The sequence below is a fragment of the Microbacterium sp. genome (assembly GCF_031178445.1).
In the GTDB taxonomy this organism is placed as follows: Bacteria; Actinomycetota; Actinomycetes; order Actinomycetales; family Microbacteriaceae; genus Microbacterium.
Window position 1 is genome coordinate 112,283 of record NZ_JAPSIY010000003.1, and the last position, 54,742, is coordinate 167,024.

A 54,742-nucleotide genomic window follows, 5' to 3' on the forward strand; every position below is an offset into this window, starting at 1 on the left:
GGCGGCGTGAACACCTCCCAGCCGTCGTTCTTCAGCACAGTCACCGCTTCACGCAGATGACTGATGCCGGCAACGCGTCCGACCTCGTCGAGGGTGAGTGTCACGGTGTGGCGTACCGAGTCGTGAGTGGGCCCGGGGATCCACTGCACGTTGCGCCGCGGCAGCCCACGGTCGACGACGGTCGCCCAGAGCTCGTCCATGTCCTCCATCTGCATCCGTGCGAACGGCCCCGGTGCGCGGCGCGGCTGGCTTGACTCGGCAGGCCGCGGCCGCGCGGGCGGAAGGATCACGATGTCGAGGTCGGGGTGCCGGCGTCGCACCACCGACCAGAACGGGTCGAGGAACTCGTCGGCGTTGACACCAGCTGACACGTGGCCTCCTCTGCTCGGACATGCCAAGGCTAGGGGCGTGCGGAAGCAGGGTGAATCGGCACAACTCCCCATCCGGCTGAGGCGAGGAAGCGGCCGGAGTAGCGGCCGCCGGTAGACTCGACCCCCGTGGCCCTAACCATCGGAATCGTGGGACTGCCGAATGTCGGCAAGTCGACCCTCTTCAACGCGCTGACCAAGAATGACGTGCTCGCCGCGAACTACCCGTTCGCGACGATCGAGCCGAACGTGGGCGTGGTGAACCTGCCGGACGCACGCCTCGACGTGCTCGCCGGCATCTTCAGCAGCGAGCGCATCCTTCCGGCGACGGTCTCGTTCGTCGACATCGCGGGCATCGTGCGTGGCGCGAGCGAGGGCGAGGGCCTCGGCAACCAGTTCCTCGCCAACATCCGCGAGGCGGACGCGATCGCGCAGGTCGTGCGCGGCTTCGCCGACGATGACGTCGTGCATGTCGAAGGCGAGATCAACCCACAGGGCGACCTCGAGACGATCAACGCCGAGCTGATGCTCGCCGACCTGCAGACCCTCGAGAAGGCCATCGTGCGCATCGAGAAGGAGGTGCGCGGCAAGAAGACCGACCCGTCGGTGCTCGAAGCGGCGAAGGCCGCGCAGGATGCTCTCGAACGAGGGCAGCTGCTCTCGACGAGCGGAATCGACCTCGCCCCGATCAAGGAGCTCGGCCTGCTCACCTCCAAACCGGTCATCTTCGTCTTCAACGTCGACGAGAACGTGCTGACGGATGCGGCCCGCAAGGCCGAGCTCGAGGCGCTCGTCGCTCCGGCCAAGGCGATCTTCCTCGATGCGAAGATCGAGTCGGAGCTGATCGACCTCGACCCTGAGGACGCTGCCGAGTTGCTGGCGTCGACAGGGCAGGAGGAGTCGGGACTCGACCAGCTCGCCCGCATCGGCTTCGACACCCTGGGCCTGCAGACCTACCTCACTGCCGGGCCGAAGGAGGCGCGCGCCTGGACGATCGGCAAGGGCTGGAAGGCACCGCAGGCCGCAGGCGTGATCCACACCGACTTCGAGAAGGGCTTCATCAAAGCCGAGGTCATCTCGTTCGATGACCTCGTCGCGACCGGCTCTGTGGCGGAGGCGCGTGCGAAGGGCAAGGCTCGCCTCGAAGGCAAGGATTACGTCATGCAGGACGGGGACGTGGTGGAGTTCCGCTTCAACGTGTGACCTGTCCCGGTCGTTGAGCGAGCGAAGCGAGACGAGACGCGTCAACTCGCAGAGACGATCTCGGCGGGGGCGACCCCCGGCTGATGCGCTGCGAGATACGTGGGTGGGTGACCGGTTCTAGCGCTCCCGACTGATCATGATCAGAGGGAATTCGGGCAGCGGAAAGTCGCAGTTGGCGCACGCGGTCCGTACAGCGCGGCCGCGGGGCGTGGCGATCATCGGTCCTGACGTGTCGAGGAGAGAGATCCTTACGGCGAGATGCTCACGCAATTGCGAAACGACCACGCTGGTCTCACTCGCTGCTACTACTCGAGCTCGCCCTTGATGAGACGCTCAGGCGGCACCGGACTAAGGCTCTGGCGGCGGATGGCGCCGAGTCTGAAGTTGCGTCCTGGTATCGCCGCGATGACCGCGTGGCCTCTCTTGACGAGTCGGTGTTCGACGTCGATGTCAGCGCCGCGGATGCTCTGGACCGCGTCCTCATGGATGCCGGGTGGGGCGCGCAGATGGATGCGGGTCAGTAATCGCTTCGGAACCATTGCGGACCAGGGCTTCGCGGGTGCGGCTGCTTCGTAGAACGAGCCCGGTGCACACCGCTAATGCTGACGTAACGCGGTGGAATTTCGTTCTGCGCTTTTACCTCTGGCTCGGTGAAACTGAGGAGTTTGAGTTGGACGCGGGTCTTTGGCTGGGATCGCTATCCCTGTGACGGTCTTGGCGACCCGACATTGCCGAGCTGCGGGAAGCGCTTGCGAGACGGACTAGTCGTTCTCGGTCATCGCTTTCATCGCCTTCCACCCGTGGGTGACGCCGCCGCCTGCGCGCAGGGCGGCGGCGACCATGACGGATTCGGCGACGTCGGCCTTGGACGCGCCGGCTTTGATAGCTCGCCTGGCGTGGTCCTCGATGCAAAACGGGCACTGCGTGGTCACGGCGACCCCGACCGCGATCAGCTCTCGGGTGGCGAGGTCGAGGTTCCCGTTGCTCTTGCTGAACACTGCCTTATCGAATCCGAAGAAGGCCGAGACCATCTCGGGCGCGGCCTCCTTGATGTCGGCCATGAACGCGGCTTCCTCGTTGTGGTTGTGCATTCAATGGTCCCTTCCTGGTGGTGTTTCGGTCTGATGGCGGGCGAGCGCGGTCCGGAGTGGTTACGCGGCCGGGGCTTGCTGGTCAACGGGATCGGAGCCGACCTCTCCGCTGAGGGTCAGGGTGGCGAGCACAGCCGCGGCGAGCAGGATGCCCGCGCCGACGACCAGTGCCGTGCTGTAGCCGTCCACGAGTGCCTGCGGGCCGGCGCTTCCGGTCCTGGCGGTGACTGCGGCGGCGACGCCTGCGAGGACCGCGAGGCCGAGCGCGACGCCGATCTGCTGGGCGGAGTTGAGCAGCGCCGAGGTGATGCCCGCCTTGTCGGCGTCGACTCCGTAGACGGCGGCCTGGGTGAGGGCCACGACGCCGAGTCCGAAGCCGAGCGCGATGACGAGCATCGCTGCGGCCATCCCTGTCCAGTAGCCCGTCTCCACGGTGATTCGCGAGAACCACAGGGCCCCGCCTGCCGCGAGGAGTCCGCCCAGTGCAGCGACCCAGCGCGGCGCGATCTTCAGCAGGAGCTTCGGTGCTACGCCCGCACCGATGACGATGCCGACTGCGAATGGGAGCCAGGACAGGCCGGTGGCCAGCGGGCTGAATTGCCGGACCTCTTGGAGGTAGAGGGTGATGACGTAGAAGGTGCCCATCGGCCCGATCGCGAGCCCCAGCATCGTCAGGTAGGCCCCTGCCCGACGGCGGTCTTTGAACAGGGACAGCGGTACCAGCGGAGTCAAGCTCGAGCCCTGGACTTGGACGAAGACGGCGAGCAGCAGGGCCGCCAGCGCGACGAGGCCCCAGGCGATCGGATCCGCGAAGCCGGCCTCGCCGAACCGGGTAATCGAGTAGACCAGCGCGACCATTCCAACGGTGCCGAGCACCGAGCCGAGCATGCCGAGGCGTCCCGCGTGGCGGTCGGCCGCGACCAGGGTGCGGGTACCCCAGAGCACGAGAAGGCCGATCGGCACGTTGATGAAGAAGACCCAGCGCCAGTCGAGCAGGTCGGTGAGCACGCCGCCGAGCAGCAGTCCGACGACGATGCCGAGCCCGGACATCGCGCCGTAGAGCGAGAGCGCCCTGTCACGCATCGATCGTTCGGAGAACGTCGTGGCGATCAGTGCCAGGGCATTCGGCGCTGCCATCGCCGCGCCGATGCCCTGCACGGCGCGGGCGACGATCAACATCTCCACGTTCACGCCTAGTCCGCCGACGAGGGAGGCTACGACGAAGACTGCAATGCCGAGCCGGAGCGTGTGTCTCCGGCCCCACAGGTCGCCGATCCGCCCGCCGAGCAGGAGCAGTGCCCCGAACGCCAGGATGTAGGCGTTGACGACCCAAGGCAGGTGGATTGGGGCGACGTCGAGCTCGCTCTGGATGCTGGGCAACGCGATGTTCACGATCGAGTCGTCGAGCACGAGCATCAGCTGCGCCGTCGCGATCACCAGCAGTGGCACCAATCCGGCTCGGGCCGTCGTCGACGCTGTCATCCTCTTCTCCTTCCCCGCACTGCCTGGAGCAGGTGCGGGACGCGTGCACGGTCGTGCCCGGCTGCGTGAATTACGCCGAGCGGGCACCAAAAGCAACTCTATACCCCCCTAGGGTATCCGGGCCGAGTTGGGTCTTGTACGTGACGGTGCAGCGAGGAGTCCTGCCGCCTCATGAGCGACGCGGTTCCTTCGGGCTGGGGCCTGAGTTTGAGGCGCGCAGTCCTCGACCCGCGCCGCCGCGTGCTCGGCTTCGTCGGCGAGGCGAAGGCGCTCAGGACGTGGCGCATCAACCGCTTCCCAGGTAGCCGATCGCTAGGCTAAGCCCGTGTGGCTCGCGGTGGGGTGGGCTTCGTCGCGAGAGGTTGGTATGTAGCGGAACTCGGTGGAGTTCCGCTTCAACGTGTGACCACCGGCCGTGCCACCGCCGACCGTTCAGGGGTGGCGCGGCGGCAGGTCCATGCGGTTGAGGCGGGCCGCATCGACGATCGAGTCGATCCGCACGATCCTCTCTTCGGCGACGGTGCACGAAATGAGGGCGATGGGCCGCCCGGAGGCGGCCGCCCATGCCAGGATGCCGGGCCGACCGTTGACGTTCACCCGGCGCGCCTCCGCCCGTGCAGGGTCGCCTCGGCGCACCTCCGCGAGCAGCTCATTCGCTCCCATCCGCACGGTGTGACCGTGCGCGGTGTGGCGGTACCAGGCGACATCGGGGTGGAGCACCTTCAGTAGAGCATCGAAGTCGCCGCCGCGTGCGGCTGCGAGGAACGCGTCGACCACTTCGCGTCGTTGGCGTCGTTCCTCGGTCGGCAGCGGCTGGTCCTGAACCTTGCGTCTCGCGCGACTGGCGAGCATCTTCGCCGCATCGGCCGAGCGTCCCACGATCTGTCCGATCTCGGCGAACGGGACGGCGAACACATCGTGCAGCACGAACGCGAGGCGCTCCTCGGGGCCCAGCGACTCGAGTACGACGACCAGGGCGAGTCCGACCGACTCTGCGGCCAGAGCGGCATCCTCCGGACCGTCGACGTCTTCGGTCACCACCGGATCGGTTTCCCGATCGCCGAAAGGCGACTCGGCGCGAGCGGTCCGACTGCGCAGGCTGTCGATGCAGATCCGCCCGATGACGCGGGTGAGCCATCCACCGAGGTTGTCAATGCCTTCGCCCTGGTGACGTTGCAGACGCAGCCAGGTCTCCTGCACGGCGTCCTCCGCATCCGCCCGCGAACCGAGCGCGCGCGTCGCCACCGCCAGCAGCCTGGGTCGATGCTCCTCGAAAGTCATCGAGAGTTCGTGCGGGTCCATGGTCGTTACCTTCCTCCGGCGTCGTCCGTCATCACAGTGACGAGCCATGACGGCTGAACGTAACCATGAGAGGACAAGACCATGGATGTGATGCTGTGGATCACCGCAGGGGCCCTCGCGGTGGCATTCGGTATCGGAGGCGCCAGCCAGATACTGCTCACCAAGGAACGCTATCGCGCGGCTGGGCCGAGTCAGCACTGGGTCGACGACTTCAGCGCCGGGCATGTCAAGGTGATCGGTGCGATCAAGCTCATCGGCGTCGTCGGCCTGGTCCTGCCGCCCCTGACCGGCATCGCGCCGCTTCTGTCGCCGATCGCCGCCTGCGGGCTCATACTCCTCATGGCCGGTGCCGCGACGACGAGGTTTCGCCGTAGCGAGTGGGCTCTGATGGCAGGCGATGTCGCATTCCTCCTGGCGTTCGCCTTCCTCGCCTGGGGCAGGTTCGCACTGGCGCTGTTCGCGTCCTGAGCGGTCGGCGCACCGGGGCGTGCCAACATCGATCCATGTCATCGATTCAGGCTCTCAGCGACGATCACAGACGCATCCTCGCGCGATGGGCGGCGAGCTGCGCGGAGCACGTGCTCTCGCTTTTCGAAGCGGATGCCGCGGCATCTGAAGCGATAGCGGACGCCATCGCGCGCACCCGCGCATACAGCGCGGGGGAGAGCACCGCCGGCGAGGAGATCAGCAGACGCCTGATCCCGGTGAAGGCCGCGAATGCCGCGACCACAGCTGCAGGCGCCGCTGCAGCCAGGTCGGTCGCCCAAGCGGCCGCCGTCGCACACATGGGCGCTCATGCGCTGGGTGCGGCCGCATACGCGGCGAAGGCCGTGTCGCTGGCGCACCCCGACCGGCCGGACGCCGTCGAGGCGGAGATCCGCTGGCAGTTGGATCAGCTGAGCGAACCCGAGCGATCCGCGCTGCGGCTTCTTCCGCCGCTCGGCGCCGACTCGTCCGGACCGCTCGGCGAGGGCCTCCTGTCGCGCGGTGTGCTCGCCTCGACCATCCGAGCGATCCAGGCCGAGATCATCGCGCGCGGATGAATCCGGCAACCGGCGTAGGGCTTTCAGCCGCGGTGACGAGCGATCCGATCGGATCGGATCCTCGCGATCGGGTGCGGACGCGGGCGGTCGGGCGAGAGTGGATCCGAAGGGAGCAGCCATGATCGACGTACTCAACCGGCTCGTCGACGAGATCGAGGAGCATCTCGGCGACGCGCTTGACATCGATGCCCTCGCCGCGAGCATGGGCACCACCGGGTATCACGCCAGGCGGATGTTCTCGTCGCTCGCCGGCATGCCCGTGTCGGAGTACGTTCGGCGACGGCGCATGACGATCGCCGCATCCGACGTGATCGGTGACGAGGATCTGCTGTCGATCGCCGTCCGCTTCGGGTACGGGTCGACGGAGGCGTTCGGTCGTGCGTTCCGAGCGGTGCACGGCGCCAGCCATGGCGACGTGCGACGTCACGGCGGCCCCCTTCGCAGTCAACCACAGCTCAGGTTCCGCCTGACCGTCGAAGGGAGTTCACCCATGCATGCCCGAATCGTCGAACGCGACGCGTTCCGCCTGATCGGCCACGCCACCCGCGTTCCGCTGATCCATGAAAGCGTCAACCCGCATATCCAGCAGCACATCGCGTCGCTGCCGGCCGCCGAGCACGAGCGGCTCAAGCAGCTGAGTGCTGCAGAACCCGCCGGCCTGCTGCAGGTCACCGCCGATGTCGACCCCGACTACTCCGAGGGGAGCGAGCTGACGTACCTGCACGGGGTGGCCGTCGATGTGAGCGCCGCGACGCCGGACGACCTCGACGGGATCGAGGTCGACGCCGGTGAATGGGCGGTGTTCCGCACCTCGGGACCGTATCCGGCTTCGCTGCAGTCCGCGTGGTCGGCGACGGCGACCGAGTGGTTCCCGTCGAACCCGTGGCGCCTGCGACCCGGCCCGTCCATCGTCGCCGTGCTGGAGCGCTCGCCGGATTTCAGCACCGCCACGTGCGAGCTGTGGATGCCGGTCGAACGCAGCTGAGGTGCAATGCGAGCGTAGGCGGTCGAACGGGGTCGACCGCCTACGATCTCGGCGGCACCCGCTGGCGATCTTGCTAGGCTTGGTCGTCGCCGTTCGGCGCGCGAAGCGATGAACGGGACCAGCCAGGAGGACACCGCAACCGTGACGCAGCAGAGCATCTTCGAGCATGAAGGCCGTGCCGTTCCGTACATCGTCGAAGGTGAAGGCCCGATCGGGTTGGTGCTGATCGCCGCGGCTGCTCTGGAAGCAGATCCACTCGGCGTCGTGGCGCATTACCTCGCCGAGGAAGCGGGATTCCATGTCGTGCGCATCGGCGCCGACGCCTCGTCCGCCGGTCGTGAACAGCGAGCGGCCGATGCCGTGGCGGTGATGGATCATCTCGGCTTCGCGGATGCCTGGATCGGCGGTTACGGCTCCGGTGGGAAGATCGCACGTGTGCTCACCGCCGCGCATCCCGATCGCGCGAACGGTCTGCTGCTGCTGGGCGTGGAGGAGGACGACACGTCGCTGGCTCCACTGATCCCGGTGCTGATCATCCAGGGCGCCGACGACGCCTCGATGCCGCCGTCGAACGGTGAGGCGCTTCAGGCGATCGCGCCGGAGCGAACGAGCGTCAAGACCATCGCCGGGGCGGACCATCGGTTCCCGGTGACGCATCTCATGGACACCGCGGTCACGATCGAGGAGTACCTCGACTGGGACTGAGCCGTCGGTCGGGTGCGGTTCAGGATTCTGAGGGCCTTCTGTTCAGGCTCTTGCGCAGGAACACCTGCTCGGTGCCGTCGCCCTGGGGTATCCGCTCGGTCTCCCGGTATCCGCACCGCAGGTACAGTCTCAGGTTGGCCTCACTCAGGCTGCCGGTGAAGAGCTCCGACTCCACGGCATCCGTCGATGTCTCGGCGACGTCAAGCAGCATCCGCCCGATGCCTTCTCCCTGCACGTCGGGAGCGATCGCGATGCGCCCGATCAGAAGCAGGTCGCCGTCCCGACGCGCGCGCAGCGCGCCGACGAGGCGACCGTCGATGCGGGCCGTCCATCCGATGCCGTCGCGCAACTCCTCCTGCACCTGCTCCAACGTCTGGGTCAGTGGGGGCATGTCCGCGCTGCCGTAGATCTGGGCCTCGGACACGAATGCGGCTCGCTGCAGCGTCAGGACCTCTCCCGCATCCTCAACGCGAATCGGCCCGATCTCCACTCGCGCACCGGACTCGGCGACGGCGACGGCGGAAGTCAATGCGGCGTCTCCTTCTTGGGTACCCCGAGTGCGGCGTTCGATCCGGCGCCGATCTCGCCGAACACCCGCAGCCGCCGCCAGCGTCGCACGCGCCGCGGGGACGGCTCTCCCGATCCGCTGACGGCCGAAGCCGCCGCGGGTGTCGCCGTGTCACGTTCGGTGCGATCGCCACGGGTGATCGGAACCGGCGGGTTCAGCCGCCGCGCGACATCGGCGACCTCCGCGGCGCTCGGGCGGGCGTGTGGATCGAGGGCCGTCATTCGGTGCAACAGCTTCGCCCAGTCGGCGTCGAGCCAGTCCGGAAGCTCAGGTGGCACGCTCTGACGTGCCGCTATCGCCTCGGCGGGTGTGAGGTTCGTGTAGGGGCGACGTCCGGTGAGTGATTCGACCAGCACGACGCCGAAGGCGAAGATATCGGCCGACGGCGCCGGTGCCGCGCCGCGCGCCTGCTCTGGCGCGACATAAGCGGGGGTTCCGAGGGCCATCGCCGGTGCGTTCGCCGGGGACCCCGTGACCAGCTGCGCGATGCCGAAGTCCGCCAGCTTCGCACGCACCGGACGTGTTCCGACGCCGGTGGAGGCGAGCAGCACATTGGACGGTTTGACATCCCGATGAACGATGCCGGCGCCATGCACCGCGCTCAGGGCATCGGCGAGGTCCGACGCCAGGTCGGTGAACTCGCCTCCGGTCAGGGGCGTGTCCTCGTCGAGTCTTTCGCGCAGACTCCGGCCGTCGACGTAGTCCATCACCAGGTACTCCGGGCCGCCGGGCAGGATCTTCGCATCGAGCAGAGTCACCAGGCACGGGTGATCGATTGCGGCCAGGGCGGCCATCTCCCGGCGGGTGCGTGCTCCCGCTCCGGGGCCGTCGGTGCCTGCACGCATGATCTTCACCGCGACGGTGCGATCGAGCGTCACATCCTCGGCGCGGTACACGATCGCCGTTCCGCCACGTCCGACGCAGTCGCCCAGCCGATAGCGGCCGTCGAGAAGCTCTTCGGTCGGGGTCTCATCCAGTCGCGTCGTCATGGGTCCTCCGTCGGCGGTTCGGGTTCGTACCGACGATGCATCCGAGGTTACGAGGCCCGCTGCACGCTGTCGGGGGGCTTGACGAATCCGCGGAGTGCGCACTCTTCTCGACGCCATGCGATGTCAACCCCCTCCGGGCGGCCTGACGCTGGCCGGTACCGTCGCTGCCGTGTTCAACCGCCGTCGCACGGCGAGGAAGCAGAGGAGACAGCATGGCTGAAGCGAAGAAGACCGCACAGAAGAAGCCGACGAACAAAGGCACATCCGCGGCGAAGACCACGCGCCGTCAGAACACCGAGAAGGGCTTCACCGCCTCAGAGGCGCTGACTGCCAGCCTGCAGTCCGTGATGATCGACCTGCTCGAGCTCTCACTGCAGGGCAAGCAGGCGCATTGGAACGTCGTCGGCCGCAACTTCCGCGATCTGCACCGGCAGCTCGACGAGATCATCGAGGCCGCCCGTGCGTTCAGCGACACGGTCGCCGAGCGCATGCGAGCGCTGCACGCCGTCCCGGACGGACGCAGCGACACCATCGCTGAGACGACCACGCTTCCGGCCTTCCCAGCCGGCGAGGTGTCGACAGAAGACACGGTCGGCCTGATCACCGAACGGCTGGACGCGACGGTCGCGACCATGCGCGGCGTGCACGACCAGGTCGACGAGGAGGACCCGACGTCGGCGGACATCCTGCATCAGATCATCGAGAAGCTGGAGCAGTTCGCCTGGATGGTCAGCGCCGAGAACCGCTCACCCGCGGGCGGCTGATCACCCGGCGATGCGGCGGTTCCGTTCCCGGAACCGCCGCATCCGCGTTCCCGGCCGATACGGCGACACACCGCCGCCGACCAGGCCATCGTCGGGCGATCACCCCCAGACCGAGCGCGCGCCCGCCTCGCCGATCAGCACGATCATCACCGTGCTCCCGGCCGCCACGATCACCGCGGCCACCGCGAGCACCGCGGAGATGACGCGGTCGCCACGCCGGGGCTCGGCATCCGGGCGCGACGTGCGGAAGCGGTGCCAGCCCCACTGGGCGACGGCGACGACGAACAGTGCGACGGCCCACGGCGGCAGCATCCGGCCCAGCGACTCGTGGTGCTCGACCGCGGGCAGCGGACCCACCGTCTCTTTCAGATCCTCGCCGGCGAGGATCGTCACCGGGACGAGCGCGAGGACGAGCAGCGCCGCCAGCGGCGTGACGGCGCCGAGACGGCGGCGCGCGGCGGGGACGATCGCTCCGAGCACCAGTGCGATCGCCGTGAGGGGCAGCAGCACGACGAGAGCGTGCACGATCAGTGGATGCAGGGGAAGCCCCGCGATGTCTGGCAGGTCCATACTCGGAACACGGGATCCGGCTCGCGCAGGTTCATTGAACGCGAGCGACATCGATCTCGTGTCCATCGCGGGAGGTGACGGATGCCGAAGGACGATGCGGCGCGATTGGGTGCGCTCTACGACGCGCACGCGACTCCCGTATGGCGATATGTCGTACACCTCACCGGCGACCGCGCCGCCGCGGACGACGTCGTGCAGGAGACGCTCCTGAGAGCCTGGCGAACTCCGCGCATCCTCGCCGAGGATCCTGCGGCGACCCGCTCATGGATGTACACCGTGGCACGTCATCTCGTCGTCGACGACGCGAGAAGCGCTCGCCGCCGCCACGAGATCCCCGTACCGGATGCACCGGAGACGGTTCTGCGCGACGCGACGGACGCGGTGTTCGACTCGATACTCATCGAGGATGCGCTCGCCACGCTCAGCGCCGCGCACCGCGACGTCGTCGTGCGCGCCTATTACCTGGGGATGTCGGTCGCTGAGATCGCCGGCGAGCTGACGGTTCCGGAAGGCACGGTCAAATCACGGCTGCACTACGGGCTGCGCGCCCTTCGGCTCGCACTTCAGGAGAAGGGAGTGACGCGATGACCGCAGATCACGAACGATTCGCGGAGTGGGATGCCGCGTACATCCTCGGCACTCTCACCCCGGCCGACCGCGACCTCTACCAGGCGCACCTGGCCGACTGCGCCCTGTGCGTCGCGGCCGTCGCCGAGCTCGCGCCCCTACCCGGTCTGCTGTCACGCGTCTCGCGGGAACGTGCCACATCGCTCCTGGCCGGCTCGGACGACGTCGAAGACGCCGGTCGAGCCGAGATCGCGGGCGAGCCGGATGCGGCACGCCGCGCGGAGATCATCGGCATCGGCGAGGCGCGGGCGCGACGTGCGCGTCGCACGCGTTGGGTGGGGGCGGCAGTCGGCGCTGCGGCTCTGATCGCGGGCGTCGTCCTGGTGCCGAGCTGGCTCGCGCCGGACGAGGCTCCCGCGATCGTCCTGGAGGCGGTCGCCGACGTGCCGCTGTCGGCATCCGTGCGGCTCGACGACGTCGCGTGGGGCACGCGTGTGACCATGACCTGCAGCTACGAGCGCGCCGCCGATGCGCCCGACGGCGGCTGGGAGTACGAACTCGTCGTCATCGCCGATGACGGCACCGAGACGCCGCTGTCCACGTGGCGGGCACTTCCCGAGCGCACCGCCGAGATCACCGCGGGAACTGCGCTGCACTCCGCTGACATCGCTGCTGTCGAGGTGCGCTCGGCGAAGACGGGTGCTGTGCTGATGAGCACGGCGCCCCAGGCGCCAGGGGACGACTCGCCGTAACGGATCCCGTTGAACCGCGCTGGTGCGCATCTCGTGTTCCCGCTGACGGGACGTCCGTCCCAGGACAGGAGACACGCCATGAAGACCAGGATCAGTTCTGCGTTCGCCGCCGCGATGTTCGTCGTCGCACTCGGACTCACGGCCTGCTCGTCACCGGCGGGGGATGACGGCGGATCCCAGCCACCGCCCGCCGACTCCGGTTACGGCGCACCGTCCGAGTCCGAGGAGACCGCGCCGGGTGGGGAGGGCTCGGCGGCGCTCACCACGGCGGACTCGTCGCTCGGAGAGATCGTCGTCGACGGCGAGGGAATGACCGTGTACATGTTCGACAGTGACACCCAGAACGCGGGAGCGAGCACGTGCGAAGGGCAGTGCGCCGAGAACTGGCCGGCTGTGACGGTCGAGGGCGACGCTCCTGAGCTCGACGGGGTGACCGGTGAGGTCGGCACGATCACCGGTGTCGACGGCGCCACCCAGGTGACTCTGAACGGGTGGCCGTTGTACTACTTCGCCGGAGACTCCGCCCCTGGCGACGTGAAGGGTCAGGGCGTGAACGACGTCTGGTGGGTGCTGTCGCCCGCTGGCGAGCGGATGGCCGAGTAGTCGGCGTTTCTCATCGCCGCCCCGCCGACGACGAGGCCGTCGTGCTCCATCGGAGCACGACGGCCTGGGACGTTGTCAGAGCAGTGTCAGGCGGCCTGGGGGAGCAGCGTGAACGACACCGCGCCCTGCTCGTCGACTGCCGCGTCGAGGACCTTGTCGGCCAGTGCGTCGGCGGCCGCCTCCTCGAGGAAGACGTGCAGCGCGTCGTCACCGACGACGGCGTCACCCGGTTCGGGCATCGGCGCCACCGTCACCGCGAAGCGCGGCTCGTCGGCGGTGCCCGAGGAATGGATGCGCAGACCCGCGTCGGGCGTCGTGCTCTGCTGGGCGACGATGGTCGCCGCGATCGTGTTTGCGTTCTCGGTCAGGGTGAGCATGTCGCTCTCCTTCCGGTTAGCGGACACCGCACCGGACGGCGCGATGTCCGGGCCACGATTCCTCACCTGCCGTCGTCATTCAACCTGAGGACGGCGACTCGGAGGCCTTTCACACGTTCGCGGCCGTCATCGGTCTCTCCGGTCGCGCGGTCCGGCCTCGGAGCTGCGCTCGCGTCGTACCAAACCCAGAGGCAGTGCGACCCAGAGCACGAGCACGAAGACGAGACCGACGGCGCCCGCGATGAAGGCCGCCGTGCGGCTCACGGCGATGTCGAGGATGAAGATCGTCACGCCGACCGTCACCGCGCCGATCACGACGAGGTTCGCCTTGACGAGGCGGTCGGCGACCTTCACGAGCTCGGGTTTCATGCGACGGGCGAACAGGAAGCGGTGCAGGCCGACCGGAGCCAGGGCCAGCACCGTCGCAGCAGCGGCGAGCAGCACGAGCGCGACGTAGAGCGTGCGCTGCAGTCCGTCGAGATCGGTGAACAGCGGCTGGAAGGCGACGGCCAGAAGGAACCCGGTGAGGATCTGCGTACCCGTCTGCATCACCCGCAGCTCCTGCATCAGGTCCTCCCAGTTGCGGTCGGCGCGCTCCGAGGGCGTCTCGTCACGGCCGTCGTGCTGCGCATCTGCGGCCATCAGCGGACCGTCCCTGTCGTCGATGGATCGATGGTCATGATCGGACGGTACCTCACGCGCCGCTCGGACGGGAAGCTCGGCTCGGCGCCAGATCCCGGCAGAAGGCGTAGCATCGGAGCATGACCGATTCACGGACCCGGCATGTCGAGCGGCCGCTCGCGCCGGCGCCAGGGCTTCAGCTGATCGGGACGGATGCCGATGCCGGGCTCTGCGTCGACGGCATCTGTGTGCTGCCGGGTCAGCAGGGTGCGATGACGCCCGTCGAGAAGACGGACTGACGCGCCGGAGGGCGCTCCGCGCCGAAGCGGGAGCGCCCTGCGTGCGTCAGTGGCCGGCGTGGGCGGGCGCTTCTGCGCCGTCGTCCTCCGGCTTGCGGATCAGGAAGGCGCCGACGATCGTGAGGGTTGCGATGACGGCACCGATCGCCACGGCGACGCGGGTGGCCGCGGCAACGGCCGTCGGCTCGCCGGTGCCGCCGCCGGCCGCGGCGACCGCGGTGAACGCGGCCATCATCACGGCGATCCCCGCTGCACCCGCGACCTGCTGGATCGTGCCGATCATGGCGCTGCCGTACGAGTAGAACTTCGGCTTGAGCGAGGCGAGCGACGCGGTGAACAGCGGTGTGAACGACAGGGCGAGTCCGACGGAGAGAAGCGTCTGCGTCACGAGCACCAGCCACACGGAGGTGTCGACGGTGAGAGTGGTGTACATCCAGAGCATCGCGGCGGCCAGGATCGATCCCGGTATCAGGAGGACCTTGGTGCCGCGCTTGTCGTAGATCCGGCCGATCACGGGTCCGAGCAGCCCCATCGCGAGCGCGCCGGGGAGCACGACGAGACCGGCGTTCACGGTCGGCAGCAGCAGGGCGTCCTGCAGGAACAGCGGGATGACGGTGATGCTGCCGAAGAACGCGAGCGAGAGCAGGAACATCTGCGCCATCGACAGCGAGAAGTCCCTCGACGCGAAGATGCGCAGGTCGAGCAGCGCGTCGTCCTTCTTCTGCAGTACCACCTGACGCCACAGGAACACGGCCAGCCCCACCACGCCGACCACGAGGGCGATCGCCAGCGGAGCCCAGCTCTGACCCTGCCCGAGGCCGCCCACCTGGCTGAGGCCGAAGACCAGACCGCCGAAGCCGAACGCCGACAGGATGATCGAGAGCACGTCGATCGGGGCATGCGTGGTCTCGCCCACGTTCGTGAGCCAGCGCCATCCGATGAACATCGCCGCCAGAGCGATCGGCAGCACGACCACGAAGATCGAGCGCCAGCCGAACGTGTCGAGCAGGAAGCCCGACATGGTGGGGCCGATCGCGGGTGCCAGCGACATCACGACGCTGACGCGGCCCATCATGCGGCCACGCGAGGCCGGAGGAACCAGGTTCATCAGCGTCGTCATCAGCAGCGGCATCATGATGGCGGTGCCGGAGGCCTGCACGATACGGGCCACCAGCAGCATCGGGAACCCCGTGGCGACGGCCGCGACCAGCGTGCCGGCGGAGAAGAGCGTCAGCGCACCGAGGAACATCTGCCTCGTCGTGAAACGCCGCAGAAGGAAGCCGGTGGTGGGGATCACGACGGCCATGGTGAGCATGAAGGCACTGGTGACCCACTGCGCGGCGATCGGTGTGATGCCGAGATCGGTGATGAGGTGCGGGATCGCCATGCCCATCGTCGTCTCGTTGAGGATCGCCACGAAGGCGGCGGCCAGCAGCACCCAGATCACGGCCATGTCCTTGCGAGCGATGTCGCCGGACGCGGTGGCCTGCACGGGGGAGGGGCCGGTGTGGACGGCAGACATGGTTCTCCTCGAAGGGTCGTGCGGGAAGTCTCGCGAATGCGACGGAACAGCGTTACAGCGTAACCGGTGCCGTCGACATCGCATTCCCCTTCTGCCAAGATCCGCTGTCGGCGGATCGCACTAGCCTGAGGGGATGAGCATGGGTGGTGGAGGGCGCGGCGGATTCCGCGGCGTCGACGAACAGGCTCAGCGGCGTCTCAACGCCGAGGCGCCCGAAGTCGAGGGGCTGGGCAGACGCGTCGTCGCCCTCTTCATCCCCTATCGCGGGCGACTCGTCGTCACGGCCCTGCTGGTCGTGCTCGGCGCTGGGCTCGCCGTCATCCCACCCCTGCTGGTGCAGCGCGTCTTCGACCACGCTCTGTTCCCCCTGGACGGCGGCGCACCCGATCTGAGCCTGCTCACGCTGCTGGTCGGCCTGATGATCGGCCTCTTCCTGCTCTCGGCCGTGGTCGGCGTCGTGCAGACGTGGCTCACCTCCACGGTGGGTAACGAGGTGACCGGCGACCTGCGGGTTCGGCTGTTCGAGCATCTGCAGGCGATGGAACTCGGATTCTTCACCCGCACCAAGACCGGGGTGATCCAGTCGCGGCTGCAGAACGATGTCGGCGGCGTCTCAGGGGTGCTCACGAACACCGTCACCAGCATCCTCGGCAACAGCGTCACCGTGGTCGCATCGCTCGTGGCGATGGTGCTCATCGACGTGCGCCTGACGCTGATCGCCGTGGTCATGATGCCGGTCCTGGTGCTGATTCAGCGCCGCGTCGGTCAGGTCCGCGCGCGGATCGCCGGCGAGACGCAGGAGTCCCTGTCGGAGTTGACCAGCATCACGCAGGAGACCCTGAGCGTCTCGGGCATCCTGCTGTCGAAGTCGTTCAACAGGCAGCGGACCGAGTCCGTGCGCTATCAGGCGGAGAACCGCAATCAGGTGCGGCTCCAGGTGCGCAGGGCCATGAGCGGTCAGGGGTTCTTCGCCGTGGTGCAGGTGCTGATGGCGAGCGTGCCGGCGGTGATCTATCTCGTCGCCGGCCTGTTCATCACCGGCGGCTCGGAGACGATCACGGCCGGAGCCGTCGTGGCGTTCACGACGGTGCAGGCCCGGCTGCTGATGCCGCTGATGGGTCTGATGCGCGTGGCACTCGACCTGCAGACGTCACGCGCGTTGTTCGCCCGCATCTTCGAATACCTCGATCTGGTGCCCCAGATCAGCGACCGGGCCGACGCGAGACGCGTGACGGACGCTCCAGGGCCACGCGGCCGGGTCGAGTTCCAGGACGTCGTGTTCCGCTATCCGGATGCCGCGCCCGACACGAGGCCGACACTGGACGGCGTCTCCTTCACGGCCGAGCCGGGGAGCCACGTCGCATTCGTCGGGCCGTCCGGCGCGGGCAAGACTACCATCCTGTACCTCGCGCCCCGGCTGTACGAGGCGAGCAGCGGGCGGGTGCTGTTCGCGGGAGCCGACGTGCGCACGCTGAGCCAGGAATCCATCGTCGACGACATCGGCATCGTGTCGCAGGAGACGTATCTGTTCCACGCCACCATCCGCGAGAACCTGCGATACGCCAAACCCGATGCCACTGATGCCGAGCTCGAAGCAGCTTGCAGGGCGGCGAACATCCACCATGTCATCGCGGGCTTCGAGAACGGCTATGACACGGTCGTCGGCGAACGCGGCTATCGGCTCTCGGGAGGCGAGAAGCAGCGGATAGCGATCGCCCGCGTGCTGCTGAAGGACCCGCCGGTGCTGCTGCTGGACGAGGCGACGTCGGCACTGGACACGGTCTCCGAGCGGGTGGTGCAGGGCGCACTGGACGCGGCGGCGCGAGGGCGCACGACCTTGTCCGTGGCGCACCGACTGTCGACCGTGGTCGGCGCCGACATCATCCACGTGGTCGACGCGGGGCGCATCGTCGAGTCGGGCACGCATGCCGAGCTGCTCGCCGCCGACGGTCTCTACGCGGCGCTCGCCGCCGAGCAGCTGGCGGCCGGCCGCGCGATCGAGGAGGCGTCAGGCTGATCGGACCCGGCATTATGCCGGTGCCGGTGCCGGTGCCGGTGCCGGTGCCGGTGCCGTGCCGGTAGAAGGGAACCACGCGCCGAGGCTCGCGGCGACGCGCAGAGCCGTCGTGAGAGGGTTTGGGGATCAGTGCACGGACAGCCCGCCGTCGACGAAGAGCGAGTGCCCGGTGACGTAGGCGGATCCGGGTCCAGCGAGAAAGACCGCCGCGGCTGCGAAATCGGCCGGCTCCCCGTTGCGGCCGATCATCGTGCGCGCCGCGAGCTCTGCGACCTTGGCCTTGTCCTCCTGCAGGCGGGCGTTCAGGGGAGTGAGCACGAAACCCGGCACGAGGGTGTTGCTCGTCACCCCGGTGCCTCCCCATGCCTCGGCTTCGGAGCGCATGAGGGACTCGACGGCCCCTTTCGAGACGCCGTAGACGCCACTGGACACGAACGCGCGGTGCGCCTGCTGTGAGCTGATATGGATCAGCCGGCCGTACCCGCGCTCGGCCATACCCGGTGCGAAGCGCTGACCGAGCAGGAAAGGGGCGAGCGAGTTGACCGTCAGCGTCACATCCCAGTCCTCTTCGGTGATCTCCGCCATCGGGGGCCGGATGTTGATCCCCACCGAGTTCACGAGGATGTCGGGTTGGCCGAACGGCTCCGTCACCGCGTCGGCGACAGCGCGGATGCCGTCGCGGGTGCTCAGGTCGCCCGGCACCCCCGCTGCGCGGCATCCCGCCTCGGTCAGTTCTGCGACTGTCTCATCGATACGGTCGGAGCCGCGCGCGACGATGACGGTCGCCGCCCCCGCGCTGGCGAGGGCGGTGGCGATCGCGCGGCCGATTCCGGATGATCCGCCGGTGACGACGGCGGTGCGGCCCTGCAGGGAGAAGAGCGAATCGAGGTATGCGTTCACGTGATCACCAGTTCAGTGCCGCGCTGAGCGACGGGTCAGGCGCTGCGTGCGCGTATTCGGGTATCGCCCGCAGCGACTCCTCGAAGGCGTCGAGCGCAGCGGCGTAGGCGGGATCGGGATGCTCCGCAGCGGTTCGCCGCAGCGGAGGCAGGTCCATCGCGAGGATGAGCGCGAGTCGTGCCCGCACCGCGGCGGCGTTCCCATCGGCGCGTAGCACGTCGATGCCGCCCAGCAGCGCCGCGGTGTAGTCGTGCAGCACGGGCAGACGATCCTTGCCCTGCGTGATGGACGTCCCGTCGGCGCGCACGCGCCAGTGCACGACGACGTCGGGGATCACGTCGAACGCGCGCGCTCGGGTGTACATGCGCTGCGCGACGATCTGGTCCTCGTAGGCGACGTTCTCGGGAAAGCGCAGGTGGGACCACAGCTCGGTGCGGCTGAGTTTCGACCACGCCACGATGTTCGCCGACGCGTCCGGGTGCTCGGCGAGCGTGACTCCGAGCCGCCGCGGCGACGTCGCCCTCGCGACCCAGGGCTGCACGCGACCGGGGCGATAGGCGCCGTGGGTCCGGCGGCTGCGCACATAGGCGCCGGCGACGAAGTCGCTTCCGGACTCGTCGAGCGTGTCGAGCCAGGTGCGCAGCGCGTGCGGGGTGAACTCGTCGTCGGCATCGAGGAATCCGACGAACGGAGTGTCGACCCTGTCGAGCGCGACGTTGCGCGCGGCACCCAGCCCGCGCGCCTCATGGTGGCTCAGCAGCGTGAAGCGGGAATCGGATGCCGCCGCGTCCGCGAACACCGCTCCCGTGTCGTCGTGAGAGCCGTCGTCGACGAGGACGGCTCGCCAGCGTTGCTCGGTCTGCGCTCGCAGCGATGCGATGGCCGCAGGGGCGTACGGGGCGACGTCTCGTCCCGGCACGATGATCGTCGCTCGCGCATCCACGTCCCGAGTCTATGGCGCCATGTGCCGCCCAGGCCGCGGGTTACGGGATGCGGGGCGGACGCGTAGCCTGCCCCCATGACATCGCTTTCGCACGAAGCGCTCGACTGGCTGCTCGATTCCGACCCTGCCGTGGTCTGGCAGGTCGAGCGCGACCTCCTCGGGGCCGAGCCGGAGCGATGGGAGGCGACGCGGGCTCGGGTGGCCACCGAGGGCTTCGGCGCCGCGATCCTCGCCCGTCAGCAGGACGACGGGCAGTGGGCCGGTGGTGCGTACTTCCCGTCCAAGGACTTCGCAGCGGAGGGGGTGATCGCACGCCGACCCGACCAGCAGCCGTGGATCGCCACGACGTGGGCGCTGAAGGATCTGCGGGATCTCGGGGTGAATCCTTCCGCCCTCGCAGGCACCGCCGAGAAGCTCGCCGACAACAGCCGCTGGGAGTACGACGACCTGCCCTATTGGGGAGGCGAAGTCGACGTCTGCGTCAACGCCCTCACGCTCGCCACCGGAGCATGGCTGGGGGCCGACGTGTCGGCGATCGCGGCATGGTTCGCCGCGCACCGTCTGGCCGACGGCGGATGGAACTGCGAGGCGGAAGAGGGGAACTCGGTGCGGTCCTCGTTCCATTCGACGCTCAACGCCGTGTCCGAGATGCTGGCGTACGAGCGTCTGACGGGCGACGAATCGGTGCGCGACGCTCGACACGGCGGCGAGGAGTATCTGCTCGAGCGCCGGCTGATGCGCAGGCTGTCGACGGGCGAGATCGTGGCGCCGTGGGTGTCGGACTTCATCGCTCCTCGGCGCTGGCGGTACAGCGCGCTCGCCGCCGCCGACCATTTCAGGCAGGTGGCACTCCTTGAGCGCACGCCGCCCGATCCCCGGCTCGCCGAGGCGGTGAGTGCGGTGCGTGCCGCGAGGCGCGACGACGGCACCTGGCTGCAGGGCGAGGCGCACGGCGGAGCCGTCTGGGTCGAGGTCGACGTCGCCCCTGGCGAGCCCTCGAAGTGGCTCACGTTGATCGGCACGCGGGTGCTCGATTGGTGGGACAGCTCGCCGGGGGCCTGACCCGCGCCATCGTCGGGTCGGACCGGCCAGGGATGTGCGCTGACAGCCGAATCCCTACCAGATCGTGGTCTCGGTCATGATGATCCGACGGCGGCGACGGCGTCAGCGACCAGGGCGGCGAGACGCCCGGCCGCCCCGTCGGGAAGCGCAGTGCGGCCGAATGTGAAGCGCACCGAGGTCTGGGCGACCTCGGCCGGGATGCCCAGCGCCAGCAGCACGGGGGAGGGGTCGTCGCTGCCCGCCGCACATGCCGATCCGCTGGACGTGATGACCCCGCGCCGTTCCAGTTCGAGAAGCACAGCCTCGCCGCTCGTGCCCGCGAATGTGAAGCTCGCCAGGTTGGGAAGTCGGTGGTCCGCTGATCCGGTGAGGGCGGCCGACGGCACGCTCGCCAGCACCAGAGCGATGAACTCGGCCGTCGCCGCGGCGATCGTCGACCCGTATCGCTGGCGCTCCGCCTCGGCCAGTTCGAGCGCGGTCGCGAGGGCGATCGCGCCCGCGACATTCTCGGTGCCGCTCCGGCGGCCCCGTTCCTGGCCTCCCCCGTGCAGCAGGGGTTCCAGCGGCACCCGCGATCGCACGGCCAGCGCGCCGATCCCTTTCGGGGCGCCGAGCTTGTGACCCGCGATCGAGATCGCGTCGACCCTGCAATCCCGCCCGAGGGGGCGCAGATCCAGCCAGCCCGCCGACTGCACGGCATCCACGTGCACAAGCACGTCCTGCTCGTGGGCGATGGCGATGAGGGGGGCTGCATCCTGCACGGTGCCGATCTCATTGTTCGCGTGCGCGAACGTCAGCAGCGCCGTGTCGTCGCGCAGCGCGTCGGCGACCGCATCCGACGGCAGACGGCCGTGAGGGTCGACGTCGACGCACGTCAGCTCCACGCCGTGGAAGCGACGCAGGTACTCGGCCGATTCGAGGATGGACTCGTGCTCGATCGAGCTGGTGACCAGGTGGCGTCCGCCGCTGCCGAGCAGGATGCCTTTGACCGCCAGGTTGTTGGCCTCGGTGCCACCGGAGGTGAAGATCACCTCGCCCGGTCGCATCCCCAGTGCGGCTGCGACCCTGGAGCGAGCACTCTCCAGCGCGTCGGCAGCGGCTTCGCCCTTCGTGTGGTGGCTCGAAGGGTTGCCGAAGACCTCGGCGAGGTACGGCCGCATCGCCTCGAGCACCTCCTGGCGCACCGGGGACGTCGCGGCGTGGTCGGCGTACAGCACGGGCGTCAGCCGACCCGCACGTCGAGTCCGAGATCGAGAGCGCGGGCGGAGTGCGTCAGCGCTCCCACCGAGATCACCTGCACCCCCGTCTCGGCGATCGCGCGCACCGTGTCGAGGTTCACTCCGCCGGACGCCTCCGCGGTCGCTCGCCCCGCGATCTGGTCGACCGCCGCGCGCAGATCCTCCAGCGAGAAGTTGTCGAGCAGCACCGTGTCGGCACCGCCGGTCAGTACGGCCGTGATCTGGTCGACCCGGTCGACTTCGACGACCACATGGGTGGTGTGCGGCAGCCGCGACAGAGCATCCCGCAGCGCCGAGCCGAGATCCTGGCCCTGCTGACGCAGCACGGCCAGGTGGTTGTCCTTCGCCATCACCGCATCCGACAGCGAGCGGCGGTGGTTGCTGCCCCCGCCGGAGACCACGGCGTGCCGTTCGAACTCCCGCAGGCCAGGAGTGGTCTTGCGGGTGTCGGCGATGCGCACTCCTGTGCCGTCGACGGCGTCGACGTACGCAGCGGTGAGGGTGGCGATGCCGCTCATGCGCTGCGTGAAGTTCAGTGCGACCCGCTCGGCTGTGAGGATGCTGCGCGCCGACCCCTGCACCGACGCCAGCACGTCGCCGGCCTCGAACCGGTCGCCGTCGGCGACGTGCAGATCGACCTCGACGGTCGGATCCGTGAGGGTGAAGGCGGCCGCGAAGACGTCCCCGCCGCTGAACACGCCCGGCTCGCGGGCGCCGAGGTCGGCGGTCGCTCGCGCCTCGGCTGGCAGCAGGGACGTGCTGGTGAGATCGCCCCACGGCGCGTCCTCCTCGAGCGCGGCGCGTACTGTGCGGTGCAGAGTGGCCAGCGTGATCATCGGGCTCCGATCAGGGCGGGACCGCGTGCCGGTGCGACGCGGAAGTGCGCCCCCAACGACTCGGTGCGGGTGAGAGCGGCGGATGCCATCGCGCGGGCGACGAGCAGCAGATTGGCGTTCTCCTGGTCGACGGCCGTGCGAGGTTCCGGCGCGCGCCAGGCATCGATCAGGCGCGCGGCGCGCTCGAGCCCCGCGTCGTCCCGCAGCAGTCCGACGTGCTGCCACATGAGCCGCTGCAGTGCCGCGCGCGAGAAGGGCTCCCCGGGATCCAGGTCGCGATTCGTGCCGGAGAGACCGCGGGACAGCGGGACGAGCTGCGACCCGCGGTCCGCGCGGGTCGCAGATGCGACGGATGCTGCGGGCCACGGCGCGTCCAGGGATTGCGCCAGACGAGCGCCGAAGACGGCGCCCTCCAGCAGCGAGTTCGAGGCCAGGCGGTTCGCGCCGTGCACACCGGTGCACGCGGTCTCGCCGACGGCCCAGAGGCCGGGAAGCGTGGTGCGACCGGTGACGTCGGTCACCACGCCACCCATCAGATAGTGAGCCGCGGGGGAGACGGGCACGGGTGCGCGCGACCAGTCCCGGTCGCGCCGTCGGAGTTCCGCGTCGATGGTCGGGAACCTCCCGCGCAGCGTCTCGGCGCCGAGCGCGGTCGCGTCGAGCAGCACTGGCGAGCCCTGAGCCGGCTCCCGTCGCGCGATGGCCCGCGCCACGACGTCGCGCGGGGCGAGTTCGCCGTCGGGATGCTCGTCGAAGGCGAACCGCCGGCCGTCGGCGTCGATGAGCACAGCGCCCGCGCCGCGCACGGCCTCGGAGATGAGGAAGCCGTCCGCACCCACGAGGACGGTCGGATGGAACTGCATGAACTCCAGGTCGGCGACCGCCGCCCCGGCGCGCAGCGCGATCGCGATGCCGTCGCCGGTGGTGCCGGCCGGGTTGGTGGTGCGCGAGTACAGCTGCCCGGCGCCACCCGTCGCCAGCACGACCGCGTCGGCGTCGATCCGCGTCCCGTCGAGAAGGCGGATGCCGACGGCCCTGTTGTCGCGGACGACGACGTCGACGGCGAACGCGTGCTCGCGCACCCGGACGGCGGTCTCACGCAGCCGCTCGACCAGCGCGACGGAGATCGCGAGGCCGGTCGCGTCACCTCCCGCGTGAGCGATGCGCGGAAGGCTGTGCGCTGCTTCGAGACCGCGCGCGACCGCGCCGTCCGCCGTCCTGTCGAAGGGGACTCCGGCGTCGGCGAGCGCGTCGATGGCCGCGGTCGCACCGTCGACCAGTGCCGCGATCGCGGTGGGATCGCCGTGTCCGCCGCCTGCGTGCATGGTGTCGAGGGCGTGCAGCGCGGGCGAGTCGCCAGGGCCGTACAGCCCTGCGATGCCGCCCTGAGCGTGGGCGGTGCTGCCGTCCCCCAGAGCGCCCTTGACGAGGATCTCGACTTCGTGGCCGAGCGCGTCTGCGCGCAGTGCCGCGGTGAGGCCTGCGACGCCGGCGCCGACCACGATCATCTTCATCGCGGCCTCGCCGCCAGCATCCGCTCGAGCGCCACTCGCGCCGGCTGCGCGACATCGTCTGAGACGCGGATGCGGTTCGGCGCGCGCCCCGCCACCAGCTCCTCGAGCACCCAGGCCAGATAGCCGGGATGGATGCGGTACATCGTCGAGCACGGGCAGACGACCGGGTCGAGGCAGAAGATCTCGTGCTGCGGATACTGCGCCGCCAGGCGGCGCACGAGGTTGATCTCGGTGCCGATGGCAAAGGTCGTCGGTTCGGTGGCCGCGTCGATCGCCTTGCGGATGAAGTCGGTCGAACCGGCCTCGTCGGCGGCGTCGACCACCTCCATCGGGCACTCGGGGTGCACGATCACGCGCACAGCGGGATGCTCCGCGCGCGCCTGCTCGATCTGCGCGACGGTGAAGCGCCGGTGCACCGAACAGAACCCGTGCCACAGGATCACCCTGCTGTTCTGGAGCACATCCGCCGACGAGCCACCGAGGGGTCGGCGCGGGTTCCACAGCGGCATCAGGTCGAGGGGCACGCCGATCGCCTTCGCGGTGTTGCGTCCGAGGTGCTGGTCGGGGAAGAACAGCACACGCCGTCCGCGCTCGAAAGCCCGTTCCAGGACGGTACGTGCGTTCGACGAGGTGCACACGATGCCGCCGTGGCGGCCGACGAAGCCCTTGATCGCGGCGGATGAGTTCATGTACGTCACGGGGATCACGGGGAGCAGTCCATCCTCATCGGCCTCGTCGAGGGGGCCGAGAACATCGGCGAGCTGCTCCCAGCAGTCCTCCACCTGGTCGATGTCGGCCATGTCCGCCATCGAGCACCCGGCGGCGAGGTTCGGCAGCAGTACGGCCTGATCGGGGCCGGAGAGCAGATCGGCCGTCTCGGCCATGAAGTGCACCCCGCAGAACACGATGGCCTCAGCATCCGGATGCTCCAGCGCCGCATTCGCGAGCTGGAACGAGTCGCCCACGTAGTCGGCGTGGCGCACGACCTCTTCGCGCTGGTAGAAGTGCCCGAGCACGACGACCCGGTCGCCGAGCGCCTTCTTGGCGGCACAGATGCGCGCGTCGAGTTCGTCCTCGCCTGCCTCGCGGTACTCGACGGGCAGCTCACCCTGTCGCGGGGCGCCGGTCGGGATGACGTCACCCATCGACGACCCAGGGCCGTAGCCAGGGCGCGTGTCGAAGTCCCAGGGGCCGGCCGCGAGGTCGGTGCTGCAGGTCGATTCGGCGGATGCGCCGCCGACGATCGCCTGCAGCGCGTGCTCGACCGATGGGTCGATCGGTCGGACGGGGATCGTGGGGATGGACATCGCGCGCCGCCTTCTGGTCACTTCGACACTTACTGTGCGCGACCAGATTATGTCGATCTGACCAGAAGTGCAATCCGCCGTCGCTCGGCGCGAGGCAGATGCACGGCTGCAGGGCATCGACCGGGCGTGTCGCCACGCCGGCGCCGGACCTCCCGCATTCGACCGAGCCTCTGCTCCCGTCGGGGCGGCTCGGCGTGTTCCCGCGGCGGACCCGGATCAGGCGTCGGAGACGTAACGGTACAGCCGTGCGGGGCGGTGCTTGCCGGTGCGGAACGACTCGGTCGGAACGAGCTCGTCAGAGCCTTCGAGCAGGCGACGGAAGTTCGAAGGGTCCAGTCGACGGCCCAGCACGGCCTCGTAGACCTCCCGCAGCTCGGTGAGCGTGAACTCGTCGGGCAGCAGGCCCGCGGCGATGCGGCTGTACGCCACCTTGTTCCGCAGCCGGTCGAGTGCGTAGGCCGCGATGCGGTTGTGGTCGAAGGCGAGGGCGGGCAGCGCGTCGACATCGAACCATTCGACGTTCTCCGGCGCGCCCTCGGTCGCCCGCTGCGCATCGACGAGATCGGAGCGCAGCAGCGCCCAGTAGACGATGGAGATCACCCGCGTGGGCGCGCGGTCGACGTCGCCGAACGAGTAGAGCTGCTCCAGGTAGCTCGGCTTGAGCGCGGTGGTGTCGGCGAGCGTGCGGGATGCTGCACTGTCGAGGTCCTCGGCGGGGTCCAGCCAGCCGCCGGGAAGCGCCCAGGCCCCGAGATGCGGCTGGCGGGTGCGGCGCACGAGTGGCACCATCAGACGATCGCCGTCGGCGGCATCGCGGAGCGAGAAGATGACCGTCGACACGGCGACGCGAATCGCGTCGTGTTCACCCGTCTCGCCTGTCACATCGAAGAGCCTAGGGGGTCGGTGCCCGAACCCCGCACCCGTCACCTCGCCGCTGCGCGCGGTGCGACGGCGCCCGCTATGCTGGAGCCCTAACTGAACACAGGCCGTACGAGCTGTGCGGGAGAGTCCGGTGATCGCAGCCGGGCACCGAAGGAGCAAGCCTCCCCGCCAATCTCTCAGGTACCCCTACCGTGCAGTTCCGGCCACTCTGAAAAGCGATTCCGCGCGCTGCGAGGAATCCGCCGACGGTGAAAGCCCCACTCCACACGAGGCCGGGCGAAGCTCTCAGGCCCGATGACAGAGGGGGAGTTCCGGGGACGACGATGGCGCCGTCCTGCCCGAACCGACCGGGAGAACTCCGTGACCGAACCCCGCTACACCCCGCTCCGCGCGCGCCATGAGGCGCTGGGAGCGTCATTCACCGACTTCGGCGGCTGGCAGATGCCGGTGCGCTACACCTCGGACCTCGCCGAGCACCACGCCGTGCGCGAGGCCGCCGGCATGTTCGACATCTCGCACATGGCGGAGTTCACAGTCGAGGGGCCGGATGCCGCGGCATACCTCGACTACGCGCTCGCCGGGCGCCTGTCGGCCATGGCGGTCGGCAAGGCGAAGTACTCGCTGCTGCTCGCCGAGGACGGCGGCATCGTGGACGACGTGATCGTGTACCGTCTGGCCGACGATGACTTCCTGATCATCTCGAACGCCGGAAACCGTGACGCAGTGCGCGAGGCGCTGCAGTCGCGCACCCAGGACTTCGAGGTCCGGGTTGCCGACGTCTCCGACTCGTATGCGCTGATCGCCGTGCAGGGACCCGCCGCCGAACAGATCCTCGCCGAGGTCACGGGCATCGAAGACGTCAGCATCCCCTGGTCCGAGCAGAAGTACTACGCGTGGGCGAGTGCGAGCTACGCCGGCAAGCCGCTGCTGCTGGCCCGCACCGGATACACCGGAGAGGACGGCTTCGAGCTGCTGGTCGCCGCGGAGGACGCCGAGGCGCTGTGGGATGCGGTTCTCGCCGCCGGCCAGGGTCGTGGACTCGTGCCCGCGGGTCTCGCCGCCCGCGACACCCTGCGGCTCGAAGCGGGTATGCCGCTGTACGGCCATGAACTCTCCCGCGAGACCAAGCCCGCGCAGGCGGGCCTCGGCCGCGTCGTTGTGACGGAAAAGGAGCGCTTCGTCGGCAAGGACGCGGTGACGCCGGCGGCCGGCGCACGCGTGCTCGTCGGCCTCGCCGCCGAGGGACGTCGTGCCGGCCGCGCCGGATACGCGGTGGTCGCCGAAGACGGGGGCGTCCTCGGCGAGATCACCAGCGGTGCGCTGAGCCCCACGCTCGGTCATCCCATCGCGATGGCCTTCGTCGACCCCGCCTCCGCCGAGGAGGGAACCGCAGTATTCCTGGATGTGCGCGGGACGAAGATCCCCGCGACCGTGACCGCCCTGCCTTTCTACCGGAGGAAGAAATGACCGATCTGACCGCCCTGAAGTACAGCGAAGAGCACGAGTGGGTCGCCGCCGACGGCGCGACCGCGACCGTCGGCATCACGGACTATGCCGCCGACGCGCTCGGTGACATCGTGTTCGTGGAGCTGCCCGAGGTCGGCACCGAGCTCAGCCGCGGCGACGTGTTCGGCGAGGCGGAGTCGACGAAGTCGGTCTCCGAGCTCTACGCCCCTGTCGCCGGCACCGTCTCCGAGGTCAACCAGGCCGTGGTCGATGACCCGTCGCTGCTGAACTCCTCGCCCTTCGAGGACGCCTGGCTGATCAAGGTCACCGTCGCCGACGACGCCACGGACGGGCTGCTCGACCGCGACGCGTACGTCGCACTCACGGAGGGCTGAGAGTGGCCTCGTTCGCCGATCGTCATATCGGAACCACCGCCGAGGCGCAGCGGTACATGCTCGACGCGCTCGGCGTGGAGTCCGACCTCGAGGACTGGAGCCCGGTCGAGGCGCTGATGCGACAGGCGGTGCCGTCGTCCATCTTCACGGCGCCGGGATCGGCCGGTGAGTCCGGCATCCCGCACGCCGCCAGCGAGGCCGAGGCCCTCGCCGAGCTGCGCGCCCTCGCGGCGCGCAACACCGTGAACCGCCCGATGATCGGGCTGGGCTACTACGGCACCTTCACTCCGTCGGTGATCCAGCGCAACGTGCTCGAGAACCCTTCCTGGTACACGGCTTACACGCCGTACCAGCCGGAGATCTCGCAGGGCAGGCTCGAGGCGCTGATCAACTTCCAGACCATGGTCTCCGACCTCACGGGTCTCTCGACCGCGAATGCGTCGATGCTCGACGAGTCGACCGCCGTCGCCGAGGGAATGCTGCTCGCACGGCGAGCGTCCAAGACGAAGTCGGCCGTGTTCGTCGTCGACGCCGACGCGCTGCCGCAGACCAAGGCGCTGCTTCGCACGCGGGCCGAGGCCGTGGGCATCGAGCTCGTCGAGCGCGATCTCGCCGCCGGTGAGACGCTGCCCGAGGAGCTTTTCGGCGTCTTCGTGCAGTACCCCGGGGCGTCCGGCCGCGTGTGGGATCCGACTGCGGTGATCGACGCCGCGCACGTCGCGAGCGGCATCGCCGTGGTCGCGGCCGACCTGCTGGCCCTCACGCTGCTGCGCTCGCCTGGCTCGCTCGGCGCCGACGTCGCCGTAGGCACCACTCAGCGTTTCGGCGTGCCGATGGGCTTCGGTGGCCCGCACGCCGGCTACATGGCCGTGCGCGCCGGGCTCGAGCGTCAGCTGCCCGGCCGCCTGGTGGGCGTCTCGGTCGACGCGGTCGGCTACCCCGCCTACCGCCTGTCGCTGCAGACCCGGGAGCAGCACATCCGCCGTGAGAAGGCGACCTCTAACATCTGCACCGCCCAGGTTCTCCTGGCCGTGATGGCGTCGATGTACGCGGTCTACCACGGCCCGGACGGACTGCGCGCGATCGCGGCCGAGGCCGCAGCGAAGGCCGCCCTGCTGCGTGACTGGCTCACCGAGGCCGGTGCCGAGGTCGTGCACGACGCGTTCTTCGACACCGTCAACGTGCGCGTGGTGGGCGGCGCCGAGGCGCTCGTCGCTAAGGCGCACGACGCGGGCATCCTGCTGCGTCTGGTCGACGCCGACACGGTCGGGATCTCGGTCGACGAGACGAGCACCTTCACCGATCTGCACCGCGTCGCCGTGCTGTTCGGGGGCAAGGACGAGCGGGTGTTCGGCTTCTTCGGCTCGGGGTCCACCGGTGCGCTGCCGCAGGCGCTGCTGCGCGAGGACGAGTACCTCACGCATCCGGTCTTCCACGTGCACCGGTCCGAGACCGCCATGATGCGATACCTGAAGCAGCTCGCCGACCGCGACTACGCGCTCGATCGCGGCATGATCCCGCTGGGCTCGTGCACGATGAAGCTCAACGCGGCCACCGAGATGGCGGCGATCACCTGGCCGGAGTTCGCGCAGCTGCATCCGTTCGCGCCGGCATCCGATGTCGAGGGCTCGCTCGCGATGATCGACCAGCTCGAGGGCTGGCTCGCCGAGGTCACCGGATACGACGCGGTCTCCCTGCAGCCGAACGCCGGCTCGCAGGGCGAGCTGGCGGGTCTGCTCGCCATTCGCGGCTACCACCACGCCAACGGCGACGTCCACCGTGATGTGTGCCTGATCCCGTCGTCGGCGCACGGCACCAATGCGGCATCCGCCGTGCTCGCCGGGATGAAGGTCGTCGTCGTCGCCACCGACGAGCTGGGCAACGTCGATCTCGACGACCTGCGCGCGAAGATCGCGCAGCACGCGGACGCGCTGTCGGCGCTGATGATCACGTATCCGTCCACGCACGGCGTGTACGAGGAGCAGGTGACCGCGATCACCGCCGCAGTGCACGACGCCGGCGGGCAGGTCTACGTCGACGGGGCGAACCTGAACGCCCTGCTCGGCTACGCGCGCTTCGGTGACCTGGGCGGCGACGTCTCGCACCTCAACCTGCACAAGACCTTCGCCATCCCGCACGGCGGCGGCGGTCCCGGCATCGGTCCCGTCGCAGCCAAGGCGCATCTCGCGCCTCACCTGCCCGGTCACCCGCAGGCGCAGAAGCGCGAGCACGCCGGCGGTCACGTGTTCGAGGGCGGTCCGGTCTCGGGTGCACCGTACGGTTCGGCCGGCGTGCTGCCCATCTCGTGGGCGTACGTGCGGATGATGGGCGCCGAGGGGTTGCGCGACGCCACCGCCGCGGCCGTGCTGTCGGCGAACTACATCGCCGCGCGCCTCTCCGACCACTATCCGGTGCTGTACACCGGTGAGCAGGGGCGCGTCGCACACGAGTGCATCCTCGACCTGCGTCCCCTGAAGGAGGCCACCGGCATCACCGTCGACGACGTCGCCAAGCGCCTGATCGACTACGGCTTCCACGCGCCGACCATGTCGTTCCCGGTCGCGGGCACGCTGATGGTCGAGCCCACCGAGTCGGAGGACCTGGGTGAGATCGATCGCTTCATCGAGGCGATGATCAGCATCAAGGCCGAGGCGGATGCCGTGGCCGCCGGTCGCTGGCCGGCGGATGACAACCCGCTGGTGCACGCCCCGCACACGGCGGCGTCTCTGATCTCGGGGGAGTGGACGCACGCCTACACCCGCGAGGAGGCCGCCTACCCCGTGGCCGCGCTGGTGGCGACGAAGTACTGGCCGCCGGTGCGCCGGATCGATCAGGCCTACGGCGACCGCAACCTCGTGTGCGCCTGCCCGCCCGTGGAGGCATTCGCCTGACATCCGTGCCCGAAACACCCCCGTGGCCGACCCGGCGACGGGGGTATTTCGGTTAAGGGTCAATAACAGTTGCGTCACCGTCGACGTTGTTGCGCCGGGTCGATCTAGGATCGGAGCATGAGCGCGCTCGAAGACGAGCGCGTGCTTGTACCGGTCCACAGGAGGACACAGTGAAGCGCAACAAGATCACACTTGCGGGCCTCGCGTTGCTCGCGGCGGGTGCTCTGGCACTCTCCGGCTGCGCGGGAGGCGGAGACAACCCTGATGCGGGCGAAGGCTCTTCCGGTGCCGACGCCAGTGCCATCATCAAGGTGAACGGCACAGAGCCGCAGAACCCCCTCATCCCGACGAACACCAACGAGGTGGGCGGTGGCAAGATCCTGGACTCGATCTTCGCCGGCCTGATCGGATACGCCGCAGACGGCTCGGTGTTCAACGACGTGGCGGAGGAGATCACGGTCGAGGACCCGCAGCACCTGACGGTGAAGATCCGCGAGGGCCTCACCTTCACGGACGGCGAAGAGGTCACCGCCGACAACTTCATCAAGGCGTGGAACTACGGCGCTCTGGCCTCGAACGAGCAGCTCTCGAGCTACTTCTTCGAGGACATCGAGGGCTTCAGCTACGAAGAGGACTCCGAGCTCACCGGCCTGGAGCAGGTCGACGAGCACACCTTCACGATCACGCTCAACAAGGCGGCATCCGACTTCGCGCAGCGCCTCGGCTACTCGGCCTACTACCCGCTTCCCGACGTCGCCTTCGAGGACATGGAGGCGTTCGGCGAGAACCCGATCGGCAACGGCCCGTACATGCTCGAGGGCGAAGGCGCGTGGCAGCACGACGTGGGCATCAACCTCGTCACCAACCCCGACTACGACGGCCCGCGCAAGCCTGCCAACGGCGGTCTGAACATCATCTTCTACGCCACGCAGGACGCCGCGTACTCCGACCTTCTGGGTGGCGAGCTCGACGTTCTCGACGCGATCCCCGACTCGGCTTTCGAGACGTACGAGTCCGACCTGGGCGATCGTGCGGTGAACCAGCCTGCGGCGGTCTTCCAGTCGTTCACCATCCCGGAGCGCCTCGAGCATTTCGGCGGCGAAGAGGGCAAGCTGCGCCGCCAGGCGCTGTCGATGGCGATCAACCGCGAGGAGATCACCGACGTGATCTTCCAGGGCACCCGCACGCCGGCCAGCGACTTCACCTCCCCGGTGATCGACGGCTGGACGGACGAGCTCGAAGGCAGCGAGGTCCTCGACTACGACCCCGAGAAGGCCAAGGAGCTGTGGGCTCAGGCAGATGAGATGAGCCCCTGGAGCGGCGAGTTCCAGATCGCGTACAACGCCGACGGCGGCCACCAGGCCTGGGTCGACGCCACCGTGAACTCCATCAAGAACACGCTGGGCATCGAGGCGTCGGGTGCACCGTACCCGACGTTCGCCGAACTGCGCGGCGAGGTCACCGACCGGTCGATCCAGACCGCGTTCCGCACCGGTTGGCAGGCCGACTACCCGGGTCTGTACAACTTCCTCGGACCGCTGTACGCGACCAACGCCGGATCGAACGACGGTGACTACTCCAGCGAGGAGTTCGACACGCTGCTCGCCGACGGCATCGCCGAGACCGATCCCGCGGCGGCGAACGAGCTGTTCCAGCAGGCGCAGGAGATCCTGCTGCAGGACCTGCCCGCCACCCCGCTGTGGTACTCGAACGTCGTCGGCGGCTACGCCGAGACGGTCGACAACGTCGAGTTCGGATGGAACTCGGTGCCGCTGTTCGACAAGATCGAGAAGAAGGCGGAGTAACCCTTCGAGACGAGGCGGTGGTGGTCTCCACCACCGCCTCGTCGTCCGCCGTCGCCGCATCCGTGCGACACCGTCGCCGACGGCCCGGATGCCGCGGTTTCTCCGTATGCCCTGGGGATGCACCGTGTGCGTTCCCGCACCCGAAGGGAGGTCGAGGGTGGCCTATTACATCCTCAGACGGATCCTGCAGGCGATTCCGGTGTTCTTCGGCGCCACCCTGCTGATCTACTTCATGGTCTTCGCGATGCCGGGCGATCCGATCGCCGCCCTGTTCGGAGACCGCCAGCCGAGCGAGGCTCTGCTGGAGCGGCTGCGCGAGCGGTATCACCTCGATCAGCCGTTCATCGTGCAGTACTTCCACTACATCGCCGGCATCTTCCGGCTCGACTTCGGCATCAGCTTCTCCGGTCAGCCGGTGGGCGAGGTGCTGGCCCGCACCTTCCCGGTGACGCTGCGCCTGGCCGTGATGGCGGTCGCCATCGCCTTCATCCTCGCGATCGTCATCGGCCTGTTCTCGGCGCTCGACAAGGGCGGCGCATTCGACAACTCGATGCTGGTGCTCGCGCTCATCTTCATCGCCGTGCCGATCTTCGTGCTGGCCTTCCTCGCGCAGTACTTCCTCGCCGTGCAGCTGGGCTGGTTCCGTCCCACGGTCGGCGCGCGCAACGACTGGGGGGATCTCTGGCTGCCTGCCATCGTCCTCGGGGTGAGCGTGTACGCCACGAGCATGCGGCTGACGCGCGCCTCGACGATCGAGACGCTCGGGCAGGACTGGGTGCGCACCGCCTACAGCAAGGGACTGCCGCGTCGCCGCGTCATCCCCGTGCACGTGCTGCGCAACTCCCTGATCCCGATGGTCACCGACCTCGGCACCGTGTTCGGCATCCTCATGGTGGGTGCGACGGTGACGGAGGGCATCTTCAACGTGCCAGGCGTCGGCAACACGCTGTACGAGGCGATCATCCGCGGCGAGAACCCGACGGTGGTCTCGTTCGTGACGGTCTTCGTCGTCGTGTACGTCTTCATCAACATCATCGTGGACCTGATCTACGGCCTGCTCGACCCGAGGATCCGCTATGTCTCGTCTTGACCCGCAGCGGGAGCACTACGTCGCTCCCGTCGACACCACGTCCATCCCCGTCGACGTCGTCCGCATCGACCCCAAGCGCAGCAACCTCTGGCTCGACGCCTGGCGCGATCTGCGCAGCCGGCCGCTGTTCTGGATCTCCGTCGTCTTCGTCCTGCTGGTGCTCGTCGTCGCGATAGCGCCCTGGCTGTTCACCCAGGTTCCGCCGAACAACGGCTGCGTCCTTCCGAAGAGCAACGCGGGCCCTGAGCCAGGGCACCCGCTCGGCTTCACCCGCCTCGGCTGCGACGTGTACTCGCGCGTGATCTGGGGCACCCGCACCTCGGTCGTGGTCGGCGTGCTGGCGACGCTCATCAGTACCCTCATCGGCGTGATCATGGGGGCCTTCGCCGGCTACTACGGCGGCTGGCTCGACTCACTGCTCTCGCGCGTCGGAGACATCTTCTTCACGATCCCCTACATCATCGCGGGCATCGTGGTGATGTCGGTGATGCCGGTGCGCAACGAGTTCATCCTCGCGTTCGCGATCGGCGGGTTCGCCTGGGCATCAACGGCGCGGATCATGCGCGCCGAGGTGCTGCGGGTCAAGCAGTCCGACTTCGTGATGGGGGCGGAGGCCGTGGGCATGTCACGCTTCAAGACCCTGCTGTACCACGTGCTGCCCAACGCCATGGCGCCCGTCATCGTCGTCGCGACCCTCAGCCTCGGCACCGCCATCGTCGCCGAGTCGGTGCTCTCCTTCCTCGGCGTCGGCCTCGGCGGCAACACCATGTCCTGGGGCAACGACATCAGCCAGGCGCAGACCAACATCCGCACCGCGCCCATGGCTCTGTTCTGGCCCTCACTGGCACTGACCATCACGGTGCTGGCATTCATCACCCTCGGCGAGCTGCTGCGCGACGCCGTCGACCCGAAGGCGAGGGCTCAACGATGACCGAACCGCTTCTCAGCGTGCGCGACCTGCGGGTCGCCTTCCGCAACGGCAAGGAGATCCGCGAGGTGCTGCACGGGGTGAGCTTCGATCTGCTCGCCGGCGAGACCCTGGCGATCGTCGGCGAGTCCGGCTCGGGGAAGTCGACCACCGCGTCCGCGGTGATCGGCCTGCTGCCCGGCACAGGTCACGTCACGGGCGGCACCATCATGCTCGACGGTCGTGACCTCACCCGCGCCAGCCGCACCGACATGGAGAACGTGCGCGGCCGCGAGATCGGCTACGTCCCGCAGGACCCGATGTCGAACCTCAATCCGGTCTGGTCGATCGGCTTCCAGGTGAAGGAGGCCGTGCGGGCGAACGGTCTCGCGCAGGGAAGACAGGAGGTACACGACCGCGCCGTCGAGGTGCTTCAGCAGGCCGGCCTGCAGGATGCGGCCCGGCGGATGCACCAGTTCCCGCACCAGTTCTCCGGAGGCATGCGGCAGCGCGCTCTGATCGGAATCGGCCTCGCCGCCGACCCGAAGCTGCTGATCGCTGATGAGCCGACCAGCGCGCTGGACGTCACCGTCCAGCGCGTGATCCTCGATCACCTCGCCTCGCTGACCAGCGAGCGCGGCACGTCGGTGCTGCTGATCACGCACGACCTCGGTCTCGCCGGCGATCGCGCCGACCGGATCATCGTGATGAACCAGGGCGAGATCGTGGAGGCGGGTCCCAGCGCCGAGATCCTCTCGAACCCGCAGCATCCCTACACGCAGCGACTGGTCGCCGCGGCGCCCAGCCTCGCCTCGAAGCGCATCGGAACCGGCGCGCACAGTGGAGCGGATGTCGGCAGCGCCCCTGCCGTCGTCGAGGTGCGCGACCTGACCAAGGAGTACTCGATCCGCACCGGCGGGCTGAGGCACGAGAGGTTCCTCGCTGTCGACGGCGCGTCGTTCTCGATTCCGCGCGGCAAGACGCTCGCGCTGGTGGGGGAGTCGGGTTCGGGCAAGTCGACGGTGGCGAAGATGCTGCTGCAGCTGGAGAAGCCGACCGACGGCGAGATCCTCATCGACGGCGCGGCCACCAGCACGATGTCGCGCGCCGACGTGTTCCGGTTGCGCCGGCGGATGCAGCCGGTCTTCCAGGACCCGTACGGGTCGCTGGATCCGCTCCGCAGCATCGGGAGCCTCATCTCAGAGCCGCTGCACGTGCACGGAATCGGCACCCGCGATGAGCAGCACAAGCGCTCGCTCGAGCTGCTCGATCAGGTGGCGCTGCCGCGCGAGCTGGCATGGCGTTACCCGAACGAGCTGTCCGGAGGCCAGCGGCAGCGTGTCGCGATCGCCCGGGCGCTCGCGCTCAAGCCCGACATCGTCGTCCTCGACGAAGCGGTCTCGGCGCTCGATGTGCTCGTGCAGGATCAGATTCTGAACCTGCTCTCCGAGCTGCAGAGCGAACTCGGTCTGACATACCTGTTCATCACCCACGATCTGGCCGTCGTGCGAGTGGCCGCCGACCTGGTCTGCGTCATGGAGAAGGGCCGGATCGTCGAGCAGGGCACCGTTGACGACATCTTCGCGAACCCGCAGGAGGAGTACACCAGGCGGCTGCTGGACGCGATTCCGGGTGCGACGCTGCCGATCGGCGGTGCTGGTCTGTGACGGCGGGGTGATGACGCTGCCACCTGCGGAGCCGGGGGATGCGACCCGGTACTGGAGCCGTAGCGGCGTGGCGCTGCTGGTCGTCTGCGCGCTGCTGACCCTCGTGCTGCTCGTCGACGCCACCGTCAGAGCCGGCCTCGGCACCGCACTGCTGCTGGCGCCGTGGCTGCTGCTGGTCCTGTGGGCCGTCCACGTGATCGGGGTGGCGTCGCGCATCCGCGTGCAGCATGACGGCGTCATGGTGCAGAACGTGCTGCGCCGCACCTTCGTCCCTTGGGCCCGTGTGGAGCGGGTGGGGATGCGCTGGCAGCTGGAGATCACGCTCGACGACGGTACGGTGCTGACCTGCTTCGGCGGACCTGCGCGGACTCGCCCGCGCAGGTTGGGACCGGGACGCACCCGCGAGGACGCAGATGGCGCGGCGGAGGACATGGTCGCCGCGATCCGCCGCGCGAAGGCGGAAGCGGGCGCGCCGGCGGGCCCGGATGCGCCCGTGCGGCGTACCTGGGACGTGCCGGCGGTCCTCGTGCTGCTGGCACTGGCCTGCTGGGCCACCGCGGCCGTGATCATCGCGTACGGATGACGTCCTCGGAGCGTTCATAGGCTCGGGTGGTTGGCTGAGGCCATGAAGTGTCCTGCAGATGGTTCCACCCTGGTCATGAGCGAGCGCAGCGGCATCGAGATCGATTACTGCCCCCAATGCCGCGGTGTGTGGCTCGACCGTGGCGAGCTCGACAAGATCATCGAGCGATCGGCATCGGCCCCGCAGCCGCAGGCGTACAGCGCGCCCGATCGTTTCGCGCCGCCGGCGTACGAGCAGTCGCACCACGAGGAACGTTACGACGACCGCGGGCAGCGCCCGCATCGCCGCAAGCGGGAGAGCTGGCTGAGCGAGCTCTTCGACTGACCCGCTCAGCTGGGCAGGCCGAACAGCGCCGGCCAGCTCGCCGCGGCCCACGGGTAGCCGACGAACGCGATCGCGTCGATCAGGAAGTGCGCCACCAGGAACGGCAGCAGGCGGCCGGTGCGCAGGAACAGCCACCCGAAGAGCAGCCCCATCGCGAGGTTGCCGGCGAATGCGCCCGGCCCCTGGTACAGGTGGTAGGCGGCGCGAAGGACGCTGGTCGCGAGGATGATCGCCCACGGCCCCCAACCCAGTGTGCGCAGGCGGGCGAACAGGTAGCCGAGCACGACGAACTCCTCCTGGATCGAGGCGCGCGCGGCCGATAGCAGCAGGACGGGAACGGTCCACCAGTGCGCGTCGAGGCCGGCCGGGTTCACCGCCACGAACAGCCCGAGTGCACGTCCGGCGAGATAGAGGGCGAGACCGGGGACGCCGATCCCGAGCACCAGCAGCACCCCGGCGCCGACATCTCGCGCATGCCTGTCGCCGCGCAGGCCGAGCGCCGCGAGGTGCGGGCGAGGGCGCTGCCAGAGAAGGAAGCAGACCAGCAGCACAGGTACGACCGAGAAGCCGATGGAGAGCAGCTGGTAGATGAGGTCGAACACCTCGCGATCGCTGCGCGAGGGGTTCAGCGTCGTCGTCTGCTGCGCGAGCGGAGTGGAATCGGTCAGCCGGTACGCGAGCTGCACAATCGCGTACACCGCCGACTGACCCAGACCGAGGGCGAGCACGATGGCGATCTCCCACCACAGGCGGGAGCGGGGCGGCGCGGATGCGGGGTGGTGCACAGCCCGATCGTACGGTGCGCACCCCTCAGGAGCCGGTCAGCGGGCATACGTTATCCTGGAACGTCGGCATCCCGGCGCATCCCACACATCCTCTTAGGACATCTGAATGGCGCACGCCCTCCGCTCTGACCTCCGTAACGTCGCGATCGTCGCGCACGTCGACCACGGCAAGACCACCCTCGTCGATGCGATGCTCCGTCAGACGGGCTCCTTCGGTGAGCACGCGCATGTCGAGGAACGCGCGATGGACTCCAACGACCTGGAACGTGAGAAGGGCATCACGATCCTCGCCAAGAACACGGCGATCACGTACAACGGAGAGCACACCGACGAGCCCATCACGATCAACGTCGTCGACACCCCCGGCCACGCCGACTTCGGCGGCGAGGTCGAGCGAGCACTGTCGATGGTCGACGGTGTGGTGCTACTGGTCGACGCGAGTGAGGGCCCGCTGCCCCAGACCCGTTTCGTGCTGCGCAAGGCGCTCGAGGCGAAGCTGCCCGTGATCCTGCTGGTGAACAAGACCGACCGCCCCGACGCGCGCATCGCCGAGGTCGAGGAGGAGGCGCACGACCTGCTGCTCGGACTCGCGTCCGACCTGGTCGACGACGTGCCCGACCTCGATGTCGACGCGCTGCTGGACGTGCCCGTCGTCTACGCCTCCGGCCGTGCCGGCGCGGCATCCGCCAACCGTCCCGCCAACGGCGACCTGCCCGACAACGACGACCTCGAGCCGCTCTTCGAGGCCATCCTGCAGCACGTGCCCGCACCGTCGTACGATGACGAGGCGCCGCTGCAGGCGTGGGTCACCAACCTCGACTCCTCCGCGTTCCTCGGCCGCCTGGCGCTGCTGCGTGTGTTCAACGGCACGCTGAAGAAGGGTCAGACCGTCGCCTGGGTGCGTCAGGACGGCACGACCCAGAACGCGCGCATCACCGAGCTGCTGATGACCAAGGCGCTCGACCGTTACCCCGCCGAGTCGGCGGGCCCTGGCGACATCGCCGTGATCGCCGGTTTCGCCGACATCATGATCGGCGAGACGATCGCCGACCCCGACGACGTGCGTCCGCTGCCGCAGATCACCGTCGACGAGCCGTCGATCTCGATGACGATCGGCACCAACACGTCGCCCCTGGTCGGCAAGGTCAAGGGCCACAAGCTCACCGCCCGCATGGTGAAGGACCGCCTCGACCGCGAGCTGATCGGTAACGTGTCGATCCGCGTCAACGACATCGGCCGTCCCGACGCCTGGGAGGTGCAGGGCCGCGGCGAGCTGCAGCTCGCGATCCTCGTCGAGAACATGCGCCGCGAGGGCTTCGAGCTCACCGTCGGCAAGCCGCAGGTCGTCACCCGCAAGGGCGAGGACGGCAAGGTCCAGGAGCCTTACGAGCACCTCACCATCGACGTGCCGGAAGAGCACCTCGGCGCGGTCACCCAGCTCATGGCCAACCGCCGCGGACGCATGGACAACATGATCAACCACGGGACCGGCTGGATCCGCATGGAGTTCATCGTCCCCTCGCGCGGCCTGATCGGCTTCCGCACCGAGTTCCTCTCGATCACCCGCGGCACCGGCATCGCCAACGCGATCTCTCACGGCTACGACGCATGGGCAGGCTCCATCGTGGCACGTCAGAACGGCTCGATCGTCGCGGACCGCGCCGGCGTCGTGACACCTTTCGCGATGATCGCGCTGCAGGAGCGCATGTCGTTCTTCGTGAAGCCGACCGAAGAGGTCTACGAGGGCATGGTCATCGGTGAGAACTCGCGCTCCGACGACATGGACGTGAACATCACCAAGGAGAAGAAGCTCACCAACATGCGCTCCTCCACGGCAGACACGTTCGAGTCGATGACGCCCCCGCGCATCCTCTCGCTGGAGGAGTCGCTGGAGTTCGCCCGCGAGGACGAGTGCGTGGAAGTGACCCCGGAGGCCGTCCGCATCCGCAAGGTGATCCTCGATCAGACCACCCGCGGCCGCGAGGCGTCGCGCCTCAAGCGTCAGGACGCGAACGCCTGATCCCCGGCTCGCACGAAGGCCCCGGCTCGCGCCGGGGCCTTCGTCGTCTCCGGCCCTCGTCATATCCGGACGACCGCGTCACAGATCGGAAAGATAACGAACTCATAACACACTTTCCCGAGAGCGCAAAGGCGTGATTCCCGGGAACCAGCCATGGAAAACCCAGGCGGACGGCGGGTTCCGTCCAGATCGGCAGACCAGACTCGATCCTCGTGCCCGGCAAGCGACTCCCGATGAGGCGCCCCCGTGAGGGTCCGGGCCGACGACGACCCGAAAGTCGAACCCCGAATGCCCGATACCCATTTCACCCGTGCGTCCCGACGTGCCGCTGTGTCGGCACCCGACACGAAACCATCCCATCGCCGACTGGCCGGCATCACCGCCATCGCAGTCGTGCTGGGTGCGGCCCTGATCGCGGCTGTGCTTCAGGCGCCCGCGGCGATCGCCGCCTGGTCCGCGCCGTCCGATGCCGAGATGCGCAAGAGCGCCGAGGTCGCGCAGGATGCCGGCATCGCTCTCACCAACGCCCACGCGCTGAACAACGTGGTGACCGCCTCAGGGCTCGAACTCGAGGCCGCAAGCACCTCGGTCGAGTTCGCCGACCTGAAGGTCGAGGCGAAGGCGCTCGCTGACATCGAGGACCTCACGGCAGACGAGCTCGCCGCTCTGACGGCCCGTGCAGCGCGCGAGACCCGCGCCGTGGTGGCTGACACCGACGAGCTGCAGGATGCGCTGACCGAGGCCCGAGAGGCTGAAGCCGCCCGGATCGCCGCCGAGAAGAAGCGCATCGCCGCAGAGGAGGCGCGCAAGGCGGCTGAGGAAGCGGCTCGGATCGAAGCCGAGAAGAAGGCCGCCGCGGCCGCCCTGGCCGCCGCGAACTCCGTGGAGGGCGCCAAGGCGACGGCGCGCGACCTGGCCTCCAGCCGCTACGGCTGGGGCGAAGGGGAGTTCTCCTGCCTGTCGTCGCTGTGGCAGAAGGAGTCGGGTTGGAACTACCAGGCCTACAACGCCTCCAGTGGTGCCACGGGCATCCCTCAGGCGCTCCCCGGCAGCAAGATGGCGACGGCGGGCGCGGACTGGCGCACGAACGCCGCGACGCAGATCGCCTGGGGCCTGGACTACATCCAGCGCGCCTATGGATCGCCCTGCAGCGCGTGGGGGCACTCGCAGGCCGTCAACTGGTACTGATCGGCGCCGTCAACGGTGCTTCTCGCCACTGCAGGCGGATGGCAGACGCTGTCCTGATCAGCGCAACTCGCTGATCAGGACAGCGCTCGTTCCCGCAGCCAGCGCCTCGAACACATGCGGAGTGTCACCGGGGTACGAGAGATAGTCGCCCGGATGCATCCGCTCGGGAGCATCGGCCGGACCGAGCACGGCTTCGCCGCTGACCACGACCACGTGCTCCGTCGTGCCGTGGTGGTGGGGGAGTGAGCGGCGCGGCTCGCCGGGGTCCGCTCTGATCAGATAGATGTCGCGCCTCGCCCCCGGGGGACTCGCTGAGAGCAGTGTCGCGACGTACGGGGCCGCGGCGGACGGCACGCCGCCGTGCTCAGTCGCCCGGATCAGTCGGGGCGCCACGGCCTGTTCCTCGACCAGGGTGGCGAAGGGCACGCCGAGTGCGTCGCCCAGTGCCCAGAGCGTCTCGACGCTCGGGCCCACGGCGCCGCTCTCGAGCTGCGAGACCGTGGCCTTGGAGACGCCCGCTCTTCGAGCGAGCTCGGAGACGGAGAGGCCGTTCGCCTCACGTTCCCGGCGCAGGGAGCGGGCGATTCGTTCGCGCAGATCGTCCATGCGGTTCAGTATTCCAAACGATCGTTCGACTTGACGGTGGCGGAGCACCTGTTCAGAATGATAGTCGTGCGTTCAGAGAATCAAACGATGCCGGATGCCCGGCGGGAGGTGTGGCGCGAAGGACTCGGCGTCGCGATCGCGACCAGCGCCTACGGCATCTCCTTCGGCGCCCTCGCCGTAGCCTCGGGTCTCGATGTATGGCAGACCTGCGTGCTCAGCCTGCTCATGTTCACGGGCGGCTCCCAGTTCGCGTTCGTCGGCGTGCTCGCGGCGGGCGGAGTGTCGGCACTGCCGTCGGCGGTGGCCTCGGCGGGGCTGCTCGGTGTGCGCAATCTCGCATACGGGATGCGTATGTCGCCGATCATCGGACGCGGCTTTCGCCGCAGGGCGGCCGCCGCGCACTTCACGATCGACGAATCCACCGCGGTCGCCGTCTCGCAGGATGATCCGCGCCTGGCGCGCCTCGGATTCTGGGTGACAGGCGTCGGCATCTTCCTCGGCTGGAACCTCACCACGCTCACCGGAGCGCTGCTCGGCGACATCCTCGACCAGGTCGGCGGGCCACGCGCATGGGGTCTGGATGCCGCCGCCGCTGCCGCATTCCTCGCCCTGCTGTGGCCGCGGTTGAAGAAGCGTCAGGCCATCGTCGTCGGGATCGCGGCCGCCGTGGTCGCGGCCCTCCTCACGCCGGCGCTGATGCCAGGACTGCCCGTGCTCGTCGCGGCGGTCGTCGCGATCGTCGTCGGCTGGTTCGACTGGTTCGACGGGCGCGTCACGCCGGAGGGACGGGCATCATGACCGTGTGGAACGCCGTGCTGCTCGCGGCATGCATCTGCGTTGCCCTCAAAGCGTTCGGATACCTCGTCCCCGCATCGGTGATGGAGGCGCCTCGACCGGCGCGCATCTCGGACCTGCTCACGGTCGCACTGCTCGCGGCGCTCGTCGCCGTGCAGTCCCTGGGAGATGGGCAGGCCGTCATCGTCGATGCGCGAGTGCCTGCGGTGCTCGTCGCCGCCGGTCTGCTGTGGATGCGGCAGTCGTTCCTCGTGGTGGTGATCGGCGCCGCCGCGGTCGCGGCCCTGCTTCGACTCGTCGGCTGGGCGGCGTGAGGCGCAGCAGCGGCCTGTCGGGCGGTCCCGAGATGTCGCAGAGACGGCAGGGGACTAGGCTGAGCCGGTGCGCAGTGTGATTTCCCGAGGCCTGTCCTGGTTGGCCGCTGCCGTGGTCGGCGGGGTGTACGGGGTGGCCGCGACCATTGCGCACAGCTTCACCTGGGGGCCGATCCCCGTCGGCGTGATCGTCGGCGCGATCGCGTGCGGTGCGCTGCTGATCGCCCTGCGCTCGCTGACCGGAGACCGCTGGGCGGCGCTGGCCGCCGGACTCGGGATGCTCACGCTGATCCTGGTCATCTCGCAGCGCGGACCCGGTGGATCGATCGTGGTGCCGGACACGCCCCTCGGCAACATCTGGATGTACACCGTGGCTGGCATCACCGTGCTCGTCGTGGCCTGGCCGGACATGTCGCGGCTGCGCGCGGCGTCGGCATCAGGGCCCCACCGCAGCAGCCACGCCGGGCGCGGGGCCGTAGACTGAAGACGTGACGTATGTGATCGCTCTTCCCTGCGTCGATGTGAAGGATCGTGCCTGCATCGACGAGTGCCCCGTCGACTGCATCTACGAGGGCGAACGGTCGCTGTACATCCACCCCGACGAGTGCGTGGACTGCGGTGCGTGCGAGCCGGTCTGCCCTGTCGAGGCGATCTACTACGAAGACGACCTGCCCGAGGAATGGGCCGACTACTACAAGGCCAACGTCGAGTTCTTCGACGAGGTCGGCTCGCCCGGCGGCGCCGCCAAGGTCGGCGTGATCCATCACGACCACCCGATCATCGCCGCTCTGCCGCCGCAGGCCGAGTGATGGCGGCGACGCACGACGGGATGACCCGGTGAGCGTGCGCGATCTCGCGGACTACCCGTGGGACGCCGTGGATCCCTACCGAGCCCGCGCTGCGGCGCATCCGGACGGCCTCGTCGACCTGTCCATCGGCTCACCCGTCGACCCGACCCCCGAGGTCATCCGCCGCGCCCTTGCGGAGGCGACCGACGCCCATGGATACCCGCAGACGACCGGCACGCCGCGCCTGCGGGAGGCGATCGTCGACTGGTACGCGCGACGTCGCGGGGTGGACGACCTGACGGTGGCGAACGTGCTTCCCACGATCGGCTCCAAGGAGCTCGTGGCACTCCTTCCCACGCTGCTCGGCCTGGGTGCGGGCGACATCGTCGTGCATCCGACCGTCGCGTACCCGACGTATGCGGTTGGCGCGATCGTCGCCGGTGCGACCCCCGTGGCGGCGGACGACCCGGCCGAGTGGCCGGACGGCGCCAAGCTGATCTGGATCAACAGTCCCGGTAATCCGGACGGCCGCACCTGGACGCTCGATGAGCTCGCAGCCGCCGTGGCCCGAGCCCGAGAGCTCGGAGCGGTGCTCGCCGGCGACGAGTGCTATGCCGAGCTCGGATGGGACGGTGCGTGGGCGAGCGAGCCGATCCCGTCGGTGCTCGATCCCCGGGTGACGGGTGGCACGAGGTCGGGCCTGCTGAGCGTGTATTCGCTCAGTAAGCAGTCCAACCTCGCCGGTTACCGCGCCGCGCTGGTGGCCGGATGCTCGCGCATCGTCGGCGACCTGCTCGCCGCCCGCAAGCATCTGGGACTCATGCCGCCTGCACCCGTGCAGCACGCGATGGCCGTCGCGCTGAGCGACGACGCCCACGTCGCCGCACAGAAGGAGTTGTACCGCGCGCGGCGGGATGTGCTCAAGCCGGCGCTCGAGCGGGCCGGGTTCCGGATCGACGGCTCCGAGGCCGGGCTGTACCTCTGGGCGACCGAGGGCAGGGACGCCTGGGAGTCGATGGGCACACTCGCGGACCTCGGCATCCTCGCTGGGCCGGGCCACTTCTACGGCGAGCGCTCGGGTGATCATGTGCGTCTCTCGCTGACCGCACCGCTGGAGCGCGTCGAGCAGGCTTCCGCCCGGCTGGCGGCATCCGTCTGACTCTTTTGTGAGATCCACGATGAAGTCCGCGCATCTCTTGGCGGATGTCACAGTAGGCCTATGACCCGGCTAGGCTGTACAAGCGATGCGGTCGGAGTCCGACCCGGCAGACGTCGCCGCACATCGTCCACGACGCACACACCCAACAGGAGGTTCGCGTGAGTGCAGATCAGCCCGAGAAGGCGACACTCTCGATCGGCGGGACGACCGCCGAATTCCCCGTGCTGAGCGCCACCAGCGGGAACCCGAGCATCGACTTCTCCACGCTGACTCGTCAGACCGGCTACACCGGTCTCGACTACGGCTTCGTGAACACGGCCTCGACCAAGTCGGAGATCACGTTCATCGACGGGGACAAGGGCATCCTGCGTTACCGGGGCTATCCCATCGAGCAGGTCGCGAAGAACTGCAGCTATCTCGAGGTCGCCTGGCTGCTCATCTACGGTGAGCTGCCGACCGCCGACGAACTGGCTGACTTCGACGAGCGCATCCGGCGCCACACCCTGCTGCACGAGGACCTGAAGCGCTTCTTCTCGGCACTTCCGCACACGGCGCACCCCATGTCGGTGCTGTCATCGGCGGTCGCGGCCCTCTCGACCTACTACGAGGGTCAGACCGATCCGCACAATCCCGAGCACGTCGAGCTGAACATGGTTCGCATGCTGGCGAAGCTGCCGGTGATCGCCGCCTACGCGCACAAGAAGAGCGTCGGGCAGGCCTTCCTGTACCCCGACAACTCGCTCAGCTTCGTCGACAACTTCCTCAAGCTGAACTTCGGCGTGCTCAGCGAGCCGTACGAGGTCAACCCCGTGATGTCGAAGGCGCTCGAGCTGCTGCTGATCCTGCACGAGGACCACGAGCAGAACGCGTCGACGTCAACGGTGCGCCTGGTCGGCTCGACCGGCGCGAACCAGTTCGCCTCGATCTCGGCCGGCATCCAGGCGCTCTCGGGTCCGCTGCACGGCGGCGCGAACGAGGCCGTGCTCACCATGCTCGGGCAGATCCGCGACTCCGGTCAGAGCGTGCAGCGGTTCGTGGAGCGGGTGAAGAACAAGGAGGACGGCGTCAAGCTCATGGGCTTCGGCCACCGGGTCTACAAGAACTACGACCCCCGCGCCAAGCTCGTCAAGGAAGCCGCCGACGAGGTGCTCGCCGAGCTCGGAGTCACCGACCCGCTCCTCGACCTCGCCAAGGAGCTCGAGGAGATCGCCCTCGCCGACGACTACTTCAAGGAGCGCAGGCTCTACCCGAACGTCGACTTCTACACCGGCGTGATCTACAAGGCGATGGGCTTCCCGACGCGTATGTTCACCGTGCTGTTCGCGATCGGCCGTCTGCCGGGCTGGCTGGCGCAGTGGCGCGAGCTGCAGCTCGACCCGCAGACGAAGATCGGCCGGCCGCAGCAGCTGTACACCGGATCGCCGGAGCGCGAGTTCCCCGCGCGCTGAGCCCATTCACGTGCCCGAACGCCCCGTCATCCTTCGCGGATGGCGGGGCGTTCGTCACGTGCCGGCAGGCTCAGATCGGAGGCAGCATCAGCAGCACAAGCCGGATCCACCGGCTCTTCGACGGACGCGAAGGACGGACTCAGTGACCCTGCGGGCGGCTGGCGCGCCGCGAGCCCGAAGGGCGACCCTTGCCGCCGGCGTGTGCGCCGTTGTGCGCGCTGCCCGGCGTGCCATGGCCCTGCGCGCCGTTGCTCTGCGTGCCGTGACCGTGTGCGCCATGTGACTGAGCGGCCCGGCGCGGCTGCGACTGCGCGCCGTGCTGGCGTGCCTGATCCTGCTGGCCCTGCACGCCGGCACCGCGACCACGACCGCGAGAGTGGCGAGAGCCGGACGAGCCCGAGGATGCCGCGGGGCGTGCCTGACCGGAACGGCTCTGCCCGCCTCGATTGGCCTTCGGCTGGTTCTGCGGCTGCTGGGCAACGGGGGAGGGCTTCACCTTGGCGGCACGCTGGCCGACCAGAGCATCGACGGCCTCGGAGGTCGCAGGCTCGGGGGAGACCGCGATAGCGGCCTTCCGCAGCAGATCCTGCACGTCGCGACGCTGCTCGGGCAGCATCAGGGTCACCACGGTGCCGGCAGCGCCCGCACGGGCCGTGCGACCGGAGCGGTGCAGGTACGCCTTGTGCTCGACGGGCGGGTCGACGTGTACGACGAGCTCGACATCGTCGACGTGCACTCCGCGTGCCGCGACGTCCGTCGCGACGAGCACTCGCACCCCGCCCTTCGCCGGGTCAGCGCCGAATGCGGCGAGGTTGCGCTCTCGCGCGTTCTGGCCGAGGTTGCCATGCAGGTCGACGGACGGGATCCCGGCGGAGGTGAGCTGCTTGGCGAGCTTCTTCGCCTGGTGCTTGGTACGGGTGAACAGGATGCGACGGCCGACCCCGGACGCCAGATCCTGCACGAGCTGCTTCTTCGCGTCCGCGTCGGTCGCGATGAGGACGCGGTGCGTCATCTCGCCGGTCGGGACGCTGGCCTCGTCGACCTCATGGCTGACGGGGTCGTGCAGGAACCGCTTGGCGAGCGCGTCGATGCCACGATCGAGTGTGGCGCTGAACAGCAGGCGCTGTCCGCGCGCGGGCGTTGCGGCGAGGATGCGGGTGACGCCGGGCAGGAAGCCGAGGTCGGCCATGTGATCGGCCTCGTCGAGCACGGCGATCTCGACGGCGTCGAGCGAGACGACCCGCTGCTTCATGAGGTCTTCAAGGCGGCCGGGGCAGGCGACGACGATGTCGACGCCGGAGCGCATCGCCTGCTCCTGCGGGCGCTGGCTCACCCCTCCGAAGACAGTCGTGACGCGCAGGCCCACAGCGGCTGCGAGCGGCGAGATGGTCGCGGCGATCTGGGTCGCCAGCTCACGCGTCGGCGCCAGCACGAGGCCGCGCGGGCGACCGGGCATGCGCTTGGTCGACGATGCCGAGAGCCGAGCGACGAGAGGCAGCGCGAACGCGATGGTCTTGCCGCTGCCGGTGCGGCCGCGGCCGAGGAGGTCGCGTCCCGCGAGGGAGTCGGGGAGGGTGTCGCGCTGGATGGCGAACGCCTCGGTCTTGCCCTCGGCGGCCAGCACCGAGGCGAGGGCGGCGGGCACGCCGAGTTCGAGGAAGGAAGACATAGGAAAGCTCCGAAGAAGGATGGCGCAGCAGGAGATGCTGCGGAAATGGGCGACGGCGCGGGATCGCGCATCGTTTCGCCGCTCGAGAGGATCGCAGCCGGAGACCGGCGCGGAACATGTTTCGACGACGCAGACGTCTCGCATTCGCGAGGGGCGTCGCGTCAACCCTAGCAGTGCGTGCTGGGAGTGCCGCACAGGCGCTCGCCGCCGTGTGCAGCGGGGGCTGCCGGGTGCCAGGAGGGCGTCAGGCGTGGAGAGCCTCGTTGAGGGTGACGCCGTGGCCCGAGCGCTGCACCACCTCGACCACGCCGGTGAGGGAGTTGCGCCGGAACAGCAGACCGCTGCGCCCCGAAAGCTCGGCGGCCTTGACAGCCGGACGGCCGCCGTCGGCCGTCGGCGCGGCATCCGCGACGACGATCTTCGTGCCGGCCGTCACGTACAGTCCCGCCTCCACGATGCAGTCGTCGCCGAGGGAGATGCCGATGCCGGCATTGGCGCCCAGCAGCGTGCGCGCGCCGATCGAGACCCGATGCATACCGCCGCCGGAGAGGGTGCCCATGATGGATGCACCTCCGCCGATGTCGCTGCCGTCGCCGACCACGACCCCCTGCGAGATGCGGCCCTCGACCATGGAGGCGCCGAGGGTCCCGGCGTTGAAGTTCACGAACCCCTCGTGCATGACGGTCGTACCAGGGGAGAGGTGGGCGCCGAGACGCACTCGCGACGCGTCGGCGATGCGGACGCCTTCTGGCTGCACGTAGTCGGTGAGCCGAGGGAACTTGTCGAGGCTTTGCACTTGGATGCCGTGCCGTTGCAGCACCGGCCGCAGGCGGGCGGCATCCGCGGGCAGCATGGGGCCGGCGCTGGTCCAGGCCACCGTGGGCAGGTGGCCGAAGATGCCGTCCAGGCTCAGGTCGTTCGGGCGCACCAGCAGACGAGAGAGGGCGTGCAGGCGCAGGTAGGCATCGGGGGTCGACCCGACCGGCGAGTCCAGGTCGATGCTGAGCTGCACGAACTCCACCGTGACGCCGCGCCGCTCGTCCTCATCGGCGAAGGCGCCCCACGTCGCGGCTCCGGCTGCGGCGTCCTCGGGCTCCTGGGCGCCGAAACCGAGCTCAGGGAACCAGGAGTCCAGAATCGTGCCGTCCGACGCGATCGTGCTCAGACCGATGCCCCATACTGTGCGCTCACTGCTCATGCCATAACGGTAGCGCGCACTGCGATGCGGACGCTGATCGTGTGACGTCGCGGTCTAGGCTGGTGGCCATGGTGCTCGACCTCACTGCGTCCTCGGCTGCCCTCACCCGTGCGATCTGCGACATCCCCAGCGTGTCCGGCTCCGAGGGGCGACTGGCCGACGAGATCGAACACGCGGTATCGGCCTTCGACCACCTCGAGGTGACGCGCCACGGCAACACGGTCGTCGCCCGCACGGATCTCGGCAGGGCGCAGCGTGTGGTGATCGCCGGACACATCGACACCGTGCCGATCAACGACAACGTGCCGACCCGCGACATCGACATCGACGGCACCCCGTTCCTCTGGGGCCGCGGCACCGTCGACATGAAGGCGGGGGTTGCAGTGCAGCTGAAGCTCGCCGCCGAACTCACCGATCCCGTGGTCGACATCACCTGGATGTGGTACGACAACGAGGAGGTCGAGGAGGCCCGCAACGGCTTGAAGCTGCTCGCGGAGACCCGGCCCGATCTTTTCGCCGCCGATTTCGCCATCCTCGGGGAGCCCAGCGACGGACGCGTCGAGGGCGGATGCAACGGCACGCTGCGCGCGGTCGTCCGCACCCGCGGCGTGCGTGCGCACAGTGCCCGATCCTGGGTCGGAGAGAACGCCATCCACCGCGCGGCGCCGATCCTCAGCAGGCTCGCCGAGTACCGCGCGCGTGAGATCGTCGTCGAGGGGCTGGCATACCGCGAAGGGTTGAACGCCGTGGCCATCCGCGGCGGGGTCGCCGGGAATGTCATCCCCGACCTCTGCGAGGTCGACGTCAACTACCGCTTCGCGCCCAGCAAGAGCGTCGAGGACGCCGAGGCCCACGTGCGCGCGGCTTTCGAGGGCTTCGAGGTGGAGATCGTGGATGCCGCCGCCGGTGCCAGGCCAGGACTCGACGCACCCATCGCACAGCAGTTCCTCGCGGCGGTCGGCGGCGAGGCGCACGCCAAGTACGGGTGGACCGACGTCGCGCGCTTCTCGGCGCTCGGGGTGCCCGCGGTGAACTACGGTCCTGGAGACCCGCACCTCGCTCATCATGACGAGGAGCGCGTGCCGCTCGCTCAGATCGATGACGTGGAACGCGGGCTTCGCGCGTGGCTGACCGCCTCCTGACCACAGCTGCTCGCGGATGGGTGCGGATGCCGACGGCGGGCCGCATCACCGTCGTCTACCTGCTGTCGCGGCTGGTCACCACCGGCTTCCTCGCGCTCGCCGCTGCGCACTCCTCGCCGCTGTCGCGGTTCGGAGCCGACGCGACCGTGGACGAGTACGTGGTCGGCTGGGACGCCCAGTGGTACTGGTGGGTCGCCGAGCACGGCTATCCCGCCGAGCTGCCCCGCACCGAGTCCGGGGACGTCGCCGAGAACGCGTGGGCTTTCATGCCGGTGTACGCGTTCCTCGCGAAGGTGGCAGGCTTCGGGAATTGGGGATCCGGTGCGCTGCTGGTCTCGCTCGTCGCGGGTCTGCTGGCCTGCTTCGCGCTGCATCGCCTGCTTCGCGACCGGATCGGCGCCCCCGCCGCGCTCTGGGCGGTGGCGTTCTTCTCCAGTGGTCCGCTCGCGGCGCTGTTCCAGGTCGGCTACGCCGAGTCGCTGTTCCTGCTGTTCCTGCTGATCAGCCTCGACCTCGCCCTGCGACACCGATACGCGCTGCTCTACCTACTGATCCCGGTGATGGGCTTCACGCGGCCAGGTGTTCTCGCGTTCTCCCTGTTCCTCGCGCTGCACGGCATCGTGCGGTGGGCACGCAGACGAGTCGATCCGCTGCCGGTGTCGCACGTCGCGCACATCGTGTCACTCGGGCTGTTCGCCGCGGTCGTCGGCTTCTCCTGGCAGGTGATCGCGGCCGTCGTCACCGGGGAGCCGGAGGCCTATCTGCAGACCGAGCTCGCGTGGCGGCGCAACTGGATCCAGGACGCATCAGCCGACTTCATCCCGTTCGACGGGTTCGTGCTCGGCGCGCAGTTCTGGTTCGCACAGTGGGGTCTGCCCGCCTGGGCCGCGGTCGTCGCCTTGCTGCTCCTCGTCGGCGGCGCTGCGTGGCTGCTGCTGCGGTCCGCGCACGTGCGTCGTCTCGGCCCGGACCTCCGGCTGTGGAGCGCAAGCTACCTGCTGTACCTGCTGGCGGTGTTCTTCCCGCAGTCCAGCACGCTGCGACTGCTCCTGCCGCTCACGCCGCTGTGGGGCGCCGCCGTGCCACGCTCCCTGGGTTGGCGATGGGCGGTGCTCGGCGCGTGCCTGGTGACGCAGTGGCTCTGGATCCATTCGGTCTACGGACTCAGCCAGACGTTCTGGCAGGTGCCCTGAAATCGTGGCGTCCGACGGCGTCGGGGGTACCGATAAACTTGACGCATACCACCGAGGAAAGGGAGCCACGATGGCAGCGATGAAGCCGAGGACCGGCGACGGACCGATGGAGGCCGTGAAGGAGGGGCGACTCATCATCGTGCGGGTTCCGCTCGAGGGCGGCGGCCGGCTGGTCGTCTCCGTCAACGACGCCGAGGCGAAGGAGCTTCACGACGTGCTGGGAGCAGTCGTCAGCGCCTGAGAACAGCACGCGAGAGGGCGGCGGATGCTTCGGCATCCGCCGCCCTCTCGCGTATCGGGCCTGGGGGCGCGGCGTCAGGCCCCGGTGCGCGTGAGCTGCAGCAGGCCCTCTCCGACGGTGGACAGTGCGGCGATCACGGCCTGCGACTCCTGCGTCTCCTGCACCAGCGAGCGGTATGCGGTCGTCACGGCATCCCGCTGCACGGGGTCAGCGACCCTGCCACCGGCAAGCACGCGCGGGACGAGCACGAGACCGCCTGTTCGCACCAGTCGCAGGCCGTCGGCTACGTAGTCGATGACGTTCTCGGGGTCGGCGTCGATGAGCACGATGTCGTACGAGCCCTCGTTCATCCGAGGCAGCACGTCGGCCGCGCGGCCGGTGATGAAGCGCGCACGCGCGGCGGGGATCTTCGCGTCGGCGAAGGCCTGACGAGCGGCGGCGAGGTGCTCCGGCTCGTTGTCGATCGTGGTGAGCACGGCCTGCGGAGCGCCGCGCAGCAGCCACAGCCCTGAGACACCCGCTCCGGTGCCGATCTCGACGATCGAACGGGCCCCCGAGGCAGCGGCCAGCACCGCGCACTGGGCTCCGATCGCCGGGCTCAGCGGGGCCGCGCCCAGCTCGAGCGCGTGCGCCCTGGCGCGCGCGATGGGGGCGGGCTCGACGATGGTCTCTCTGACGAATCGGGCGTTCGCGTCGTGCTCGCTCATGGGCTGCTCTCCTGAAAAGGCGGGTTACTGACAGCGTATGTCGCGAAGAAGCGTCGCAGGGGGAGGCGCGGCGGGTAGCCTAAGACCATGGAACTGGGCCTGACCTTCGACAAGCTGCTCTTGATCGGTCTTGTCGCTGTGCTCATCATCGGTCCCGAGCGTCTGCCGAAGGCGGCGGAGTCGTTCGCACAGTTCGTGCGGCGCGCGGGCGAGTACCTGCGCGACACCAAGAGCAAGATGCGCGAGGAGCTCGGCCCCGACATCGATGAGGTGGACTGGCGCAAGCTCGATCCGCGCCAGTACGACCCGCGCCGCATCATCCGCGACGCACTCTTCGAAGAGCCGTCCTTCGACGCTCCGGCTGAGACCAAGCCGGTGGAGTCCGGTGCGGCCCCGGCGACAGAGCCGGTGGGTGCCGCCTCCCGCCCCGCCTGGACGCGCACCGCGTTCTCACGCAGCACCCCCCCGCCCTACGACGTCGAGGCCACCTGACGGAGGCGGTCAGGACAGCCGAAGCGGAAGAGCCCGGCCGGCGAGCCGCCGGCCACGGCCGGCGATCGCTTCGGCCAGCCTCACGATCTCGCGTGCCGCAGCGTCTTCGGGATCGCCCAGCACGACGGGCACGCCCACGTCTCCTCCCCGCCGCAGCGCGGGGCTGAGCGGCACGGAGCCCAAGAGCGGCACGTCCTCACCGTCGGCGCTGAGTGCGCTGGCAACCGCCGAGCCGCCGCCAGAGCCGAACAGATCGAGTACCGTGCCGTCCTCCAGTGCGAACGCCGCCATGTTCTCCACGACCCCGATCACTCGCTGCCCCGTCTGGCGGGCCACCAGTCCGCTGCGGATCGCGACATCGGCGGCGGCGGGCTGCGGTGTGGTCACCACCAGCACCTCGGCATGCGGCAGCAGCTGCCCGATGGAGATGGCCACGTCACCGGTTCCGGGCGGCATGTCGATGAGCAGCACGTCGAGGTCGCCGAAGAACACATCGGTGAGGAACTGCTGCACCGTGCGATGCAGCATCGGTCCACGCCACGCCACCACTGCCTCGCCCTCGCGCAGGAACATGCCGATGGAGACCGTCTTCACCTCGTGCGCGACAGGCGGCAGCATGAGGTCGTCGATGCGGGTGGGCTGCGTGCCAGGCGCGATGCCGAGCAGTCCGGGAATCGAGAAGCCGTGCACGTCGGCGTCGACCAGGCCGACGCGCAGCCCCTGCCGAGCGAGTGCGACGGCGAGATTCGCGGTCAAGGTGGACTTGCCGACGCCGCCCTTGCCGCTGGAAACGAGGATGACGCGGGTGAGCGAATCAGGGCCGAACGGCATCTGCCTGGCCGCCCGCCCGTCTCGCAGCTTCCCGGTGAGAGCGCGCCGCTCCTCAGGGGTCATCACGCCGATGTCGACGGTCACTTCGGTGATGCCGCTGACGGATGCCGCGGCATCCCGCACGTCCTGCTCGATCCGCTGTGCCGCAGGGCACCCCACGATCGTGAGGACGATCGACACCTGCGCGGCACTCCCTTCGACGGTGATCCCTCTCACCATGTCGAGGTCGCCGATCGGACGGCGCAGCTCAGGATCGGTCACCGCCGAGACGGCGTCGCGGACGCGGTCGTCGAGAGTCATGACCTGCGGTCGATCTCGGCGGAGCCGCGGTCGTCGTCGAGCTCGGCGAGAAGGGCTCTGAGCTCCTGGCGCAGAACGTCGCGTGTGACGGTCTGCGCACTGCGCTCCTCGAGAGCGAGGCGCAGCGCCACGATCTCACGGGCGAGATACTCCGTGTCGGCCAGGTTGCGCTCCGCTCGCTGGCGGTCCTGCTCGATCTGAACCCGGTCGCGGTCGTCCTGCCGGTTCTGCGCGAGCAGGATCAGCGG

General features: G+C 69.1%; 57 protein-coding genes and 1 riboswitch (2 of these 58 cut by a window edge). Of the genes, 33 read left to right on the forward strand and 24 right to left on the reverse strand.

Annotation, left to right across the window (positions count from 1 at the left end):
• A protein-coding gene (locus RIN43_RS05650) for a hypothetical protein (RefSeq protein ID WP_309127912.1) crosses the window boundary here: on the reverse strand, positions 1-371 show its 5' portion. The gene continues 166 nt to the left of window position 1, outside the view; 371 of the gene's 537 nt are visible here — the first part of the coding sequence; its start codon is at positions 369-371; its stop codon lies beyond the left edge, outside the window.
• 126 nt (positions 372-497) lie between these two features.
• On the opposite strand from RIN43_RS05650, the gene ychF reads away from it, so the two are divergent.
• Complete coding sequence (ychF, locus tag RIN43_RS05655) at positions 498-1,571, forward strand: redox-regulated ATPase YchF (RefSeq protein WP_309127913.1); 1,074 nt, start codon at positions 498-500, stop codon at positions 1,569-1,571.
• A gap of 761 nt (positions 1,572-2,332) precedes the next feature.
• Here the strand turns inward: ychF and RIN43_RS05660 are convergent.
• The 3 genes from RIN43_RS05660 to RIN43_RS05670 form a co-directional block, all read right to left on the reverse strand.
• Positions 2,333-2,662, reverse strand: coding sequence for a carboxymuconolactone decarboxylase family protein (locus tag RIN43_RS05660; protein WP_309127914.1), 330 nt, complete (start codon positions 2,660-2,662; stop codon positions 2,333-2,335).
• Positions 2,663-2,722: 60 nt separating this feature from the next.
• Positions 2,723-4,144 carry an MFS transporter gene (locus RIN43_RS05665; protein WP_309127915.1) on the reverse strand — a complete coding sequence of 474 codons (1,422 nt, stop codon included), beginning with the start codon at positions 4,142-4,144 and terminating at the stop codon, positions 2,723-2,725.
• A 432-nt stretch (positions 4,145-4,576) separates the two neighbouring features.
• Positions 4,577-5,446, reverse strand: a complete 870-nt coding sequence (locus RIN43_RS05670; RefSeq protein WP_309127916.1) for a sigma-70 family RNA polymerase sigma factor — start codon at positions 5,444-5,446, stop codon at positions 4,577-4,579.
• An 81-nt stretch (positions 5,447-5,527) separates the two neighbouring features.
• Here RIN43_RS05670 and RIN43_RS05675 point away from each other — a divergent pair, with 81 nt between their 5' ends.
• The 4 genes from RIN43_RS05675 (at position 5,528) to RIN43_RS05690 (ending at position 8,179) form a co-directional block, all read left to right on the forward strand.
• On the forward strand, positions 5,528-5,914 hold the full coding sequence (locus tag RIN43_RS05675; RefSeq protein WP_309127917.1) for a DoxX family protein: 387 nt from the start codon (positions 5,528-5,530) through the stop codon (positions 5,912-5,914).
• A 35-nt stretch (positions 5,915-5,949) separates the two neighbouring features.
• Positions 5,950-6,489 (forward strand): putative immunity protein, encoded by a 540-nt coding sequence (locus tag RIN43_RS05680; protein ID WP_309127918.1) that lies wholly within the window; start codon positions 5,950-5,952, stop codon positions 6,487-6,489.
• Positions 6,490-6,607: 118 nt separating this feature from the next.
• A complete protein-coding gene (locus RIN43_RS05685; RefSeq protein ID WP_309127919.1) occupies positions 6,608-7,474 on the forward strand; it encodes an AraC family transcriptional regulator in 867 nt (288 codons plus the stop codon).
• 141 nt (positions 7,475-7,615) lie between these two features.
• Positions 7,616-8,179, forward strand: coding sequence for an alpha/beta hydrolase (locus RIN43_RS05690; protein WP_309127920.1), 564 nt, complete (start codon positions 7,616-7,618; stop codon positions 8,177-8,179).
• 19 nt (positions 8,180-8,198) lie between these two features.
• Here the strand turns inward: RIN43_RS05690 and RIN43_RS05695 are convergent, their stop codons facing one another.
• Together RIN43_RS05695 and RIN43_RS05700 are read right to left on the reverse strand one after the other, a co-directional pair.
• The gene (locus RIN43_RS05695; protein ID WP_309127921.1) at positions 8,199-8,708 is read right to left on the reverse strand and encodes a GNAT family N-acetyltransferase; all 510 of its coding nucleotides are present in this window, start codon (positions 8,706-8,708) and stop codon (positions 8,199-8,201) included.
• Positions 8,705-9,736: a serine/threonine-protein kinase gene (locus RIN43_RS05700; protein ID WP_309127922.1), complete on the reverse strand. Its 1,032-nt coding sequence runs from the start codon at positions 9,734-9,736 to the stop codon at positions 8,705-8,707. Before RIN43_RS05700 ends, RIN43_RS05695 begins: the two co-directional genes overlap by 4 nt.
• A gap of 212 nt (positions 9,737-9,948) precedes the next feature.
• Here RIN43_RS05700 and RIN43_RS05705 point away from each other — a divergent pair, with 212 nt between their 5' ends.
• Positions 9,949-10,500 carry a DNA starvation/stationary phase protection protein gene (locus RIN43_RS05705; RefSeq protein WP_309127923.1) on the forward strand — a complete coding sequence of 184 codons (552 nt, stop codon included), beginning with the start codon at positions 9,949-9,951 and terminating at the stop codon, positions 10,498-10,500.
• A 99-nt stretch (positions 10,501-10,599) separates the two neighbouring features.
• Here the strand turns inward: RIN43_RS05705 and RIN43_RS05710 are convergent, their stop codons facing one another.
• Positions 10,600-11,070 carry a DUF2231 domain-containing protein gene (locus tag RIN43_RS05710; RefSeq protein WP_309127924.1) on the reverse strand — a complete coding sequence of 157 codons (471 nt, stop codon included), beginning with the start codon at positions 11,068-11,070 and terminating at the stop codon, positions 10,600-10,602.
• 81 nt (positions 11,071-11,151) lie between these two features.
• Between RIN43_RS05710 and RIN43_RS05715 the strand changes: the two genes are divergently transcribed.
• The 3 genes from RIN43_RS05715 to RIN43_RS05725 all read left to right on the forward strand — a co-directional run bounded on the left by RIN43_RS05715 (position 11,152) and on the right by RIN43_RS05725 (position 12,992).
• A complete protein-coding gene (locus RIN43_RS05715; protein WP_309127925.1) occupies positions 11,152-11,658 on the forward strand; it encodes a sigma-70 family RNA polymerase sigma factor in 507 nt (168 codons plus the stop codon).
• On the forward strand, positions 11,655-12,389 hold the full coding sequence (locus RIN43_RS05720) for a zf-HC2 domain-containing protein (protein ID WP_309127926.1): 735 nt from the start codon (positions 11,655-11,657) through the stop codon (positions 12,387-12,389). The genes RIN43_RS05715 and RIN43_RS05720 overlap by 4 nt, the downstream gene beginning before the upstream one ends.
• 78 nt (positions 12,390-12,467) lie before the next feature.
• Positions 12,468-12,992: a hypothetical protein gene (locus RIN43_RS05725; RefSeq protein ID WP_309127927.1), complete on the forward strand. Its 525-nt coding sequence runs from the start codon at positions 12,468-12,470 to the stop codon at positions 12,990-12,992.
• Between the two features lie 86 nt (positions 12,993-13,078).
• Here RIN43_RS05725 and RIN43_RS05730 read toward each other — a convergent pair whose 3' ends face one another.
• Together RIN43_RS05730 and RIN43_RS05735 are read right to left on the reverse strand one after the other, a co-directional pair.
• Positions 13,079-13,369 (reverse strand): Fe-S cluster assembly protein HesB, encoded by a 291-nt coding sequence (locus tag RIN43_RS05730; protein ID WP_309127928.1) that lies wholly within the window; start codon positions 13,367-13,369, stop codon positions 13,079-13,081.
• A gap of 126 nt (positions 13,370-13,495) precedes the next feature.
• Positions 13,496-14,011 carry a DUF6328 family protein gene (locus RIN43_RS05735; RefSeq protein WP_309127929.1) on the reverse strand — a complete coding sequence of 172 codons (516 nt, stop codon included), beginning with the start codon at positions 14,009-14,011 and terminating at the stop codon, positions 13,496-13,498.
• Between the two features lie 119 nt (positions 14,012-14,130).
• Here RIN43_RS05735 and RIN43_RS05740 point away from each other — a divergent pair, with 119 nt between their 5' ends.
• On the forward strand, positions 14,131-14,289 hold the full coding sequence (locus tag RIN43_RS05740; protein ID WP_309127930.1) for a hypothetical protein: 159 nt from the start codon (positions 14,131-14,133) through the stop codon (positions 14,287-14,289).
• A gap of 46 nt (positions 14,290-14,335) precedes the next feature.
• Here RIN43_RS05740 and RIN43_RS05745 read toward each other — a convergent pair whose 3' ends face one another.
• Positions 14,336-15,811 (reverse strand): MDR family MFS transporter, encoded by a 1,476-nt coding sequence (locus tag RIN43_RS05745; protein ID WP_309127931.1) that lies wholly within the window; start codon positions 15,809-15,811, stop codon positions 14,336-14,338.
• Between the two features lie 139 nt (positions 15,812-15,950).
• On the opposite strand from RIN43_RS05745, the gene RIN43_RS05750 reads away from it, so the two are divergent.
• Positions 15,951-17,828 carry an ABC transporter ATP-binding protein gene (locus RIN43_RS05750; protein ID WP_375163715.1) on the forward strand — a complete coding sequence of 626 codons (1,878 nt, stop codon included), beginning with the start codon at positions 15,951-15,953 and terminating at the stop codon, positions 17,826-17,828.
• A gap of 126 nt (positions 17,829-17,954) precedes the next feature.
• On the opposite strand, the gene RIN43_RS05755 is transcribed toward RIN43_RS05750, so the two are convergent.
• Positions 17,955-18,728 carry an SDR family oxidoreductase gene (locus RIN43_RS05755; RefSeq protein WP_309127933.1) on the reverse strand — a complete coding sequence of 258 codons (774 nt, stop codon included), beginning with the start codon at positions 18,726-18,728 and terminating at the stop codon, positions 17,955-17,957.
• 4 nt (positions 18,729-18,732) lie between these two features.
• Positions 18,733-19,671, reverse strand: a complete 939-nt coding sequence (locus RIN43_RS05760) for a glycosyltransferase family 2 protein (protein WP_309127934.1) — start codon at positions 19,669-19,671, stop codon at positions 18,733-18,735.
• Positions 19,672-19,746: 75 nt separating this feature from the next.
• On the opposite strand from RIN43_RS05760, the gene RIN43_RS05765 reads away from it, so the two are divergent.
• A complete protein-coding gene (locus RIN43_RS05765) occupies positions 19,747-20,733 on the forward strand; it encodes a squalene cyclase (protein ID WP_309127935.1) in 987 nt (328 codons plus the stop codon).
• Positions 20,734-20,807: 74 nt separating this feature from the next.
• Here the strand turns inward: RIN43_RS05765 and RIN43_RS05770 are convergent, their stop codons facing one another.
• From RIN43_RS05770 to RIN43_RS05790, 5 genes are all read right to left on the reverse strand, one after another.
• Entirely contained in the window at positions 20,808-21,950 is a 1,143-nt protein-coding gene (locus RIN43_RS05770) for a cysteine desulfurase family protein (protein WP_309127936.1), read from the reverse strand.
• Between the two features lie 5 nt (positions 21,951-21,955).
• Complete coding sequence (gene nadC / locus RIN43_RS05775) at positions 21,956-22,807, reverse strand: carboxylating nicotinate-nucleotide diphosphorylase (RefSeq protein ID WP_309127937.1); 852 nt, start codon at positions 22,805-22,807, stop codon at positions 21,956-21,958.
• Positions 22,804-24,321: an L-aspartate oxidase gene (gene nadB, locus RIN43_RS05780; RefSeq protein ID WP_309127938.1), complete on the reverse strand. Its 1,518-nt coding sequence runs from the start codon at positions 24,319-24,321 to the stop codon at positions 22,804-22,806. The genes nadC and nadB overlap by 4 nt, the downstream gene beginning before the upstream one ends.
• Positions 24,318-25,628, reverse strand: coding sequence for a quinolinate synthase NadA (gene nadA / locus RIN43_RS05785; RefSeq protein ID WP_309127939.1), 1,311 nt, complete (start codon positions 25,626-25,628; stop codon positions 24,318-24,320). The genes nadB and nadA overlap by 4 nt, the downstream gene beginning before the upstream one ends.
• A 216-nt stretch (positions 25,629-25,844) precedes the next feature.
• Positions 25,845-26,510, reverse strand: coding sequence for an NUDIX domain-containing protein (locus RIN43_RS05790; protein ID WP_309127940.1), 666 nt, complete (start codon positions 26,508-26,510; stop codon positions 25,845-25,847).
• A gap of 108 nt (positions 26,511-26,618) precedes the next feature.
• Positions 26,619-26,712, forward strand: a riboswitch (glycine riboswitch).
• 158 nt (positions 26,713-26,870) lie between these two features.
• Between RIN43_RS05790 and gcvT the strand changes: the two genes are divergently transcribed.
• From gcvT to RIN43_RS05835, 9 genes are all read left to right on the forward strand, one after another.
• On the forward strand, positions 26,871-27,977 hold the full coding sequence (gene gcvT / locus RIN43_RS05795; RefSeq protein ID WP_309127941.1) for a glycine cleavage system aminomethyltransferase GcvT: 1,107 nt from the start codon (positions 26,871-26,873) through the stop codon (positions 27,975-27,977).
• The gene (gcvH, locus tag RIN43_RS05800) at positions 27,974-28,351 is read left to right on the forward strand and encodes a glycine cleavage system protein GcvH (RefSeq protein ID WP_309127942.1); all 378 of its coding nucleotides are present in this window, start codon (positions 27,974-27,976) and stop codon (positions 28,349-28,351) included. Before gcvT ends, gcvH begins: the two co-directional genes overlap by 4 nt.
• A gap of 56 nt (positions 28,352-28,407) precedes the next feature.
• Positions 28,408-31,242 carry an aminomethyl-transferring glycine dehydrogenase gene (gene gcvP, locus RIN43_RS05805; protein WP_375163716.1) on the forward strand — a complete coding sequence of 945 codons (2,835 nt, stop codon included), beginning with the start codon at positions 28,408-28,410 and terminating at the stop codon, positions 31,240-31,242.
• 170 nt (positions 31,243-31,412) lie between these two features.
• Positions 31,413-33,047, forward strand: coding sequence for an ABC transporter substrate-binding protein (locus tag RIN43_RS05810; RefSeq protein ID WP_309127943.1), 1,635 nt, complete (start codon positions 31,413-31,415; stop codon positions 33,045-33,047).
• A 157-nt stretch (positions 33,048-33,204) separates the two neighbouring features.
• Positions 33,205-34,137: an ABC transporter permease gene (locus RIN43_RS05815; RefSeq protein WP_309127944.1), complete on the forward strand. Its 933-nt coding sequence runs from the start codon at positions 33,205-33,207 to the stop codon at positions 34,135-34,137.
• Positions 34,124-35,068 carry an ABC transporter permease gene (locus RIN43_RS05820; RefSeq protein ID WP_309127945.1) on the forward strand — a complete coding sequence of 315 codons (945 nt, stop codon included), beginning with the start codon at positions 34,124-34,126 and terminating at the stop codon, positions 35,066-35,068. The genes RIN43_RS05815 and RIN43_RS05820 overlap by 14 nt, the downstream gene beginning before the upstream one ends.
• Positions 35,065-36,711, forward strand: a complete 1,647-nt coding sequence (locus tag RIN43_RS05825) for an ABC transporter ATP-binding protein (protein ID WP_309127946.1) — start codon at positions 35,065-35,067, stop codon at positions 36,709-36,711. The genes RIN43_RS05820 and RIN43_RS05825 overlap by 4 nt, the downstream gene beginning before the upstream one ends.
• A gap of 10 nt (positions 36,712-36,721) precedes the next feature.
• Positions 36,722-37,294, forward strand: a complete 573-nt coding sequence (locus RIN43_RS05830; protein WP_309127947.1) for a PH domain-containing protein — start codon at positions 36,722-36,724, stop codon at positions 37,292-37,294.
• 42 nt (positions 37,295-37,336) lie between these two features.
• Positions 37,337-37,618 carry a zf-TFIIB domain-containing protein gene (locus RIN43_RS05835; RefSeq protein WP_309127948.1) on the forward strand — a complete coding sequence of 94 codons (282 nt, stop codon included), beginning with the start codon at positions 37,337-37,339 and terminating at the stop codon, positions 37,616-37,618.
• Positions 37,619-37,623: 5 nt separating this feature from the next.
• On the opposite strand, the gene RIN43_RS05840 is transcribed toward RIN43_RS05835, so the two are convergent.
• The gene (locus RIN43_RS05840; RefSeq protein WP_309127949.1) at positions 37,624-38,403 is read right to left on the reverse strand and encodes a CPBP family intramembrane glutamic endopeptidase; all 780 of its coding nucleotides are present in this window, start codon (positions 38,401-38,403) and stop codon (positions 37,624-37,626) included.
• A 106-nt stretch (positions 38,404-38,509) separates the two neighbouring features.
• Between RIN43_RS05840 and typA the strand changes: the two genes are divergently transcribed.
• Complete coding sequence (gene typA, locus RIN43_RS05845) at positions 38,510-40,423, forward strand: translational GTPase TypA (protein ID WP_309127950.1); 1,914 nt, start codon at positions 38,510-38,512, stop codon at positions 40,421-40,423.
• Between the two features lie 330 nt (positions 40,424-40,753).
• Complete coding sequence (locus RIN43_RS05850) at positions 40,754-41,611, forward strand: phospholipase (protein WP_309127951.1); 858 nt, start codon at positions 40,754-40,756, stop codon at positions 41,609-41,611.
• A 57-nt stretch (positions 41,612-41,668) separates the two neighbouring features.
• On the opposite strand, the gene RIN43_RS05855 is transcribed toward RIN43_RS05850, so the two are convergent.
• The gene (locus tag RIN43_RS05855; protein ID WP_309127952.1) at positions 41,669-42,217 is read right to left on the reverse strand and encodes an XRE family transcriptional regulator; all 549 of its coding nucleotides are present in this window, start codon (positions 42,215-42,217) and stop codon (positions 41,669-41,671) included.
• A gap of 87 nt (positions 42,218-42,304) precedes the next feature.
• Between RIN43_RS05855 and RIN43_RS05860 the strand changes: the two genes are divergently transcribed.
• The 6 genes from RIN43_RS05860 (at position 42,305) to RIN43_RS05885 (ending at position 46,721) form a co-directional block, all read left to right on the forward strand.
• The gene (locus RIN43_RS05860) at positions 42,305-43,015 is read left to right on the forward strand and encodes an AzlC family ABC transporter permease (RefSeq protein WP_309127953.1); all 711 of its coding nucleotides are present in this window, start codon (positions 42,305-42,307) and stop codon (positions 43,013-43,015) included.
• A complete protein-coding gene (locus RIN43_RS05865) occupies positions 43,012-43,326 on the forward strand; it encodes an AzlD domain-containing protein (protein ID WP_309127954.1) in 315 nt (104 codons plus the stop codon). Before RIN43_RS05860 ends, RIN43_RS05865 begins: the two co-directional genes overlap by 4 nt.
• 67 nt (positions 43,327-43,393) lie before the next feature.
• The gene (locus tag RIN43_RS05870) at positions 43,394-43,810 is read left to right on the forward strand and encodes a histidinol dehydrogenase (RefSeq protein WP_309127955.1); all 417 of its coding nucleotides are present in this window, start codon (positions 43,394-43,396) and stop codon (positions 43,808-43,810) included.
• A 4-nt stretch (positions 43,811-43,814) separates the two neighbouring features.
• Positions 43,815-44,135, forward strand: coding sequence for a ferredoxin (fdxA, locus tag RIN43_RS05875; protein ID WP_309127956.1), 321 nt, complete (start codon positions 43,815-43,817; stop codon positions 44,133-44,135).
• A gap of 28 nt (positions 44,136-44,163) precedes the next feature.
• Entirely contained in the window at positions 44,164-45,273 is a 1,110-nt protein-coding gene (gene dapC / locus RIN43_RS05880) for a succinyldiaminopimelate transaminase (RefSeq protein WP_309127957.1), read from the forward strand.
• Between the two features lie 158 nt (positions 45,274-45,431).
• Entirely contained in the window at positions 45,432-46,721 is a 1,290-nt protein-coding gene (locus RIN43_RS05885; RefSeq protein ID WP_309127958.1) for a citrate synthase, read from the forward strand.
• A gap of 139 nt (positions 46,722-46,860) precedes the next feature.
• On the opposite strand, the gene RIN43_RS05890 is transcribed toward RIN43_RS05885, so the two are convergent.
• On the reverse strand, positions 46,861-48,390 hold the full coding sequence (locus tag RIN43_RS05890) for a DEAD/DEAH box helicase (protein ID WP_309127959.1): 1,530 nt from the start codon (positions 48,388-48,390) through the stop codon (positions 46,861-46,863).
• 244 nt (positions 48,391-48,634) lie between these two features.
• Positions 48,635-49,588 carry a 2,3,4,5-tetrahydropyridine-2,6-dicarboxylate N-succinyltransferase gene (gene dapD, locus RIN43_RS05895; RefSeq protein WP_309127960.1) on the reverse strand — a complete coding sequence of 318 codons (954 nt, stop codon included), beginning with the start codon at positions 49,586-49,588 and terminating at the stop codon, positions 48,635-48,637.
• A 68-nt stretch (positions 49,589-49,656) separates the two neighbouring features.
• On the opposite strand from dapD, the gene dapE reads away from it, so the two are divergent.
• The 3 genes from dapE (at position 49,657) to RIN43_RS05910 (ending at position 52,164) form a co-directional block, all read left to right on the forward strand.
• A complete protein-coding gene (gene dapE, locus RIN43_RS05900; RefSeq protein WP_309127961.1) occupies positions 49,657-50,730 on the forward strand; it encodes a succinyl-diaminopimelate desuccinylase in 1,074 nt (357 codons plus the stop codon).
• Positions 50,712-51,923 carry a hypothetical protein gene (locus tag RIN43_RS05905; RefSeq protein WP_309127962.1) on the forward strand — a complete coding sequence of 404 codons (1,212 nt, stop codon included), beginning with the start codon at positions 50,712-50,714 and terminating at the stop codon, positions 51,921-51,923. The genes dapE and RIN43_RS05905 overlap by 19 nt, the downstream gene beginning before the upstream one ends.
• Positions 51,924-51,993: 70 nt before the next feature.
• Complete coding sequence (locus tag RIN43_RS05910) at positions 51,994-52,164, forward strand: DUF3117 domain-containing protein (RefSeq protein ID WP_071644972.1); 171 nt, start codon at positions 51,994-51,996, stop codon at positions 52,162-52,164.
• 74 nt (positions 52,165-52,238) lie between these two features.
• Here the strand turns inward: RIN43_RS05910 and RIN43_RS05915 are convergent, their stop codons facing one another.
• Positions 52,239-52,871 carry a class I SAM-dependent methyltransferase gene (locus tag RIN43_RS05915; protein ID WP_309127963.1) on the reverse strand — a complete coding sequence of 211 codons (633 nt, stop codon included), beginning with the start codon at positions 52,869-52,871 and terminating at the stop codon, positions 52,239-52,241.
• An 87-nt stretch (positions 52,872-52,958) separates the two neighbouring features.
• On the opposite strand from RIN43_RS05915, the gene RIN43_RS05920 reads away from it, so the two are divergent.
• On the forward strand, positions 52,959-53,363 hold the full coding sequence (locus RIN43_RS05920) for a twin-arginine translocase TatA/TatE family subunit (protein ID WP_309127964.1): 405 nt from the start codon (positions 52,959-52,961) through the stop codon (positions 53,361-53,363).
• Positions 53,364-53,372: 9 nt separating this feature from the next.
• Here the strand turns inward: RIN43_RS05920 and RIN43_RS05925 are convergent, their stop codons facing one another.
• Positions 53,373-54,494 (reverse strand): Mrp/NBP35 family ATP-binding protein, encoded by a 1,122-nt coding sequence (locus RIN43_RS05925; protein ID WP_309127965.1) that lies wholly within the window; start codon positions 54,492-54,494, stop codon positions 53,373-53,375.
• A protein-coding gene (locus RIN43_RS05930; RefSeq protein WP_309127966.1) for a DUF1003 domain-containing protein crosses the window boundary here: on the reverse strand, positions 54,491-54,742 show its final stretch. It continues 264 nt past the right edge of the window; 252 of the gene's 516 nt are visible here — the last part of the coding sequence; the start codon falls outside the window, past its right edge; its stop codon occupies positions 54,491-54,493. Before RIN43_RS05930 ends, RIN43_RS05925 begins: the two co-directional genes overlap by 4 nt.

What these genes read in the sequence shown, in the direction of transcription:
- RIN43_RS05910 (WP_071644972.1), top strand. Translation starts at nt 51,994, where the DNA reads ATGGCAGCGATGAAGCCGAGGACCGGCGACGGACCGATGGAGGCCGTG.
- RIN43_RS05920 (WP_309127964.1), top strand. Translation starts at nt 52,959, where the DNA reads ATGGAACTGGGCCTGACCTTCGACAAGCTGCTCTTGATCGGTCTTGTC.
- RIN43_RS05670 (WP_309127916.1), bottom strand. Translation starts at nt 5,446, where the DNA reads ATGGACCCGCACGAACTCTCGATGACTTTCGAGGAGCATCGACCCAGG.
- RIN43_RS05855 (WP_309127952.1), bottom strand. Translation starts at nt 42,217, where the DNA reads ATGGACGATCTGCGCGAACGAATCGCCCGCTCCCTGCGCCGGGAACGT.
- RIN43_RS05665 (WP_309127915.1), bottom strand. Translation starts at nt 4,144, where the DNA reads ATGACAGCGTCGACGACGGCCCGAGCCGGATTGGTGCCACTGCTGGTG.
- RIN43_RS05685 (WP_309127919.1), top strand. Translation starts at nt 6,608, where the DNA reads ATGATCGACGTACTCAACCGGCTCGTCGACGAGATCGAGGAGCATCTC.
- dapD (WP_309127960.1), bottom strand. Translation starts at nt 49,588, where the DNA reads ATGAGCAGTGAGCGCACAGTATGGGGCATCGGTCTGAGCACGATCGCG.
- RIN43_RS05700 (WP_309127922.1), bottom strand. Translation starts at nt 9,736, where the DNA reads ATGACGACGCGACTGGATGAGACCCCGACCGAAGAGCTTCTCGACGGC.
- RIN43_RS05740 (WP_309127930.1), top strand. Translation starts at nt 14,131, where the DNA reads ATGACCGATTCACGGACCCGGCATGTCGAGCGGCCGCTCGCGCCGGCG.
- RIN43_RS05680 (WP_309127918.1), top strand. Translation starts at nt 5,950, where the DNA reads ATGTCATCGATTCAGGCTCTCAGCGACGATCACAGACGCATCCTCGCG.
- nadA (WP_309127939.1), bottom strand. Translation starts at nt 25,628, where the DNA reads ATGTCCATCCCCACGATCCCCGTCCGACCGATCGACCCATCGGTCGAG.
- RIN43_RS05835 (WP_309127948.1), top strand. Translation starts at nt 37,337, where the DNA reads ATGAAGTGTCCTGCAGATGGTTCCACCCTGGTCATGAGCGAGCGCAGC.
- RIN43_RS05725 (WP_309127927.1), top strand. Translation starts at nt 12,468, where the DNA reads ATGAAGACCAGGATCAGTTCTGCGTTCGCCGCCGCGATGTTCGTCGTC.
- nadB (WP_309127938.1), bottom strand. Translation starts at nt 24,321, where the DNA reads ATGAAGATGATCGTGGTCGGCGCCGGCGTCGCAGGCCTCACCGCGGCA.
- RIN43_RS05745 (WP_309127931.1), bottom strand. Translation starts at nt 15,811, where the DNA reads ATGTCTGCCGTCCACACCGGCCCCTCCCCCGTGCAGGCCACCGCGTCC.
- RIN43_RS05730 (WP_309127928.1), bottom strand. Translation starts at nt 13,369, where the DNA reads ATGCTCACCCTGACCGAGAACGCAAACACGATCGCGGCGACCATCGTC.
- RIN43_RS05915 (WP_309127963.1), bottom strand. Translation starts at nt 52,871, where the DNA reads ATGAGCGAGCACGACGCGAACGCCCGATTCGTCAGAGAGACCATCGTC.
- RIN43_RS05735 (WP_309127929.1), bottom strand. Translation starts at nt 14,011, where the DNA reads ATGGCCGCAGATGCGCAGCACGACGGCCGTGACGAGACGCCCTCGGAG.
- RIN43_RS05925 (WP_309127965.1), bottom strand. Translation starts at nt 54,494, where the DNA reads ATGACTCTCGACGACCGCGTCCGCGACGCCGTCTCGGCGGTGACCGAT.
- RIN43_RS05820 (WP_309127945.1), top strand. Translation starts at nt 34,124, where the DNA reads ATGTCTCGTCTTGACCCGCAGCGGGAGCACTACGTCGCTCCCGTCGAC.
- dapE (WP_309127961.1), top strand. Translation starts at nt 49,657, where the DNA reads ATGGTGCTCGACCTCACTGCGTCCTCGGCTGCCCTCACCCGTGCGATC.
- gcvH (WP_309127942.1), top strand. Translation starts at nt 27,974, where the DNA reads ATGACCGATCTGACCGCCCTGAAGTACAGCGAAGAGCACGAGTGGGTC.
- RIN43_RS05715 (WP_309127925.1), top strand. Translation starts at nt 11,152, where the DNA reads ATGCCGAAGGACGATGCGGCGCGATTGGGTGCGCTCTACGACGCGCAC.
- nadC (WP_309127937.1), bottom strand. Translation starts at nt 22,807, where the DNA reads ATGATCACGCTGGCCACTCTGCACCGCACAGTACGCGCCGCGCTCGAG.
- RIN43_RS05865 (WP_309127954.1), top strand. Translation starts at nt 43,012, where the DNA reads ATGACCGTGTGGAACGCCGTGCTGCTCGCGGCATGCATCTGCGTTGCC.
- RIN43_RS05720 (WP_309127926.1), top strand. Translation starts at nt 11,655, where the DNA reads ATGACCGCAGATCACGAACGATTCGCGGAGTGGGATGCCGCGTACATC.
- RIN43_RS05765 (WP_309127935.1), top strand. Translation starts at nt 19,747, where the DNA reads ATGACATCGCTTTCGCACGAAGCGCTCGACTGGCTGCTCGATTCCGAC.
- gcvP (WP_375163716.1), top strand. Translation starts at nt 28,408, where the DNA reads ATGCTCGACGCGCTCGGCGTGGAGTCCGACCTCGAGGACTGGAGCCCG.
- RIN43_RS05890 (WP_309127959.1), bottom strand. Translation starts at nt 48,390, where the DNA reads ATGTCTTCCTTCCTCGAACTCGGCGTGCCCGCCGCCCTCGCCTCGGTG.
- RIN43_RS05750 (WP_375163715.1), top strand. Translation starts at nt 15,951, where the DNA reads ATGGGTGGTGGAGGGCGCGGCGGATTCCGCGGCGTCGACGAACAGGCT.
- typA (WP_309127950.1), top strand. Translation starts at nt 38,510, where the DNA reads ATGGCGCACGCCCTCCGCTCTGACCTCCGTAACGTCGCGATCGTCGCG.
- RIN43_RS05675 (WP_309127917.1), top strand. Translation starts at nt 5,528, where the DNA reads ATGGATGTGATGCTGTGGATCACCGCAGGGGCCCTCGCGGTGGCATTC.
- RIN43_RS05830 (WP_309127947.1), top strand. Translation starts at nt 36,722, where the DNA reads ATGACGCTGCCACCTGCGGAGCCGGGGGATGCGACCCGGTACTGGAGC.
- RIN43_RS05660 (WP_309127914.1), bottom strand. Translation starts at nt 2,662, where the DNA reads ATGCACAACCACAACGAGGAAGCCGCGTTCATGGCCGACATCAAGGAG.
- RIN43_RS05705 (WP_309127923.1), top strand. Translation starts at nt 9,949, where the DNA reads ATGGCTGAAGCGAAGAAGACCGCACAGAAGAAGCCGACGAACAAAGGC.
- RIN43_RS05710 (WP_309127924.1), bottom strand. Translation starts at nt 11,070, where the DNA reads ATGGACCTGCCAGACATCGCGGGGCTTCCCCTGCATCCACTGATCGTG.
- RIN43_RS05825 (WP_309127946.1), top strand. Translation starts at nt 35,065, where the DNA reads ATGACCGAACCGCTTCTCAGCGTGCGCGACCTGCGGGTCGCCTTCCGC.
- RIN43_RS05860 (WP_309127953.1), top strand. Translation starts at nt 42,305, where the DNA reads ATGCCGGATGCCCGGCGGGAGGTGTGGCGCGAAGGACTCGGCGTCGCG.